Raw genomic sequence first — 57671 nt, forward strand, 5'->3', positions numbered from 1 at the left:
TATACACGACGTATACACGACGTATACACGACGCATACACGACGCATCTCCGGGACATCCCGGTCGAAAAATACAGAATGGTTGAATTACAAGATCAAGATGGCCTATCCCTCGTAGCCCTGATCAACCCGATCCCCGCAAAAAAGAAGATAGCCCCCAATATGGAATAGATGAGAATTTCCTTAACACTCCTGGTAGCACCAGTACTGCCCATAAAACGTATAGCGCCCAGTATCAGGCCCGCTATACCCAGGAATGTCAGTATAATACCAATAATCCGTTTTTCCATAGCAAGTTTTACAATAGCTGATACAAATTACATGCCTTGCCAGCGCCCTCATCCCTGCCAAATAGACGTTAAAACACCCAATGGTGTAATTTTTGTGCTCACCCCGGCATGAAGATCTTTTGGAATTATATGCGGCCCCACCGCTGGATGATAGTCCTGTCCCTCGTACTGGCCGGCATAGGACAGGTGGCCATGATGACTGACCCCATGATCTTCGGGAAGATCATAGACAAATATGCATTACATCCCGGCAACAGAACGGAAAGTGAACTGGTAAGAGGTGTTGTGTTCTGGCTGGCAGTAGCTATCGGCGTAGCGATGATTGCCAGGTTGGCCAGGTCCTTCCAGGACTTTGTAATGCGGTTGATTATACAGCGTTTCGGTATGCAGGTGTTCAACGACGGACTGAAACAAACCCTCCGCCTCTCCTTCCAGGAATTTGAAGAACAACGCAGCGGGGAAACAGTAGCACTGTTACAGAAAGTCCGCAATGACACGGAACGTTTCTTCAATGCATTCATCAATATCCTCTTTTCCTCCCTCGTCGGGATATGTTTCCTGATATGGTATGCCATTACCAAACACTGGGCGCTGGTGCCTATCTTCTTTTTCGGTGTGCTGGTGCTGGGAACACTCACCGGCTTACTCAGCCGGAAAATAAAGAAGATACAACGGGCCATCAACAAGGAAACACTGAAAATGTCGGGCTCTATTACGGAATCACTCCGCAATATTGAACTGGTCAAAAGCCTGGGACTCACCTTCCCTGAAATAAGGCGCCTGCGCACCTTTACCAAAAACATCTATGACCTCGAGATCAAAAAAGTAAAACAGGTCAGGATGCTGTCATTCATACAGGGTACTACCCTGAACCTCTTAAGGCAGTCGATACTCTTTGTCCTGCTCTGGCTCATCTTCCATAAAGTACTTAGTCCGGGAGAACTGATCGCTATGCAGTTCATCGCCACAGCGATCTTCGGCCCCTTACAGGAACTGGGCAGCATCATCCTGGCTTACAGGGAAGCTGAAAGCTCACTGCTGCTGTTTGATCAGCTGATGCACAAACCAGTGGAAGAGCGCCCTGCAAGTCCGGTGGAACTGGGCTCGCTGGAAAACATCCGCTTTTCAGATATCGTATTCCGCCATCAGACGGCTACACAGAATGCCCTGGATGGTATCAGCTTCAACGCAGCACTGGGAGATACGATTGCCTTTGTTGGGCCCTCAGGTTCGGGCAAATCCACACTGGTAAAACTGCTGCTGGGACTGTACCAGCCTGTTTCCGGCGAAATCCTGTTCAACGACATCCCCTCAGGCGATATCCGGTATAACCAGATGCGCCGGCAGATCGGTTTCGTATCACAGGATACCCAGCTCTTTGCAGGTACCATCAAAGACAATCTGCTGTTTGTAAAACCAGATGCTACCGATGAAGAGATGCTGTCAGCACTCCATAAAGCATCCTGTACCCAGTTACTCACCCGTTCTCCCCATGGTCTGGATACCGTACTCGGAGAAGGAGGACTGAAGCTTTCCGGTGGAGAAAAACAGCGTGTCTCCATTGCCAGAGCGCTGATACGTAATCCCCGCCTGATGATCTTTGATGAGGCAACATCTGCACTGGACTCTCTTACGGAAGAGGCCATCACAGATACCGTGCGCAATATTTCCGCCAGAAGGGAACAACTCAATATCCTCATAGCACACAGGTTGTCCACCATTATGCACGCCGATACCATTTATGTACTGGAAAAAGGCAGGATCGTGGAAACAGGGACACATCTGGAACTGCTGGAGCAGAAGGGCCTGTATTACGCCATGTGGCGTCAGCAGATAGGCGAACGCCGCAGCACGTCATCTTCTGTATCAGAAGATATCACACAGATCGGGACTTCGATATCCGGCACTACTTCGCTGCCTGACGTGAAATCTGTTCCCGAGGTAGAGTAAGACCGGCGCACCCGGCTCTGGCGGGGGCATGGTTTTTGGGCCGCATTTGGCACATATAAATCATTGCTTTATGGAACAAATGAGGCAGCTCACCCTGAATATACCCCCCACTACCAAACCCCGTGTAGTGATTGTAGGCGCCGGCTTTGGTGGATTGAATGCAGCGAAGACCCTTCCTGATGATAAGTTTCAGGTAGTACTCTTCGACAAACACAATTACCACACTTTTCAGCCACTGCTTTACCAGGTAGCCTCTGCAGCTTTACAGCCCGACGCCATTGCCGGGCCACTGCGCAACCTGTTCCACAATACAAAGGATTTTCACTTCAGAATGCTACGGGTGCTCTCTGTTGATCCGCTCACCAATACCGTCAATACCTCTGCCGGCACATTGCAATACGATTACCTGATCATATCCAGTGGCGCCAGAACAAACTATTTTGGTAATGAGAACATGCAACGTTTTGCACTACCGCTGAAGACTATCCCCGATGCGCTGAATATGCGCAGTCACCTGATGCAGATCTTCGAATGGGCCAGTCTCAATGCCAATCCCGAACTGAAAGAACATATGCTCAATATAGTGCTGGTGGGCGCCGGCCCTACCGGCGTAGAAATGGCAGGTGCATTTTCTGAACTCCGCAGATATGTGCTACCTAAAGATTACCCCATCCTTGATTTCAGCAAGATGAAGATCTACCTGCTGGAAGGCCTGGACAGAGTATTGCCGCCCATGCATCCTAAGTCGAGCGCCCGCGCCCAGCGCTACCTGGAAAAGATGGGCGTTATCATTAAGCTGAACGCCATGGTGCAGGACTATGACGGCGAAACCATCACACTGAAAAGCGGGGAACAGATCAAGTCTTTCTTCGTAGTATGGAGCGCCGGCGTAATGGGAGAAGTATTGGCAGGCATTCCTAAGGAATGGACTGAACGTGGCCGTATCCTTACAGATCCTTTCTGCCGCGCCATCGGCAGCACGAACATCTTCGCCATCGGCGATATCGCTACCATGAAGCTGGAAGACTACCCCAGAGGACATCCGGGCGTTGCACAACCAGCTATCCAGATGGGGAAATACCTCGGGAAAAACCTGTTTGCACTGCACAGAGATGAGACGGTAAAACCTTTCAAATACTTCGATAAAGGCTCTCTCGCTACCGTAGGTAGAGGCAAAGCAGTAGCTGATCTTCCCGGAGATATTCACCTGGGAGGACGCCTGGCATGGTACATCTGGCTGTTTGTACACGTGAACTTCCTGGTGAGCTTCCGTAACAAACTACTGGTGATGACCAACTGGATCTGGAACCTGTTCACCTTCGATAAAGGTAACCGCCTTATCATCCGGCCTTATATCCGTAAGGGTGATGAAAGAAGTAAGGCCGTCTTTGCCGAAAATCAGGTAGGCAGTTAACGCCCGCAACACCTACTGCCTTTCCGGGCGGCCCTTTTTATGTACCTTTGTGCCTGCTTTGGATACAAGAAACTACATAACATTATCACAGCTGGCCGCCGGCATACAGGGTACTATCAGGAACGCCTTTTCGGGCCAGAGCTATTGGGTGGTGGCAGATATCACCAGCCACTCCTACTACCCCGCTAAAGGATATCACTACTTCGACCTCGTCGAAAAAGATGCCCGCAGTCACCAGCTTACCGCAAAGATCTCTGCCAGCGCCTGGGGTAATGGCAGCAACCGCATCAAGGAATTTGAGAGTGTCACCGGCCAGCGCTTCAGCAACGATATGCATGTGCTGGTGAGGGTGGCTGTAGAGTACCATCCGGTATACGGATTGAAGCTCTCCCTCCTGGATATTGATACCAGCTTCACCATCGGATTACTGGAACAACAAAAGCAGGCTACCTTACAGCGGCTCCTGACCGAATGCAGCGACATTGTACGCAAGACACCGGAAGGATATATGACGCGGAACAAAGCGCTTAAACTTAGTCCGGTCATACAACGCATTGCAGTCGTCTCTTCTGCCTCTTCCGCAGGTTACCAGGACTTCATGCATACACTACAATCCAACGCATACGGTTATATCTTCCACATAGAAAATTATTTTACTGCCGTGCAGGGAGAAGCGAATGCTGCACAGGTGTGTATGCAATTGGAAGCAATTGTAGACTCAAAGAAACAATTTGATACAGTCGTGATCATACGTGGTGGTGGTGCGCAGACGGACCTGTTGTTATTCGATCAGTTTCCGTTGGGGAAAGCCGTAGCGGGATTTCCGGTGCCGGTCATTACCGGTATTGGTCACCATAAGAATGAAACGATCACAGACATGCTGGCGCATACAGCCACCAAGACACCTACACGCGCAGCAGAACTGATCATTGCACACAACCGCAGCTTTGAGGAAGCCCTGCTCACACAACAGCAACATATCATCATCCGTATGCAACAGATGATGAAAGACAAACAACAGCAATTATCTTCATTGCATACAGGTATTATCAACAGATCGCGGGACCTGCTGGCAGACTATAAAGAGGGACTGGCCCGCAACAGGCAAAGTATACCACAAAGCGCCCGGCACCTGTTGCTGAAACAGCGCTCTTCTATGGCCCAGTTATCAGGACAACTGCTGGCTAAACCCGGACAAGTGACCGCCAGCCGCTTGCAGGAACTATCGCACATCCGGAAAGATATACAGGTATACGCCCGTAAATTGTTACAACAACAGCAGCAGCAATTACTGCATCATGAAACAGTTGTTCGTATTATGAGCCCTGCTTCTTTACTACAGAAAGGCTTTGCCATGGTGCAACATCAGGGGAGGATCATTACCAGCGCTGCACAGCTTTCGCCGGGAGATGAGATCACCGTTCAGATGATCGATGCAGGTGTACACGCTACAGTCACTTCAAAAACAACAAACGATGGACACGAATCTAACATATGAAGCAGCCTACCAGGAACTGCAACAGATAGCCAGGGAGATAGAAACAGAGTCTGTTTCCGTCGATGTACTGGCCGCAAAAGTGAAACGCGCTTCTGAACTGATCACCTTCTGTCAGGCCCGTTTAAGGGCAACAGAAGCCGAAGTGGAGAACATTATCCAGCAAATGGAAGCCAGACCGCTTTAAGCTTTTTAAGCTGCGGTCTCATGTTATCTCAATACAGGGCCGCAGCCAATCCCCTTCCCCGCCTTTATTACAGCCCCATTTATGCCTTTTTAAGCCAGGTTAAAGGTTTTAATATTTTGATTAAAAACGGGTTAAAATCAACGCCCATGGTTTCATGAGCCAATGCCATTCTTGACCTTTGTCCTGAATTCCTTAGTGGACAAACAGTATCTCATGAAACGAGCGATCGTCCTGGCTGTAGCAATAATGGCAATATCCTGTATCGGGAACCTTGCTACTGCCCAAACCAGCTACTCATTACAGGCGGCTTTGGATACCGCCAGAATCAACAGTCCTGTGCTGAAAGCAAGGTACATGAACATAGGCGCCGCACAAGCCGATGTTACCACCGCAAAGCTGCGCCCCAATCCTACGCTGAATAATCAGACCATGCAACTGGTCAGTTCAGATCATTTCGCGCCAGGTACCAGGTGGTCATCCAATCAGAACAGACAGGTGTGGTACCAGGTCACAAAGCCAATCCAATGGCCAAACCAGCGCAAATACAAGATCGAAACCGCCAACAAGGATGTCACAGTAGCCAACAACACCTACCAGGAAGATGTACGCAACCTCTCCCTCAATGTAGGCAACAGCTGGATCAATTGCTGGGTACTGAAGAAAAGACTGGCCCTGCTCAACGACAGCAAAAAGAACCTGGACACACTGGTGCAGATCAATGAACTGCGTTACAAGAACCAGGTCATCACACAAACAGATCTGATGCGTACGAAAGTATTGCTGGATCAATACAACCTGCAGCTGAGTACATTCAACCAGGATTATCAGAACGAACTGCAAACCCTGGCACTGCTCACAGGCAACACCACTCCCATGGACATTGATACTTCCGGCGAGATCCTCATCATCACTCCTTCAGAAACACTGGACAGCCTGATTGCACAAACCATGGAGAACCGTTCCGATGTAGTACTTGTTAAAAGCACGATTGATGAACGCAACAGCAATGTAAAGTATCAACAGTCCTTAGCTGTACCACAACCTGAATTAGGGTTTATCTACAACCCACAGAACTCGGTACCTTATATCGGATTCTATGGTACTATAGACCTGCCCTTCTTTAACAGGAACCAGGGTGAGATCAAAAAGGCACATATACTGCAGCAACAGGCGCAACAGGAATTATCTGCCACACAACGGCAGCTGCAAACAGAGGTAGTGACTGCATACAATACCTACCAGCTCCAGAAACAAAATATGGAAAAATACAGCGGTATCCTGCATCAGTCGCAACAGATCCTCGACAACGTTAAGTATGCTTACCTGCGTGGTGGTACTACCATCATCGACTTCCTCGATGCACAACATAACTGGTATGACACCCGCCTGCTGTATTACGATTCTCTGCAGGCATACTATCAGAGTTATATACAACTATTATTCGCTACCGGCCTTATAAACCAATTGTAATTATGCAACGCATTACCGGATATTTCTTAGCCGCCTCCCTCCTCCTTGCAGGATGCAGGCATAAAACACAGGACCCAGTTGCTGCCGGAGATCCGTCTCCCGTTATTACCGGCAACGGGCAACAGATCTCATTCCCTGATACTGCCTCCTCCAATTTCTTTGCGGTGGAGCCTGTAGGCGATTCTACACTCAGCGGTACACTGCACGCACCGGGCAAGGTAGCAGCTACTGTACTGCGCTCAGATGTAGGCGGACAAAACATCGTACTGTTCGATGATCCCCAGCTTACCAGCGACTATTCACAACTCATCCAGCACCAGATCAATATCAATCATATCCAGGAGGTGAATATCAAACAGAAGAAAGTGGAACTGGACCGCACACAGGATCTCTTCGACCATGGCGCTGCCAGCGGAAAAGACATTCTCGAGGCGAGATCAGAACTATCTATCGAACAGACTAATCTGGCCAATGAGAAAACACAGCTGATTGAACATGAATCAGGACTGAAAGCGGCAGGGTTCAATCCCGAAGCCCTGCATGCAGCCACACCCGGCACTGCTTACATCATCTGTGATATTCCGGAAAATCAGATCACCAATGTAAAAAAAGGTGCTCCCTGTTCCATCGTACTGTCTTCATTCCCCGACAATACTTACAACGGCAAGGTAGAAGATATTGCTGATGTGATAGACGATGTTACACGCATGATCAAACTGCGTATACGGTTGAACACTCCTGACAATGATATCCGCGCGGGCATGTTTGCTAACATCACTTTCCAGGTACATGGCGATAGCAACGGCATCAACATCAGCAGGGATGCACTGGTCACTGCCGACGGACAGAACTATGTATTCGTCAGAACAGCACCCAATACTTTTACGAGGAGAGAGATACGCACAGGGCAGCAGATAGGTGACCGTGTTGCAGTATACAGCGGTTTGAAGAACGGAGAGAATGTAGTAGTGAAAGGCGTGATGCAACTGAAAGGGCTGAGTTTCGGATATTGATCATTATTGTTCAACCAATCATTAACACCAACAATATTGCCCCATGTTACAGGCACAGATATTCATAGATAAAGACGAAGTATTCGGTTCACAGCCGTTATATGAATTTATCATACAGTTCTTACTAAAACAGCACATTGCCGGCGCTACGGCCTTCCGCGGTGTGACAGGCTTTGGAGAACATCATCAGCTGAAAAGACCCGACAGCCTTTTCAGTTTTGACGAACCACCTATGCTGATCACCTTCATCGATGAGGATGAAAAAGTAATGAAGACACTCGCTGCTTTACGTAAGCAGGTAAGCAGTGGGTTCATCGTCACCAGCAAGGTAGAAAGGTTTGAGGTATAACATTTCAGGACTTGATTGAAATTCACTTGTAATGATTCGCAATCTTTTAATATTCTCTCTTAAAAACAGATGGGTGATCATCCTGATGGCGCTTGGCCTGATGGGCATTGGTTACTGGTGCTTCACCCAACTGAAAATAGAAGCATACCCCGATATTGCCGATACCAATGTGATCATTGTAGCGCAATATCCCGGTCGTGCAGCAGAAGAGGTAGAGCAGCAGGTTACTATTCCGATAGAAAGAGCACTGCAGAATACACCCAATGTACTGGACCGCAGAAGTCGCACCATCTTTGGCCTGAGCGTAGTACAGCTCACTTTTACAGATGGTACGGACGACTATTTTGCCCGTCAGCAGGTCAATGAAAGACTAGCCGGTGCAGAACTCCCGGATGGTGTATCACCTGAACTGGCGCCGCTTACAACGGCCGTTGGAGAAATCCTCCGCTATGTGGTAGAAGCGCCGCCTACTTATACGCCTACCGAGATCCGAGACCTGCAGGACTGGGTCATCAAACCCGCTCTTTTACAGGTACCCGGCATTGCAGATATCACGACCTTCGGTGGCCCGCTCAAACAGTTTCACATATTGACAGCGCCCGACAAACTGCGCAAGTATGATCTGACTTTACAGGATGTTATTGATGCTGTGCAGAAGAACAATCAGAACACAGGCGGTAATATCATCAATCGCGGTGAGCAGGGATTTGCTGTGCGTGGATTGGGAGCGGTGAAAACAGAACAGGATATCCGCAACATCGTGCTGAAAGCAGCCAACGGTATGCCTGTCTACCTGGGAGATGTAGCCACAGTGGAAGTAGCGCCACCACCACCCAGCGGTGTAATGGGTTATACCATCAATGCTACTAAAACAAACGTCAGCAATGGCGTAGAAGGTATTGTGCTGCTCCGCAGATATGAGAATCCCAGTGAGGTGTTAAAACTACTGAAAGACCGTATACAGGACCTGGAGCAGAATGAACTCCCTAAAGGTGTACGCCTGCATACACTCTATGATCGCAGCTTCCTGATAGATCATTCACTGGAAACAGTGGGTCATACCTTACTGGAAGGTGTCTCTATCGTGGTGATCATCCTGATCTTCTTCCTGGGCAGTCTGCGTAGTGCATTGGTCGTAGCGCTCACCATTCCGTTCTCGCTCCTGTTTGCATTTATACTGATGCGCCTCACCGGCATACCGGCCAACCTCTTGTCGCTCGGCGCTATTGACTTCGGTATCATTGTAGACGGCGCCTGTGTGATGGCGGAACATCTCATACGCACTTACCGAACGGCATCGCCTGAAGAGAAAAAGAAAGGTATTATTGCACTCACATTGCGTTCCTCACAGGAAGTGGGCCGCGAGATCTTTTTCTCCGTTACCATCATCATCCTGGCGTACATGCCTATCCTGCTGATGACACGTGTGGAAGGAAAGCTGTTCTCTCCAATGGCACTGACACTGGCATTCGCTGTAATTGGTTCCATGCTGGCAGCGTTGACACTCATACCAGTGCTGATCTCTTTTGCCTTTAAGAAAGCATTTGGCAATACCGATAAACCAATGAAGGAGCACAGGAACGTTGTGCTGGACTTCCTTTCAAAAAAATATGCTCAGGTGCTGGCCCGTGTCATGAAATGGCCTAAAGCGACTGTAATAGGCGGATTCGCAGTTGTGATGCTACTTGTGCTATTGGGCGGCAGCCTGGGTTCTGAATTCCTGCCGGAACTGGACGAAGGCTCTATCTTCCTCCGTGGCAACTTCCCTGCAGGTATTACCATCCAGGAAAATGCAAAGTATTCTCCGGAGATCAGGAAGGTGATTGCGAAATACCCACAGATCTCATTTGTAATCACACAGGCAGGCCGTAATGACGATGGTACGGATCCATTCCCATCCAACCGTAATGAGATACTGGTGGGCTTGAAAGACTATAAACTGTGGAGTGATACCATCTCTAAAAAAGAACTGGTCACCAACATACGACAGGACCTGGAAAAGGCCATGCCGGCAGTGAAGTTCTCTTCCGGCCAGCCTATTATTGACCAGGTGATGGAGATTGTAACCGGTAGTGCGGCAGATCTGGCCATCTCCATTGTGGGAGACGACCTTACCATGATGCGCGCCAAGGCAGATACGATCGCCAATCTTGTAAAACAGACAAAGGGATCGGAATCTGTTAATATCGAACAGGAAGGTCCGTCAGAGCAGATCGCTATCAACATCAACCGCGGGAATGCAGCCCGTTTTGGTATCAATGTAGCAGATATTCAAAGTATGATAGAAGCAGCCATCGGCGGTAAGGCTATTTCTACCCTGTATGACGGCACCAAACGCTATGACCTCGTCATTCGTTACCTGCCGGGAGAACGCAGCACCATTGAGTCTGTAAAGAACCTGCAGGTACCTTCTGCCACCGGGGCACTCATCCCGATGAACCAGCTGGCTGATATCTCTTACGTACAGGGTCAGACGAATATCTACAGGTATAACAGCAAACGTATGGTGACTGTCCGTACCAATATCCGCGGACGTGACCAGGGAGGTTTTGTGAGTGAGATCGGACAAAAGATCAACAGGCAATTACATATTCCTAAAGGGTACAACATCATCTATGGCGGGCAGTATGAGAACCTGCAGCGTGCAGGTAAACAGCTGTCCGTCACTATCCCGCTTACCATCATCATGGTATTCCTGGTGCTGTTCATCCTGTTCCGCAACATGCCGCAGACATTTGTGACCGTAAGCTGTATCTTCTTTGCACTCGCAGGAGGTATAGTAGCGCTGTTCATCCGCGGGTATCACTTCAACGTATCAGCAGGGGTAGGTTTTGTAAGCATCTTCGGGATCTCGGTAATGGCAGGGGTGCTACTGGTATCTGCATTCAACCGTTTACGCACAAGGCCTGACCAGACCTTACTGCAAAGTGTATTAACAGGCTCCAGGGAGCAACTGAGCGCCCTCTTGTCCATCCTCATCGTTGCAATAGCGGGCCTGATTCCGGCAGCTACATCTTCTGGTATCGGCTCTGATGTGCAACGCCCATTAGCTACAGTTATCATAGGCGGATTGACCAGTACACTGCTCTTCGCCCCTTTATTGATACCTCCCCTGTATTGGTGGATAGAAAGGAACAGGGTTGCCAAACAGGTAGTAAAGAATGAAGAATTAGAATAGAACAGTGAACAATTAACGGACAGGGTGATTAAAAAAAGGGCTGCCGATCTGCTTGATCGTGCAGCCCTTACATTTATCTTTAAAAACGGTGAAACGCTATTCAGTAATGATCTCACATTTGATCTTAGCACCCGCTTCCACTTTCTTTGCGATATCAGCCCCACCTTCTTTTACCAGGCATACAGAGAAGTTCTCATCTTCTACCTTTGCCACAGCAATCTTACCTAAAGTTTTCTTTCTGTGCATTTTCTTACCATCTACGGTCAGCTCAGTCAATTCATATACCCTGAACTCGTCCTGCTCTTTCAGCCCGGCTAAGCTGCCCGCAACGATCAATACCCTGATAGCATCCCCGTTGCTGCTCTTCTGCTCTATCTGTGCGATGGAAACAGCAGATTTCATATTATCACGAACGAATTTGTCAATTTCCGGCTCCAGTCCTTTCAGGGCATCTTCAAAAGCAGCTTTGCCTCTGCCAGCGCCTGTGAACCTGCTGGATGCCACTTCTTCTCCGGTGTTCACATCCACAACGGCCAGGTCAAATAACACTTCGGATACATTGGTATTGGTGATACCTAAAGGAAGATTGGATGGTTTTGTTTCTACACTGGCTTTCAATATGTTACCGGTAATGATATATTGTGCGCCTAATGATTTTGCCTGTGCAAGCGCTCCCGCATCGGGATTAGCCTGTCCTACTCCTGTTTTGATCTGATCCAGCTTATTTTTATCCATCAAAGAAAAACCTCTCAGCTTCAGGGTAGCGTCGTATACAGCATCCTGTATAGCAGTTACATATTCAGTTCTACCAGCACTTTTAAAAGGTGCTACACCGATCAGATTTTTGTTTTGTGCGAAAGCAGATGAGAAAGCAACAATGCCGCATAAAACGGATAATACTCTTTTTGTCATGGCTAGGTATTAATTTGAAATAGCGCTCCAAAAGTAAGGACTATTCCCTTATATATATACTTTTTATTGATAAATAACCCTAACCGGCTGGCTGGTCCTGTTTCACAGGAAGGATAATCGTAAACGTTGCGCCTTCTTTATCACGACTATGTGCAGTGATCAGGCCATTGTGTTTATCAATGATCTTGCGGGTAACTGCCAGGCCGATACCGGTACCTTCGTATTGGTCTTTCGTATGCAAACGTTGAAAGAGCACAAATATTTTATCCAGGTACTTTTCATCAAAACCTATCCCATTGTCTGTGATAGAGATGCATACAAACGGGCCTTCGGGGTCAGCCTCGCCATCAAACCTTTTCTCTTTGATGCGGGTGGCGGTCATACTGATAATAGGTTGTACGTTCTTACGGGAAAACTTAAACGCATTGCTCAACAGGTTCTGGAACACCTGTCTTAACTGTCCAGGTACTGCTTCTATAACCGGCATAGGGCTGACAGAGACCTTTGCGTCCTTTTCCTGTATAAGTACTTCAAGATCAGAGAGTATTTCCTTTATGATAACGTTGAGGTCAACTATTTCAAAGAAATTCACCTGCGACAGGCGGGAGAACCGCAGCAGGTCATTGATCAGGTTTGTCATGCGGGAAGAGGAATTGATAATGCGATTCAGGTAGTCTACCGCCTTATCTTCCATATTATCCTGGTGACGTTCCTTTAGCATATTCCCGAACATATGGATCTTTCGGAGAGGTTCTTTCAGATCATGTGATGCAACAAATGCATATTGCTGTAATTCAGCGTTGCTGCTTTCCAGTTCCTGGTTAGCCCTTTGCAGCGCAAGGGTACGTTCCTGTATACGCCGCTCCATAATCTCGGCAGCCATCTTCTGCTCGTTGATGTCGGTGCTGGTACCTACCAGTACACTGGAGCCGCCATCTATATCTTTTTGTACCCGTGTTCTGTGCAGGAACCAGTCATACCTTCCCTCCTGGTGCCTGATACGCAGCTCCATGGAGAAATCTTCCCTGTTTTTAACCGCTTGCCGCCATTTTTCCTGCCAGGCCACTAAATCATCCCGGTGAATCACATTTGTCCATCCTTCTTCCTGCAGTTGTTGCAGAGACTTGCCTGTATAGCTGATAAACTGCTCGTTCACAAAATCAACTACTCCGCGCGAATCGGCTGTCCAGAGTATCAGCGGCATTGATTCTGCCAGGAAAAGTTTCTCCTCTCTGTTCACCGCCGCGAGTGTCTCCGCATTGCGCAGGGTAGTTACATCCATCATAGACCCCAGCATACGGTAGGGCTTTCCATTTTCATCCATCATCAGGTAACCACGGTCCAGTACGTGTGCATAGCTACCATCAGTACGGCGTAGCCTGTAACCTTCTGACCACTGGCTTTGCCTGCTGCTCACAGCTCTCAATATACTGTTCTTCACACGCATCCGGTCTTCCGGATGTATATTTTCCAACCAGAAGGACCGACTGTTCGTACCACCCTTAGCGTAACCATATATAGCATAGAAATTATCACTCCACCATACCGTATCGCTGATCATATTCCAGTCCCACACCGTGTCATTGGTCGCCTTTGATACCAGGCGGAAACGCTCTTCACTCACGGTCAGCTCACGCGTTCTTTCCAACACTTTATACTCCAGGTCAGCGTTCAGATTACGCAGGCTTTCTCTGGTCTGTATCAGCTCCTCATAGTTCTGACGCAGCTGGTTTTCAGCTTCTTTAACAGCGGTAATATCTACAAAAGTGATCACCACACCATCAGTCTGTTTATCCTGCCGGACGTAAGGAAGGATCTTCATCAGGTACATATGCCCATTGCTCAATACCATTTCTTTCTCCACGACCTTCTTATGTTTGATCACTGTATGAATGTCTTCGACCAGGCTGTCCTCCCGGATATTGGTGGAAATATGATGGATAGGCCGACCTATATCAGAAGGTATCAGGTTGATCATTTTTATGACAGCCTGGTTGAACTTCCGGATCCGCAGATTAGCATCAACAAATACCTGCCCGATGTCGGTACTGCGGAAATAATTATCCATGTCGTCATTCAGCTCCAGCAGTTCCTTTATCTTCAGCTGATGTTCTGTATTCAGGGTATGCAGTTCCTCATTCAGTGATTGCAGCTCTTCATTACTGGATTGCAGCTCTTCGTTTGCGGAAAGCAATTCCTGGTTACTGGACAATAATTCTTCATTGGAGGTTTCTAGTCCTTCAATAGCCATCTGCAGATTGGTGCGGGTCTCATTCAGCTCTGCTTCCAGCGCGAGAACATGCTCATCTACATCTGTCGGATGATGATGTGTATCGGGAATTTCTCCGGGTGCACTTACGCGCTCCCTTTCATCATCTTCATTGAATACGATCAGCGTATATGGTCCGCTGCCATTTCCGCTATCAGGTTTGATCAGCAGGTTCACGTACCGCAGGCCTTCCGGTGTACTCATTTTCACCCCTTTCACGACCACTTTCTGCCCGGTAGACCATACTTGCCTGAGTTTGATATTCAATACCATAGCCAGGTCGCCCGGTACCATCTTCAGGAGGTTCAGATGTATTTTCTTTTCCGGCAGGGAGAGATACTTTTTATAGTTTCCTACCGCCTCCTGTATTTCATATGCCTTGTCGATGTATACAGCAGCGAAGCCAAATTCTTCTGTCATCACCTCCCGGAATTCCTCCAGCAGACTATTCATTTTCTTGTCTGCCATTGCCGGATGACCATTGCCGTTAGTACGCATTCCGCGCGTCTGACGGATATATTCCAGGGGACTGTAAAGATTGTCAGGCAGTGTACTACGTGTGTCATCCGTTTTCCGATAGATCTTCCATTTCCGGTGTACTTCTTCCAGTCCTCCGCGTATCATGGAGGCAGATTCACTGGGCCCTAAAAACAGGTACCCTCCCGTATTGAGTGCGAAATGGAGGGAAGACAGCACCTGCCGTTGCAACACATTCTCCATATAAATGAGCATGTTGCGGCAGGTAACCAGGTCATTCTTTATAAAGGGTGGATCTTTTAAAATATTATGGCGGGCAAATACGATCTGCTTCCGCAGGCGCGGAGCAATCCGGTATCTCTTCTCTTCTTTTATGAAATATTTCTTCAGCAGTGCAGGCTCTATATCTTTCGCAATGGTAAGAGGAAAGACGCCCTTTGCCGCATGTTCAATGGCATTAGTGTTTATATCTGTAGCAAAGATCTTTATATCCAGCCATTTATTCTTCTCAAGCAGACACTGGTCGAGCAATATTGCCAGCGTATATGCTTCTTCACCGCTACTGCAGGCAGTGACCCATATTTTCAATACAGCGCCTTCTTCCTTCTCTTCTACCAGCTTACTGAGTATCTGTTCCTTCAGATACTTAAAGGCTGATTTATCCCGGAAAAAACTGGTAACGCCGATCAGGAACTCCCTGGCCAGCGCTTTACATTCTTCCTCATTTTGCCGCAGTGTTTGCAGGTATTCCTCCAGCTCCTTTATGTTGGACTGAGCCATCCGTTTGGCTATACGCCGTGTAATGGTTGGAGGTTTATAGTGATGGAAATCCTGTCCGCTATGCTGTTTGACCAGCTGGAAGACTTCCGTAAGCTGGTGTTCTTCAATCCTTCCACTGAAGATCTCCGCCGGTATGTCCTGGATATAATTGTATATCTCTGACGGCATAAATTCCGGAGCCAGTATATAATCCACATTTTCTGAGCCGATCACACTGCGCGGCATACCATCAAATTTGGCGGTATCCGGGTCCTGAGCCATGACCATTCCCCCTGCCCTCTTGATAGCGGCAGCACCCTTCGTACCGTCAGTGCCGGTACCGGAAAGTATGATACAAATGGCACTGCTGCCCTTGTCTTTTGCGAGAGAAAAAAGAAATGTATCAATAGCAGTATTAGGCGCTTTCTCGGCCGGTTTCTGCACCAGCTGGAGACGCCCCTGCTCTATAATGATTTGTTTATTATTGGGAATAACGTATACGCAATCATTCTCCAATAACATATCCTCCTCCACTTCCCTGACCCGCATTTTCGTATGCTTGGAGACAAGCTCCACCAGCAGGCTCTTGTAATCGGGGGACAGATGCTGAATAATAACGAACGAGAGATTGCCGTACTCCGGCATATTGTCGAAGAATTCATGAATGGCTTCCAGTCCACCGGCAGAGGCACCTATTGCTATTATGTAATTCGCTTTCTTCATTCAAATAATTAACAAATAACCATTTTCATACCAATTTGTACAGTTGAGGATTCACCTGTTCCACTATAATATATGCATGGATAAAGCACCGGAAATGTGCAGCAATTGGTGTTCTGATCAGTTTCCGGGGGAAGGTAACTGATTGTTGCAGGTATAATCCCACACAAATGGTAACGTCAAATTTAACTTTTACTTAAAAGCAGTAAACAAGAGAGAGAAATCAGGTTATTCAATCCAGCCCCCCTGAGGCCCATGTTATAAATTTCCGGAAGGTTGCGTTCGCAGCATCCAGTACTCTTTGTTGCTGCTCTTCCGTACCATGATACCCTTGCACATAGTGTACAAATGTGTCCCAGTAAGACAGCGTATCATTTCCATACCCCTGGAAGAAGGTCATGGCCCTGGACAGCTCAGGCGCCTGCAGCTTACGTACCAGGATGTGACTGAATAATTGTCCGCTTAATGTCAGGTTTTCCAATACATACATCGCGCCCAGCGCCTGCGCATTGTCTATTATCTCAGGCAGATCGGTAGTCAGGGGAGGCTCGGCCGCTGGCTCACCGCTGATAGCAGCCATATCATCCAGCAAAAGGGAGGCCTTTCTTCTCCGATCGAACCCTCCCGGAAAGGAAATGTCCGTATGCGCAGCAATATGTTGTTCCAACGGATAGTAGTATCCGTAGAACAGCGCTAACAACCTGGTATATTTTTCAGGCGTATCTACTTCCTTTATCATGGGGATCAGTACACGTTCCAGCTCCTGTTGCTGTTTAGCCGTACTTTCCCTTAACAATTCAATCATTGTAAAATGCAGTTATAAGTTGTTAAGAGCAGTAATTAAAAGTACGGTGAATAAATGTCCGGGCCGTGTGGAAAGATTTCTACGGTAGTTGTACGACGGTAAACCAGTAGGTATGCAGCATGTGGGTAAAGGTAACCAGGTCTGAAAAATTGGCCGGTTTAATGGTGTAACTGTTCACGCCCAGCTCATAACATTTTGAGATGTCCTTTGCTTCTGTGGAAGTGGTCAGGATAACAATAGGCAACGATTTCAGGTCGGCATGTTCTTTTATTTCCCGTAAAGCTTCACGCCCGTCTTTACGGGGCATATTCAGGTCAAGCAATATGATGCTCGGGAAAGGGTATTTTTCTTCATCTGCATATTTTCCCTGTCTGCTCAGATAAAACATTAGCTCCTCTCCATTCTCCACAAAAAGCAATTCTGCATCAGCGCCACTTTCTTCAAATGCCACCTTAATAAGCTCCCTGTCGTCTGCGTCATCATCTGCCACAAGTATACATTTCCTGTTACGTAGCACCTTTTTGATCATCCAGTTTCTAGATTTAACGGCTAAAATTAAATTACTTCAATAAACTTGCAAAATGTTACGGAGGGGAATTGTGCCTTGGGTCCCATCATCTGTGATAATGGGACCCTTTAAGGACTTATAAACTTTTAAAGAGACTTTATTGTTACGACTGAAAGTCGGATTTGGGCTTAACAAACTGCACTTTCAATTAGGAAGCTGTTACAAAGGTAGCAGCAGTATTCCTATATGGCTGATCAAATCGGGAAAAAACATTACGAAATAAGGAAATATCAGCGCAGTTTCAACCTTGTTTCGATCATACCGTTAAAAGACACTGGTCCCATGTGCACCACCGGTATTACCCGTCCAACCTTTCCGGCCGGATGGCCTTCTATATAGTTCAGTGCCGACATCACACCGGTTTCTTCCGGATCGCCAAAATCATGTCTCACATCATCTTCAGCAGGAATATCCACGTCCATTCCATGGAAATAATCACCATTTCCGTTAGCGTTCTGCATGTAGAAATTGGACATGTATACAGTGTACTTATCGATCTTAATACCAAAGAAGCCTACCGGTTTTCCATAAGTAGTTGCTCCTACGAGTTTGACCGGCATATAAGGCTTCAGGCTGTTAATTACCAGTTCGCTGGCAGAAGCAGTATTACCACTCACAATGAATACTACCTGCTTTACTGAATTAAGGGAACCATCGCTGGTAAACTTAAATGTGTTACCGCTAACACTGTAGTCCAGGTCAGCATAGGTAGCCAGGTGACCATTCCACATCACCGTCTCTCCTGCGGCGTTGCGGTACAGCTGCTCTTTCAGGATTGGTGCCTGTCCTTTCTGCAGCAGGTCATTAAAGTATTCTACATACATCACTTTACCATCCAGTGAATTAGGTGCGATCTGGTTCACCAGGTATTCAGCTGATTCTGTATAGCCTCCTCCGTTATAACGCAGATCCACTATCAATGAGGTCACGCCATCTGTTACAAATTTGGCAAATGCCTGGTCTATAGCAGCTTTAGTTACACTGAACAGAGAGAAACGGCCATACGCGATATATCCTACTTTCTGTGTTCCCGCATTGAGTGTCGCTGTTTTGAGTACCGCTGAGGAAGTATATTTTGCCTTTGTCAGGCTGACCTGTTGAGGTACCCCGGCAGTCTTTTCCACCGTCATTGTTACATTAGATCCGTTCAGGGCGTTCTCTATAAAAGCGCCGGATGATGAATTAACCGTTGTACCATTGATGGCGTTCACCTTCATCCCCCTGGTCAAACCGGCATTCGCAGCAGGAGATGCCGGATACACAATACGGATACGGACCTCATTTCCGGAGGCAGAAAGCCCTAATCCCAGGTCCTCGCCTTTATCACTGAGGTCAATAGCCCCCTGCCTGCCGCCGCTGAGACTTTCTTCTGTTATGAAGGAATATTTTGGATGACCGGGAATGCCTGAATACTCATAAGCCTCGCCGGTAGTAGGGTTGGTCTTGAATTGCGTAATAGCGTAAAGTTCCCTTTGATAATTGGACAACACATTGCCGCCAGTGGCATATTGCCGGGGTTTAAAGACGTCTATTGCGGGGATTGCGTCATACCAGAGGTAGATCTGTTTGGCATAAAGATACAGGGAATCCGTTGTCAGCTGCTCCCGGGTACCTTCAGCAGGCGGGGTAGGCGGGTCTGTCTGTTTATCTTTTTTGCAGGCAAACCATAACAAGGATAAAAACAAGAGTTGGACTAGGGAATTGTTCTTTTTCACCGGGAAGGTTTTAAGATGACTGTAGAATAGTACAATCCCATGAAATTACGAAAAAACGCAGACTCCATTGACATCCAGGGGACTCGTCATTAGAAATAACAATTAAGTACTGATAATCAATCCCTAAGACATTAACGCCTCAATGAGGGCCTCTGGTGGTATCTGATGCTACCACTGGCGAAAAACAGAGCCCGTCCCGGCGCTTGTGTGTCTATAACCCGGGAAACTCACCTTTGGCATATTTTTGAATATTTTACGGACCTGGTAGCCAGTTTTGAGCCCAATTACCTCAAACTATAAACATGTAAAAAATAATAATATCATGGAAAAGAAGGGATTTTCGCTATCACTCAGACGCCTAATAAACTGTTTATCAATTATTTAATATCCCCACTTTTGGGGATATCTAATTCTTATGCCGGGGATTGACAAACACAACATTTATAACTTTCTTTGCATTTCGAATATTTGCCAGCTTTTATACACCACATTAGGGGAAACGGGATAAAAATACAGGAGGGATTGTTTACAATCTCCCACCAACCAATTACCATAAGTGAACATAAATCTTTAAATATCAACTAATCAATGGTTAAATTAGAGTACATCTGGCTGGATGGTTATCAGCCAACCCAAAGCCTTAGAAGTAAAACCAAAATCGAAAGGAATTTCAGTGGTAAACTGGAAGATCTCCCAATGTGGAGCTTTGATGGATCCTCTACACGGCAGGCTCCGGGCGGTTCTTCTGACTGCCTGTTAAAACCTGTTTTCATGGTGAAAGATCCACAGAGAAAGGATGCGTACCTGGTAATGTGCGAAGTACTGGAAGCTTCCGGTAAACCACACCCTTCCAATGGACGCGCTACTATTGAAGACGACGATAACGATTTCTGGTTCGGTTTCGAGCAGGAATATTTCTTATGGAGTCCTGACAACAACAAGCCGCTGGGTTTCCCTGATGGTGGATATCCTAATCCACAGGGACAGTACTACTGCTCTGTTGGTACTAACAACGCTTTCGGACGCGAGATCGTTGAAGAGCACCTGGACGTGTGCCTGGAAGCAGGACTGAACGTAGAAGGTATCAATGCTGAAGTAGCTGCCGGCCAGTGGGAATTCCAGATCTTCGCTAAAGGTGCGAAAGAAGCTGGTGACCAGATCTGGATCGCACGCTATTTACTGGAAAGAATTGGTGAGAAATATGGTGTTTCCATCAACTGGCATTGTAAACCATTAGGTACACTGGACTGGAATGGTTCCGGTATGCACGCTAACTTCTCCAACACACTGCTGAGAACTGCAGGCGACAAAGTTGTATACGATAAAGTTTGCGAAGCTTTCCGCCCTGTTGTTAAAGAACATATCGACGTATACGGTGCTGACAACCATCTGCGTCTGACTGGTCTGCACGAAACTGCATCCATTCATGACTTCAGCTATGGCGTTTCTGACCGTGGCGCATCTATCCGTATACCTGTAGCTACTGTAGAAAGAGGCTGGAAAGGTTACCTGGAAGACAGACGTCCAAATTCTGCAGCAGATCCATATAAAGTGGCTGCGAGAATCATCAAAACAGTAAAATCAGTAGCCGTATAAGCGCTACTATGCATGTAAATAATTAATTGAAAAAGGGTGCGTCATTTCCATGATGCACCCCTTTCTTTTTTGTCAGGCGGCTACCCTGTATACAGACTAGTTAAGTCTCTTGTAACGGAATTTGAAGAACGGAAAGTTATTAGCCTGTACAGTACTGTTTGGCGTACCGTTGGAATACAGGTCCTGCAACTGTACCTTGTATTTCACACCTGCATCGGTAGTTACGATCAGGGTTACTTCTACACCCCATTCAGCAATTGGATATACAATGTGATTTACCACATCATAGTTATACCATCCGGGATGTGCAGTGTTGATAGTTGTATTGCCGGTAGGAGGCGCAAGCAGGATACGGTTGTAACCAAATACAGATACAGTAGTACCTACGGTGCTGGCAGTCACATTGGCAAAGGAGGTTGAAGCGGTATATTGTAAAGTATAACCGGATGGCACGCTGATGTCAGCATTGGCAGTACCATTGAAGATCAGATCATAACCATCACATCCGCCATCATTGTCAGCAAGGCTGTAGTAGTAAGTAGAGTGGGCAACATGCGGCGGGTTGCCGGTTGTACCCTGTACTCCCTGGAAGAAGTTGGCCACATTATATACACCGCTGGCATCCAGCGTTACAGTACCATAAGTACTGTCGCAGTTGAAAGCAACCGTCTGACCGGAGCCAGGATTAGTAGCAGCAATAGTATTGTCAGCACCTGGCAGAGAAGGTACTGCCTGATTGCCTTCCTTCTGGCAGGAAGAGAAGACGGCTACTGATACCAGCGCCATTGCAACCAGTGAACGAGCAATATTTTTTGTAGTTTTGACTACTGATTTGGGGGCAGTGTCTAAGATTTTCATTTTTAGTGTTTTAAAATGTTAAGGATAAGATATTTGTTCCCGGATCTTCCGGGAGCCGGACAATTCCAGTGTCTGGCTCTCTTCATTTCCAGGACGGCAGCCGCCGTAAACAATGCTCTTTTTATTCTGTAATGATCAGAACCGGGTTAATTGTTCCTGCACGCAGGTATACTGTCGTTCCCAGATAGTTCCGGAACGCCGCATGTAAAAGATTATAATTTCCCAGCGGGAAATCAGCAGGTATACGATAGGTTACACTGGTCAGATTAAAGGTCACCAGCTCCAGGTTGTAATATGTCTGGCCTCCCGTCAGTCTGGCCCTTCCGGCTACCATCCCTCTCATATTAGTGCCACTGAGTGTAAATGTTTCCCCTCTCTTAAGTGTGAACGCCGTTGCTACGCCATTCACTGTTGGAAAAGGATAAATGATCTTTACATAATCCCTTTCACTGGTAAGGGTTTGTACACCGCTCACTATCTTCAGCTTATAACTGCCCGTATCCACCGCAGGCGTGGCTATATTCACAGAATATTCATTGGCGCCCAGTTCAGTAAAACTATTGATCACACACCTCGTCTCCGCACCTGATGCAGTTACCAGGTAAACAGCTGTGAAAGCACTATCAGGTATCACATAAGTAATGCCGCCGATGTCTGTCGTAGCTTCCAGCCTTCCCACTACATCTGTTCCGTCATTGATCAATAAGTCCGGCTGATTGACAATCACACGCAGCTTATAGGTGGCTTTAGCGCCTGTTTCCGCTGTTACTACATAAGACACACTGTCTTTCAAAAATACCCGCGTCCCCGATGCAGGAGACACCGTAGCATGCTCGGAAATACTGATCAATGGTGCAATAGAGTCAGGCAGCGGATGATCAAAAGGCCAGTACAGTATAATACTGCCGTTACTGATCGCAGCAGGGATAGTGTCTCCTGCACTGGCAACTACCTGGAAGGTTTTTAGTTCGTTATAAGGATAGGGCGCCTGCACTGTTTCCTTACTACAGGCGCCTATGGTCAGCCATAGCAGTAAAGCTGCGGCTGTTAGTTGCATGGTAGATATATTAGAAAGTTTCATGTACGCGTGTTGTTTTAGCTGTTAAAGGAGCGCTTAGAGCGATTGTATCTTTACCGGGTTCTTCATAGTAGCAGTACGGGTATATGATGTTACCCTGATCTGGTACAATCCTTCCGGTACCTGCTCGGCAGATGGTACGGTAGCACCTATCCTTGTGGTGTAGTTGTCACCGTTTACCGCAGTGTATACAACGTTTCCCTGTTCACTCACATAACTGATGGTAGAGAAGATACCCAGCAGTTCCTGCTGCGGTATAAAATTCTTACCCGTGATATCAAAGAAGTTGAATTCAAAAGTTGCCGGCTTACTGTGGTACAATACCGTTGGATTAGCCGGGTCGGGCGACAACTCATCCAGTGTGATATCCGGCTGCTGTGTAGTGAGCAGTAATTTATAGGTGGCTTTACTGCCATCTTTTCCTGTCACTACGTATTCAATGTTGGCGCCTTCCGTCAGTTTCTTTGTAATACTGTCTATCAATACTCCGCTGGCCGGACTTACTGTTGCACCTTCAGAAACGGCAATTTCAGGCTGTATAGTGGTCAGATAGTAATAGTATGGAAGAATGACGGTGATTGTCCCTTTCTCGTCATTTACAGCCCCATAAACAGGTTCTTCCGGCACATTGGTGATCTTGTAGGAAAGTATCCTGTTGGAGGCCTGTGTTGGTACTTCTATTGTTTCCGTTTTCTTACAGGCGGCCGCCAGCATTATTGCCGGTAGTGCCAGCAGTAGCAGGTGTTTGATCTTCATTGCGGGTATATATTGAGAATGATTATTTCAGGTCCAGCTGTTTGCTGCCATCTTTCTGAATAGCGTATTTAAAAGTGACAAAGCCCGGTTTATTCGAGCGTGTAGGTAATTCCGGCGCTCCCTTATAAATACTGTAGATCACCATCTTGGCATAATGCCCCTTCGCTGTTTTGATGATCAGCGTACGCGGCATACTGTAACAGATATGCGCTACGCTATCCGGATTGGCATCCGGGAACTGTAAACCATAGAAGTCATAAAAAGCCCATCCATCTGTGCTGGGACCGAAGTAATCCAGCCCGATACCATCATTGGTAAGCAACTGATCATCACTGACAGGAACTGTTTTCACATGTGCAAAAGCACTGTCAAACAGGCGACGGGCAGGAATCGTTTTGAATGGTTTCTGCGGACCAACATAATATTCCGCATCAATAGCGGCGTCTTTTACCAGGTAGATACCACCCAGCCCTGGGCCACCATAGCCAGGAGAATACTTGGCCTTACCGTTGTTGATGAGAATAGTGCTGTTATATGTACCGGTGAAGGCAATATCCCAGTTAGCTGTCTGCACCTGAGATGCAGGAATGGTCTTCTGATCTTCCAGGCTATAGTAAAATGCTTTTGCAGCAGCACCGGAAGTAGCGGTAGTATCAGCAGCAAGATTCACCAGGGTGTATACACCTGTCTTCACATCTACAGTAGTTGTATCTTCCGGAGGATTGACAACCGGTGTATCAGTATCACTTTTAGAGCAGGCGATGGCAAACATGGCCAGGGCCATGCATAAGAGATTGGTCTTTTGCATAGAAGTTAATGTGCTTAATCAGTAATTACGCTCAGGGCGTTTTCAGGTTACGACTTCCATCCTCCTGTACATAATAGCGGAAGGTGAAGTAAGGCGCGGGCCAGTACAGATCTGTTACTGCCGGCGGATTGCCCTGGTATACATTGATCAGTTCCAGTTTGGCATATTTACCTTCTGCCGTCATGATGACGAAGGTTCTGTTTTTAATGGGTATTGCAAGATGCGTGGTCAGCGAATAAAAGTACCAACCTGTATTATACACCTGCGGATAACCATCCCATCCTGTGAATTGCAGGTTATTCTCTTTCATGTCCTCCATTGCAGGAGCTACAGTCACTTTGGAATAAGGTGAGTCTACTGCTACGATCAGTCCCTTTCCAGGCCCACCATATCCGGGACCATTGGGATTGCTGCCATCATTTACATAGACGAGTGCATTGTACACATCCGTAAAAGCAATGTCCCAGCTGGCGCTTTGCCTGTTGGCAGCAGAGCTGTCCCACGATTGCAGTTTCCCTTTCAGTTTGAAATAAAAAGGTTTGAACGGTCGCCGCTCTTTTCCTTCTACGCCATCAGCAACAGAGGCTTCCGTATCGCCAGCGAGATCATAGATCACGGTGCTGACGCCATCTTCATAGCTCGTCTTTGTGTCGTTATTCTCATCCTTCTTACAGGATACTATGGTTAACAGTGCAGTTGTTAACAGACAAATATGGATTGTATATCGCATGGTACGCTTTATTTAAACATCCGCCATTTCAATCCGGCCATCAATATCCGTCCCGGTTGTCCTGGCATGAGCATATCAGTATAATTCATCAGGTTATCCGCTGTTAGCTGTACGGATAAATGATCCTTGCAAAATTTCTTTTCGAGCGATGCATACAGCATCCCATATCCCGCTATGAATGTATCATACCTGTCCAGGAAACGGTTGTTGTTGGCATCATCATATCCGGCCTTACTTCTGTAGGTAACACGGAAACTGGCATTGATGGCCCAGGGTGCATACTCATAGAATATCCGCACATTCGCCATATGCCTGGACCGGTTTTCAAGACCGATGTAGTCACTTACCTTAGACGTCAGCGTTTCTCCGGTATTACTATTCCTCACTTTATTGTAAGGATATCCTCCTGCACGAATGGAGTCCATTATACCCCGGTCTTTGGCATACAGCAGCTGGTAGCCGGCAGAAATATCAAGGCCCTTCAAAGGGTTTACAGATACACCTGCTTCTATACCGGCAGTATACGACCTGTCAAGATTGATATAGGAATAAACAGGCTGATAGTTGGTTCTCGTCGCCACCTGTACCGTATTGATAAAGTTGTGAAGGTTATTATAGAAAACATTCACGTCCAGTTTCACAGCAGTATGTGGTTGTACACTGATCCCAACATTGTACGACACTGACGTTTCCGGCTTCAGCGCCGCACTGATATTCTTAGCTATGGGTCTTACTTCACTGATCAACCCTGCCGCCTGCATTTCTGCTAAAGTAGTAGCTACTTCCTCTACTCCCAGTACCGTGTACCCCGCCTGCGGATTAGTAAAGACCTGGTAACGTTTCTTAAAGTCAGGTGTTTTATATCCAGTGCCCACAGCAGCTTTTAATACCATTCTGTCAGTAATGCTATAGCTAATACCCACACTGGGATTCAATCTTCCACCATAGTAATTATGACGATCATAACGTACACCGGCGCGTGTGTTCAGTTTACTGAATATCTTCCAGTCCCCCTGTAAGTAAGCATACTCACTATGCATGTCATTACCGCCATGAAACTCCGTATCATCCATACGTTCCAGGTTGATGCCTGCTCCGCCCGTAAAGGATAACTTATCTGCAGGCGTGTACAACACCTGTTCTTCAAAGCGATGAAAGTATTGTGTAAACTCATTCTCTTTCAAGGCCACCTGTTTACCTGTGCTTACATCCTGGCTGGAACTGTAGCGGGTAAGATAATACTGACTGTTCAGCCGGAACCTGCTGTTAAAAGCCGATTGCAACACAACTGATGCATTGACATCACTCTCGCTCAGCACATCCTTTGTACTGTTTTGTGTCTGACCAGTGCCGTACACTGATTCATTGAGTGAATTACGCAAAGCCCATCTGCCGGAGAGGAACAACTGCTGACTATTACTGAGGCGATAGCGCAGGCGTGACTGCATACTATAGCTGTCAAATGGCGGAGCAGTCGCTCCTTTGCGCAGATAGCTATTTACATTATATCCATCTGTATGATAGTAGTTGCCGGACAATGAAAGGGAGGCCTTCTCTTTCGCAAAAGGCATCTCGCCTTCCAATGTGGCATCCTGTGTATGCTGCGAACCGTAGCGCACAATAGCCTGTGCCTGCGGCGCTGTGATCTTCTGACGGGTAATGATATTCACCACTCCTCCCAGGGCTTCACTGCCAAATAAACTGGAAGAAGCCCCCTTCACGATCTCTATCCGTTCAATGTCTGACACGGTGATACGTGAGAGGTCAAAGTTGCCGGCATTCCTTCCTATCATAGGCTGTCCATCTATCAGGATCAGAATGTAATCGGAACTGAATCCCTGCATCTGCATCCCGATAGCGCGTGAACCGGCAGCAATATCATTGACGATGTTTACACCGGTCTGTTCCCGCATTACCTCATCCAGCCTGCGGCTACCCATCATATCCAGCGTTTTCCTGCTGATGACCGTTACCGGCATGGCAGCCTTACTGGTAAGCGTTTCCAGGCGCACGGCTTTCACCTCTACGCCACGCAGGGCTTTCGCCTTAGTGGCAGTATCAGTTTGTGCCGAGGCCCATTGAGCGCCAACACATGATAGTATGATAGTAATGCACAGTTCCTTTCCGGTATACATGGGTTAAAATGCTGGTACGAATATTTGTTTCTTCTTAGCTGGCCGACTTTACCAGTTTGTACTCAATTACAGGGTATCCTCTTGTACCACCATCATTCAGGCCCATGCTCACAAATTTCAGTTTGTAGTAATTGCCATTGGCATCTTTCACGATGTAGTAGAAGTTCTTATAGATACCATTACCGGTAGTAGCTCTCCAGCTGCTGCCGATGGCATCGCGGGTGGATACAAAGGTCTGTGCTGCGATGTTGGTTGCTGTGAAATTGTTATAGCTGACTGTATTGCTGTCTACTTTCGCAGCGGTCACACCTGCATACTGGTTAATCACTACAAAGTCGGAAAAGAAATAAGGAAGGGTAGCCGTGTAATAAGCAGCGTAAGACCAGGCAATATCCCATTCCGTTTTCTTAGGCTCCACGTTTACAGTACTGCCATTATCCAGTGAGAAGAAGGTAAAGTTGTATTTATTGTCCTTGCTGATATTGACTGTTTTTATAGTCGTTTCTTTCAGCTTTGCATACTGTAAAGTATAACCATCTCCATTGCGTGTAACAAGGATCTTGTACCAGGTAGCAGGATCTGCGGCAGAAGCATTCTCCGGTTTTACCAGGTAAACATGATTGCTGGATGCCGTAGCAGATACTTCAGCGATCACAGTTTTAGTGAGATCACCAAATACATCATCGATCATACTCAGCGTACCTGCTCCCTGACCAATAGCCAGGCTCACACCTGCAGTATCGTCAATATTCACAGTACTGATATCTGTTTTACTCAGGGCAACAGCGCTCGTAGCCGTAAAGCCATTGAGTATAACACGGTATGATGAACCGCTATAAAAGCCGAGCGACCAGCTGGCGCGTGCTCTTGTAGCAGTAGAGTCTGAACTGAAGTCTACGTAAACGGTATTAGGGGAACCAGTACCACCGCCTCCATTCAGCGTCAGTTGAGAACCATCTGAAGGTGGTATCACCACGGCGGTATCCTCGTCCTTACTACATGCACTGAATAATCCTGTTCCTATAGCAAGTACGAGAAAGAGTCTGCTTAATTTCATAGTCATCTTTTGTTTTGAATTGTATTTATTTAATCAATAATTATTTTCTGCTGTTCCAGTTAAAGCTTAATCCGGCGAAGTAAGACCGGCCATACCACATAGGTAAAATGCCTCCTGCTGTATGTGCCTGTCCGCTGGTCAGTGTAGAATTGCTGATGTTCGTATTATCAAACAGGTTCCTGACACCGGCATTGATGCTTACATACTTTGTAATATTCTTTGTTGCTGTAAAATCGGCCTGGTGGAAAGCATCTGTCCTTACCTCATGGATGAAGGCAGGAGCATTCGTGGCAGTCACTTCTTCATATGCCGGGCGCTCGCCATTGAACTTGTAAGAGAGATTCAATGCCGCACCTATCTTGCTGAAACGATAAGTGATGTTTGCATTCACTTCAGGCGTCCAGGTAAACTGCGGACTGGGATAGGTTTTATTATACGTCTCATCATCGGAAAACTGGTTATACCTGCCTATGTAAGCAACGCCAGCATTCACCTGCAGCGCTTTCCAGTTCAGCACTCCACTCAGTGTACCTCCAGTAGTTTTGAACTTGCTGATGTTTACATAGGTGGAAGTATCCGAACCATTGATCGTAGCAATGTCTATCCTGTTATTGAAGTCGTTGTAAAATCCGGTCGCTGTTACCCCCACACGTACAGGCCCGTCCTGTATCGCCTGCCAGCTCGCTGATCCTGTAATGCTGTTTGAGTACTCTGCTTTCAGATCACTATTCCCTTTTATAGAATGGCTGGCATCAAAGAAATAGAAATACAGTTCTCTCAATGCAGGCGCTCTGAAACCACGGGCATACGACAAACGCAGGTCGAGGTTACTCCGTAGTGCAAACTTTGTATTAATGGAAGGGATCACCGGTGGTGCGTCGTAAACAGAATTCTTACTCAACCTTACACCCGGACGTACATTCAGCCAGTGTATGGGTTTGATCTCTGCAGATAAGAACAGCGAATAGTCACTGATATCCGGAGTTCCCAATATCCGCTCACCGGAAGAACCATCCCTGCGGTATTCAATACCTGGCTGAAAAGACCATACCGGCGATAGTGTATACTGTGCTGTTCCTCTGAAGAAGACGGTATTGAATTTGGAAACATCCTGCGCACCTGCATCAGGAGAAAGAACCTCCGTGTTATTTGCGAAATCTCTGATGGTAGTGCGGGTCACTCGTTTGTATTGCTGATACGAAGCCGTGCCATTCACACTCAGGTCTTTATTCACCTGCCATACCGCCTGCGCCTGGTGCGTATAGCGATCTGTGAGATAATGCTGGTCGGTAGCCTTACCGTTATCAAAATTGATATCGCCTTTACTGATGATATCTTCATCCAGGTAATCCAACCGGTACCATACCTTCAGATGATCATTACTATAACCAAAGGAGCCATTGGCAATCAGCTGGTCTTTGGGCTTCCAGGCTTTTCTTCTGCCAGTGAGGGTATCACTCCATCCGCCAAAATCGTTGCGGGTAATACCACCTCCGGCAAAGACGCCATTGCGTCCCCACTGAATACCCAGGTTTTCATTATGTATTCCTTTACCACTAAATGCAGCATATTCCTTCCCCACTGTCTCTTCCTGCACTCTTGCTGTTACCGACAACTGCTTGCCGCCATGATACTTCTTCGTGATAATATTGATCACCCCAGCCAGTGCATCTGTACCATATACAACAGACATAGGGCCTTCTACTATTTCAATTCTCTCTATTGTATTAATGTCTATCTGTGTAAGACTTTGCCGGGTGCTGCCCCTGTCAACCAATGGCACGCCATCCAATAATATCTTCACATTCGCACCAGACATTCCCATGATCTCCACATCTGTTTCACCCAATGTAGCATCATTAGAGAAACGTACACCCAGTTCATTATCCAACACCCCAAGAACATTGGTAGCGCCGCGCAGTTTCATATACTCACCGGAGATAGTCCGTACCTGGTAAACGGATTGCTTTAATGACTGCGGAGCATATTGCCCTGTTACCACTACGTCGTGCAAACGTACTGAATCAGCTATAACTGTAGCCGCAACGGCAGGCCTGACGGACTGCGCCCATGCGTCGTTACACAATGCAAAAGAAAGTCCCAGCACAATAAGATGTGACCTCATAAAGTATAGTAGCGTTAACCCTTTAAGAGTTTGTTAGAACAATAGCTTCCCTGCCGCAATATTGTTATAAGACAATACGGTGACCTATGCGGATGCATTACCAGTATTAAATGAAATATGCTTACGGTACTACACGAACTACAGCGGAGATTGTAGTTATGGTGTAATATTGGCGGAGTAATAATACATGCAAAGAAAGCATGCAGCGGACAAATAAGTTTATCTATTCAGGAAAATGATTTACGCGAAAGGGAAAAATCTACCGAATCAATTCATATACCTGTTGGAGTAATATGGCTTCACTCATGGCGTCTTTCACATTCCGCCATTCCTGTTGGGTGAATGTGAAACTGATATCCCTGCAGGGGGAATGCACTACGACACGCTCTTCTCCGTCGGGAAACGTCATACAGCAATCATGAAAGTTCTGGTGTTCCAATGTTTCATAGAATAGCTGAAAATCCTGTGGTGTGAAATTCAGGACCAGGTTATTATGCCAGATATATACGGTCTGACAATTCGTACAATGGCTGATGTGGGCCTGGTCCTTCTTACACAATGTTCTGATATCGCACATAATATTTTAGTTACAAACACGGAGCTCCTGGCGGAGTGTTGTGTCACATTAAAAATGTTTGGGTATATCTCAGTAAGCGCTGCATGCCTGACTGGCAGAGGCAGCTTTCACTGAGCCGTTTTCTGAGGATAGTAAAATATTTTGGAGCTGACAAACAATGGATGCCTGCAGCATGATATATCAATCACTCTTTACGCAATTCAAAAATAGTAAGTAGTAGTAAGGAAGGATGCTCAAATGAGGAAAACGATTTGTCAATTAGGGAAAATATCGCTGCAGGGTAATGGGTTGCATCGCGGTGGTACGCAATCCGGGTGTCGTGTACACGGGGTATTACGTTCCCCGGGTATCACGCTGTCCCCGGGGTTGCACGCCGTCCGCGGGGTTGCACCCCTATCCCCGGGGTTATCACCCCGCGCTACAAACACAAAGGCTCCTGACGGAGCCTATTGATGTTTTGTTGGATGTACGGTTGTAATATTAATTATTAGTTGTTCAGTAATTATTAGTTGCTCAGCGCTGCTGCCAGTGCGCGCCATTCTTCCAGCTCAGGGTTTCCTGGTTTACGTTTGCCAAAGAATTGTGCGATCATCTCTCCTGTTGCGTCAAACACTTCTACAGAGGTTACAATGCCATCAACGGAAGGTTTTTCTACAACCCAGCATTGTGCAATGGCATCTGTTCTCAAATGCAGATTAAAATCTTCATCCATTACATTGATCCAGTTAGGAATACCAACTATCTTTTGCACAGGACCTGTATGGATTTCAATGTTGCCCGGATTACCTACGAATACCATGATCTCCAATCCTGTAGCTGCAGCCTTTTCCAACAGTGTTTTTACACAGTCATTATTGGTGCGACGTGCATACTTACCTTCTGCCAGTTCTAATGCACGTACCCTGGAAAGTTTATGTTTCATCAGCAAAGGGAAGAAATCATGTGTATCCTGTAATGCAGCCCAGCCCTGCAGAAATGCTTCTTTATCTGCATCTTTATCATTGTATACATGCGCAGGCGGCGGCGGTGCAACTGTAATAGCAGTTGATTGTTCAGCTGCTGTGAAGTCGGCTACAACCTTATCCCATGCAGCCAGATTGGTTTGTTCAACAGCATAGATCTTCATGATAGCGACACCCTGCGCATCAAATATCTGCAGGGATTTTTTGAAACCAATGCTATCGTCTGTTTCTACAGCAAAACCATATTTCCAACGGGAGAAGAACATGCGGAGATCAATGTCTTTTCCCAATACAGTACCTACGTGTTTGTTTTCTGTATTTACTATTTCAAAAACACCTTTGCGTTCTATTACGCAGTTTTCATTACGTGTCAGCACCATTACCTTACCTAAGGCAGGCATTGCCTGTATCAGCGCAGGAAATTCATTCTTCAGATGTTTTAAAGTACTACCGGTACAAGCAGCTACCAGCTCTCCTTCACTGACCTGTAACTGGCTGGCGGCATCACGGATCCTTGTTTTCGGATGTTGCTCACGAAAAGCCTGCCATTGTTCTTTTAATGTTGTCACAGTTGCGTTCATGTTTTACATTACTTTTAATGCCTTTTGGGCAGGTGATTGAAATAAACCACCGGCAGCGGCGGTAACCACCAGCGGATAATGACAGTGAGGATGTTCCAGCACGGATACATCCACACCAAAACAGTTTTTGATATGAGCGGATGTGAAGATCTCCTCCACAGTTCCCTGTGCATATACCCGGCCATCTTTCAACATTAACAGCCTGCTGGCATAGGCAGCGGCCAGCTGAAAGTCGTGCAATACAGCTACAACCAATACTCCACTGGCGGCCAGTGTGGAAGCCAGTTGTAAAGACAATTGCTGATGAAGGATATCCATCCCTGTTACCGGTTCATCCAGCAGCAACATTTTCCTGCCGGTATAGTCTGTTGCCTGTAAGTCGGGCGCTTCCAGCAATTGCGCGAGTACACGCGCCATCTGTACTCGTTGTTTTTGTCCTCCTGATAATGTCAGGTATGTTCTGTCACGCAGGTTTTGTATCTGCATTACTTTTAAGGCATAGGTAATGATCTCCTTATCTGTGGCAGAAAGATGGGCGTTATAAATGTAACGGCCCATACTTACGACTTCTGTCACAGTGAATGGCTGGTTTAATGTCAGTTGCTGCGACAGCACCGCCCTTGTGCGGGCCTGTGCTGCTACGGGCAATGTCTTTAATTCCTTTTCTCCTATCATTACACTACCCTGGTATTGCATATATTCTCCTGCTATTACTTTCAGCAGCGTAGATTTTCCTGCACCATTGGCGCCCATGATCACACACAACTCTCCGGCTGCGGCCTCCAGGCTAACGCCCTGCAGGATCTTTATTTTACCCAGTGAGAGTGAAATATCTTTTACATACAGCATCATGCGAGTATAGTCCTTTTTTCCTTGATAATAAGCCAGAGAAAGAATGGTGCGCCTAATACAGCAGTAATAATGCCTACCGGCAATTCCGCAGGCGCTACGATGGTACGGCACAGGAGATCGGCAACCGTCAGCAGCACTGCGCCAGATAAAGCGGCACCAGGTATCAGTATCCTGTAGTCGGGACCGGTGAACTGACGCACGATATGCGGTACGATCAAACCAATAAAACCGATGACACCAGCCACCGCCACGCCTGCTGCCACCGCCATTGTTGCAAAGATGACGAGCAGCGACTTCAACCTGGGTACTCTCACCCCGCTATGCATCGCTTCCCGTTCTCCCAGGGCCAGCAGGTTCAGTGCAGGCGCCAGGCGGGGCAGCATGATCAGCGGAATGATAATGAAGGGCGCTACACCAGATACTGTCTGCCAGCTGGCGCCTCCCAGGCTGCCCAGCGACCAGAAAGTGATACTGCGCAACTGTTCATTGTTGGCCAGGTAAGTCATCAGCCCCGTAACAGATTCACATAATGCCCTCACCGCAATACCGGCCAGTAACATAGTAGAAATGGCTGCCTGTCCGCCGGTACGGGCAATGCGGAAAATGAATAAGGTGGTGATAATCGCTCCTCCAAAAGCCGCCAGGTTCAATGCATAAAAATTCAATGCCGGGGCCTGTTCAAAAACTGGTAAGGCGTTTTGTACAATGATCATCACTACAGCTGCCATGGAAGCGCCGGAGCTGATACCTATTAAGCCCGGATCTGCCAGCGGATTTCTGAACAATCCCTGCAACGATGCTCCTGCCACACCCAATCCCGCGCCTATTAATGCACCCAGCATCACTCTCGGCAGTCGGATCATCCATAGTACGCCGGGCATATTCTCCTCATAGGCAACAGGCAGATGAATGCCTGCCTTATCCAGCAGAATGGCGAGTACCTGTAAGGGCGACATATGCATAGCGCCTGTACCGGTTGCCAGCAGTATTGCAATGATGAGTAATACACTCAGTATGGTGATACTGCTGACGCATTTTATGTTTGCTATATTCATTATTATTTATTCATCGAAATATGTGTTATACGTCGGGTTACGGCTGCGTCCCCGGTTGTGTCCCGGTTTCGGATGCGTCCCCCGGTTGTGGATGCGTCCCCCGGTTACGGATGCGTCCCGATTGTGGACGTCCCGATTGTGGATGCCCCCGATTGCGGATACGTCCCGGTTGTCGATGCGTCCGATCGCGGATGCGCCCCCCGGTTGTGGATGCGTCCCCGGTTGTGGACGTCCCCCCGGGTTTGCAACCCGGGGCTACAAACACACCGACTCCTACGGAGTCGATTGACGGAGAAGAATTGCATTTGTTATAAACCTGTGTTTATAAAACCGATGCAGTATTTATGAATTCAATTTCCCCGCCAGCTCCTGTACAGCCTGTATCACACGCGGTCCGAACCCTGTCAGCAGCTGACCATCCATTACAATCACCTTCTTTTGTTTACCTGCTGTCGTCTGTTCAATACCCTGTACTTTCAGCAGGCCATCCACACCGCCCATGCTTTTTAAGCCATCATCAAACATGAGGATGACGTCAGGATTGGCAGCTACCAATGCTTCAGGCGTCAGTGGTTTGAAATCATTGAATCCGGTAGCCGCATTCTGTGCACCGGCCAGCACGATGATCTTATCGAGAGGTGTTTCTTTACCCGCCACCATCATAGTACCGGCGCCGCGGGCATAGATGAACAATACTTTTTTAGGTTGTGGTTTTACGTGTAATGCCTGCTGCTCTTTGTCCAGTTGTTTTACCAGTGCAGCACCTTTTTCCGGCACTTTCAGCGCAGCAGCAACTGCTGTGATCAGTTTTTTGGTTCCTGCTACGGAGAATTCCTGTTTCATCAACACGGTCTTTACGCCCACACTTTTAAACTGTTCGATCACAGCCGGTTGTATGAAGTTATCAGTAGCCAGGATCAGATCAGGCTGTAATGCCAGTACCGGTTCGGCAGAAATATTCCGGTTATGTCCCACTTTCGCCACCTGCTTCATGCTGGCTGGATAAGTACTTGTGACGTCCACACCTACCAGCGCGCTCTCAAATCCCAGTGCACATACAATCTCGGTAACCGCCCCGTTCAGCGACACAATACGCTTAAAGCCCTGTTGCGCGCTAACATTCATCGCTGCCAACAGGCAGACAGCCAATGACACGATCAGTGATCGTATCCTTATATGATTCATCATAATCTGATTAAAGTAAGAATGACAATAAATAATGTTGAAAAGAAGAAATAAATGGTTGACCCTACCCGGGGTTTGGGCCAACCATCGCTTACCATGAGCATTTTTACTCCGCCATGCTCCGGCAAGAACTTGAATAAGTTATCGCATACAGGATGCTTTGAAGTCAGGTATGGACATACAGCGAGCCATTACGGAACTTCACAGTGATCCGGTACAGTTTACCAGTAATTAAATTTTAAAAAGTATGGCTATCAGTCATGATATGATATATAGGGATATATCAGAATTGGACTGACAGGTGCGGCGGAGTAATTGAGTGATGCAAATCTATGTCATAGAAATGTAACCAACTAATCGAATCGGGAAATTTTTATGACAATCTTTACGCAAAAGGAAATATCTACATCTTTCAATATTTCATGGGGAAGTTCGCCACGGGGTTAAACTAAATGCTTTGTGCTATTGTTAAATATACATTACCTATCACCGGAAAAAATTTAAACCCATGGATTGGGATGAAATACTGAATCCACTATCGCCATACTATCAGAGTGCGATGCAGGAACAACAACAACTTGTAAATCTGCAGGACGGGCTCATATCAGCTGCCAGAGAACTGATGTCTTCCGTTTACCCGCAGATCTATCATCTTGAATCGGCCGGATACACAGAACTTGAAAACACCATTATTTCGGAATGTGTGAAACTGTCGTGTAAACTGAACGATATTATACTGAAGTACCAGATAGAAAAATAGCCACTGTACTACTCTACTGAGAATGAAAGCCTTCTGGCATTCACCCCTCCCAAGATGCCATATCCGTTTTCCACATTGGAATAGACGTTTACAGGATCCACTGAGAAATCCATCCGATCCTCCAATCGCTGCGAATATGTTCCATCAAGGTACTTGTAGGCTCCTCTGGTCAACCCGCTGACTTCCACGATCATGTGAGAAGCTGTTATTTCTTTGCTTGTTTGCAACACAAAGAAGACATCTTTTCCATTGATACGTTCATCAGTCAGCAGCACTTCGCTGTAATATGTATTGCCGATAATGTCAATGAAATTATTGTTGAACGAAGGGTCAAGACGAAACTTCACCGTATCCTGCTTCTGGGGTACAATCTCTCCATTTACAACATCCGCATTGTATACGCGGATCCTGTAATAGTTCCTTTCTGCGATATTATCTTTCAGGAAGAATTTTACCCTGTTGGATGTCTTTTGTGCAGATGCCTCCCTGATGTCTGGTGCGCCCGGTGTGCTATCTGTTGCTGCCACACTGGCCAGGCCGGTATAACTCACGCTCACTGTATACGCTTTTCTTACTCCTGCTACCGCCTGCGATACATAATATCCTTTTCCATTGATCACCCGCCACTCCGGTGCCGGCAGTGTTTGTCCGTTTTCCCGTATGACTACAGTAGCGCCCTGCAATTCCGGGAACCGCAGGTTGCCATATTCCTTCACCGGTTTGCTTTTGGTGACACGTATATATATGAGACTGTCTGGTTGAATCAGGCTGTTCAGCACCACTTTATCCCCATCGTAAGGAATCGGGATCCGTGATTCTTTTTCACAGGCTGTCATCACAATGACAAGCAATATTGCATAAAAAGAAAATGGACGCATACGTTTCATTTAAAATTTAATTGCATAGGTTACACTTGGCAGGATTGGCAGAATGCTGATCTGTGCCAGGTAACGTTCCTGTTTTTCCGTATCAGTGACGATATAATATGAGAACGGATTCGGTTGATTATAAGCATTATACAGACTGAATGTCCAGCTCTTTGTCCACAGCTTTTTCTTTTTACTGTAGGTAGCGCTGAGATCCAGCCGGTGCATGGATGAAGTACGGTATTGATTCCTGTTGCCAATATGATCCAGGATAGGCTCTTTTCCCGGTGGATCAAATGGAGAGGCATCTCCTATTCCTTCATAACTCGCAGTCGGCAGGGTCAGTGGTAGTCCTGTTGTGTATTCCCAGGTGGCAGACAATTCCCAGCGTTTGCCCAGGCGCTGTGTCAGCACTACTTCAATATCATGCCGGCGGTCATACTTATAAGGGAAAGACTTGCCTCCGTTTACAGTCGGAAATGTTCTGTCAGACCAGGCCAGTGTATAACCAATCCATCCTCGCGTTGTACCTTTTTTCTTTTCCAGTAAGATCTCTCCCCCATAACTACGGCCCTTGCCAACAGCTACCTCGTCATCCCAGTTCTTGCCGGCGCCGTCGAACGGTGATACATACTCACTGTATTCTATTACATGGTCCATGGTTTTATAATAGACTTCTGCAGACATGGTATACATCCGGTGGCGACTGGTCTTTACAATACCAAGGGATCCCTGACGGGAGAACATCGGCTGCACCTTGCCTGTAGATGGCACCCAGAGGTCAGTAGGCAGGCTTGTACCACTGTTGGTTAGCAGGTGCAGATATTGGGTCATATGTGTGTATGAGGCCTTGATCGTCCACCTGTGCGGCAACTGATATCTAATCCCCAATCTTGGCTGTATCGAATGATAGAAACGGCCATCTACCAGGAAGCCGGAAGCATGTATACCTGCATTGATGCGAAGCGCCTGTGTTGCACTCCACTCATCTTCCGCATACAACAGTAGCTCCTGCCCTACGGAAGCGCCATTATCATAAGTTGTATCCAGCGAAGGCTCCACACCTCCTTCATCTTCAAACAATGATACTCCCGGATTAAAGATGTGAGTAATAGCTCCCATTCCAAACTTGATAGTATGATTGGGTTTCGGCCTGTATTCAAAATCAGCCTTTGCAACAATATCCTGTATACTGGAGTAATATTTTCCGTACAATGTGCTCGTGTCAATGGTATTTAGCCCTTTATAATTATACTTGTACTCAGTAGAAAAATAATACTGTGAATAATTGGTGGTGAGGTTGGCAAACAACTTCGGACTGAAAACATGGTTCCAGCGAAGTGTACCGGTATAATTTCCCCATAAGAACTTAGAGCGGCTATCGCCAAAATAGGCATTGGGATTGGCGGTATCCCGCGGACTTTCCTTCCATGTTAAATTCAGCCGGTCCTGGCCTACATAACCACTCAGGTACAAACGGTCCTTTTCGGAAAAGATGTGATTCACCTTCAGATTAGCGTCATAAAAATACACGTACCCTTTACTATCCGGCCCATCATCGTCCCTGGTCTGTATCAGGTCATTCAACAACAGATCGGTATGTGAACGGCGGCCAGACACAACAAACGAGGTCTTGCCTTTTTTAATAGGCCCTTCTACCATCGCCTTTGCAGCAATCAGCCCGATAGCGGCTTCTCCGTGAAACTGCTGCATGTCGCCGTCTTTCAGTGAGATGTCTACAATAGACGATAAACGTCCTCCGTAACGGGCTGGGAATGCACCTTTATAGAACTCTGCACTCTTCACAATATCAGGATTGAACACAGAGAATATCCCGAATAAATGCGATACACTGAAGATCGGTGTACCATCCAGCAGTACCAGGTTCTGATCGGGGCTTCCTCCTCTTACATTCAATCCGCCGCCACCATCTATACCTCCTGATACACCCGGCAGCGCCCCGATGGCACGCATCATATCCGCTTCTCCTAACAGGCGTGGCATTGATTTCATTTCTGCGGGCGACAGATTCAATTTACTCAGTGGTACCTGATCCTGTTGACGGAGCGTGTCTGTCACTACCACTACTTCAGGCAGGCTGTTTTGCGATTGCAATGGCACGATCACAGGTTCACTCTGAGATTTCCTTATTGGTAATCTGCCGGGTTTATAACCGATGTAGGAGACCTGTAAGCTAACTGTATCCCGGGGTAAGGTGAGACTAAAAAAGCCAAACTGATTGGTCGTAGTACCCACTCGTTGTACGGGCGAATAAACAGTTGCACCGATCAGTTTTTCACCGGTGGCATTATCCTGTACGTATCCACTGATGGTCTGCGAAGGATGCTTTTTAAAAGTGAGCACAATCTGATCACCGATACGGGCGAATTGAATATCGAAGGGTTTAAAAACATCTTCCAGTGCTTTTTTCAGGGGCTTGTTATGTATGTTCACTGTTACCAGCGGGGACAGGTCAACAACATTTTTGCTGTAAGAGAAATGGATGCCATATTGTTTCTCCAGTAGAATACATATTGTTTCAAGCGGCTGGTCCTTCACTGCCACACTGACCCTGGTACGCCAGTCCCATCCCGGGGATGCATATACAGGAATACAGATCAGCAATGTTCCTAATAACATCCTACCAAACAGCGACATCATTCTTTTTAATGTTGTAAAAATTATTCTTCATGCTTCTTTAATATTACGACGGTATCTTTTTTCTCTACATCTGCATTGGTCATGAAAGCGATAGACGCCAGTACATTCTCTGCCGTTTCGCCTGTAAAAGTAGCCGTTACCGGCAATTGCAGCAAGGCCGCATCTGCAGTAACTTTTACATGATAAATTACTTCAATGGTCTGCAATACTTCCGATAAAGGGATATCAGTAAATACCAGCTGCTGACGGGCGGCATCCGCTACATGTGCAGCGATCCTGAAGGGGACTTTTTCCTCCTGCTGCTCCAGTAGCATACCAGCCGACAATACCACACTATCCCGGCTGCTCCTGTCTGTTACCATGATCTGTCCTGTGTCAACATGTACACGCAGCGCACCTTTCTTACCAGCCGCAAAATCTACCATAAAACGGGTGCCCAGTACTTTAATACTCCTCTTCCCCAGTTTTATTATAAACGGGCGAGCAGCATCCGGCGTTACATTGAAGGTGGCTTTTCCTTCCAGGGACACTTCACGCTGTCTGCCGCCAAATCCTGCCAGTACCTGCAGCTGCGCCTTATCTTCCAGCTGAACGGTAGTACCGTCTTTCAGCTGTGCCACTACTGGTCCGGTAAACCGTTGCGTACGGCTATTACGGACTGTCAGCCATAACAGGCCCGTGCCGGCAGCAATCAGGATAACGGCAGCAGCCGTCCACCACTTACGCCATTTGTAGGTGACCACCTTTCCGCCCATTTTGGCGCTAAGGGACTGCCAGGCACGTTCTGTGTCAGCAGGTGTCACTACCATATGAGGCTGTTCCTGCAGCAACTTTTCAAGCGCCGACAACAGCCCGGGGTGATCAGGATCACTTTTCAGCCAGTCGTCTACCCACTGGCGCTCAGCAACATCGGCCTCCCCCAGCAAATATTTACATAGCAAGGCATATAATGCCTCATCAGCATACAGTTTAGTCATCGAACAGTTTGTAGTGTTTAGAACAGATGAAAGCAGGCAAAAGCACAACGAGGCTTTCTTACGGTAACAGACGCAGGCTATGGTAGTATTCCCCTATCGGGGATGCAAATATTCGTAAAAATTATAAAAGATAATTCCGGGAAACAAAAGGCAGTAGGACTCCGCCGGAAGTCCCCTTGCCCAATGACGCCCAAACGTCATTAACAAAACATAATACTACTCCGGCAGGAGCCTAAGAGAAAACCTCTTTCATTTTCCGGGAGGAGCGGCATCTCTGATGTCTTCTATACAAAACTGACATCATCGCTTGTTCTCTGCCTCTTCTCTGCTAGTTCTATGCTTCTTCTCTGCTTGTTCTCTCGCCGCTTTTTGGTCAAAATAATATCAGTAGTCTATTACTTCCGGCACACATGCATTCAGCGCCAACGCCGGTACTCCGGCTCAGATCTTCCCCGAAGGGGTAAAATCATCCTGCACAGATCAGAATAACAGCACATGCAGGTATTCCTTCAGTTCTTTATGCATGATTTTCAATGCCTTCCCCATCTGATTTTCCACGGTTTTCACAGAAATGTCCATCACTTCAGCTATTTCGGCATATTTTAATTGTTGCTGCCGGCTGAGTATAAATACTTCACGACAACGGTCGGGCAGCACTTCCAATGCCCGCTGATACATCCGTTCCAGCTCCCAGGCAGGAGATTGAACCTGTCCGTCGGCTGCATGCAGATCGCCCGCTACCTGCTCTTTTTCCTGCCTTACCGTTTCCTTTCGCCAGTTGCTGATAGCGGTATTCCGGATGGCGGCAAACAGGTAAGACCTTACAGCGCCCGCAATATCAATGGTTTCCCGCTTCTCCCACAACCGCAGGAACACCTGCTGCACTACCTCCTCCGCCTCATGGGCGTCACCGGTGTAATGCACAGCAAATGCCAGGCAAGCGGCATGATGTTCTCTAAAGGTATTTTCAAATGTACGACGGTCCAGCATTGGTATGTAACGCACCGTAAAGATATAATATATACCCGGTTTTGTTGTGTTATCTCCTGACTATCATTCTTTCCGTGTATTCGGACGTGAAGGAATGACTATAAGCAGGAGATGCCCAGCCATTAAATTTGTGAAACTACTGTTATCCAAAATTGTAGGTACTTTCATTAACTTTGGCCCGCATGTATAATCTTATTAAAAATATACTCTTCCGCTTCCCGCCGGAGAGCATTCACTACAAGGTGATGAAAGGCCTGCAGGTGATACATAATATCCCCCTGGGCAAAAATATCGTACGTTCTTTCTGTCAGCCGAAACGCAAAGGCCTGGAAAGACAATTATGGGGACTGACCTTTAAGAATCCCGTAGGACTGGCAGCCGGCTTTGACAAAGATGCCCGCTTCACAGACGAACTGGCCAGCCTGGGATTCGGATTTGTGGAAATCGGTACCGTAACACCGGTAGCACAACCCGGTAATGATCAGCCCCGCCTGTTCCGCCTTCCTGCCGATCAGGCCCTTATTAACCGTATGGGTTTCAATAACGGGGGCGCTATTGCCGCTGCCAAACGTCTGCAGAAACGGAAATCAAATATTATCATCGGTGGTAATATCGGCAAGAACAAGATCACGCCGAATGAGCAGGCCATTAACGATTATGAGAAATGTTTCCATGCCTTGTTCGATGTGGTGGATTATTTCGTTGTGAACGTCAGCTCTCCCAACACACCTAATCTGCGTGCACTACAGGAGAAAGAGCCCTTAAAACAGCTGCTGCATCACTTGCAGATGCTGAATGCACAAAAGCCAAAGCAAAAACCTATTCTGCTGAAAATAGCGCCAGACCTGACTACCAGTCAGCTGGACGACATTATCGAGATCGTACAGGATACCAAACTGGCCGGTATTGTTGCTACTAATACGACGATCGACAGGGATAACTTACAGACACCCGCAGAAGAAGTAGCCGCTATCGGCTCCGGAGGTCTGAGTGGTCTGCCGGTGAAGCAGAAGGCCACAGAAGTAATCCGGTATATCCATCAGCACACCAATGGCGCTGTGCCTATCATTGCAGTAGGAGGTATCTTCACCGCTGCTGATGCACAGGAGAAACTGGATGCAGGTGCATCGCTGGTACAGGTGTATACAGGGTTTGTTTATGAAGGACCGGCGATTGTGAAGAAGATCTGTGAAGGATTAAAATAATTATACGCTTACACACTACAGGCGTCATATGTAACTACTGTTACACGTGACGCCTGTAGTATTTAGCACCAGAGCTATGCAAATACACAGCTCCTTTGGGATGTTGCTGATGGATTACTTAGCCAGTATTTCCACGTCCACTATTTTTTCCGGGAACCATACATTCATTTCGCCCTCTCCCCTGTTTGCCCATGCATAATATGGGATCAGTGTTACCTGCTTCGGTACTGTATTAACCTGTTGCTGCTGCTCATTTACATTAATACTTTTACCTTCACCTTTCAATACAACCACACCATTCAGCAGGTCCTTCCTTACTTCAGGCTGAAATACATCAGGCAATAAGAGATTACTGGTACGGCCGTCGTTATCCTTCCACTCTGCACAATACATCAATGGGCCGCGCTGAATAGCTACTTTGCCATTGTCATCTTTTACCTGCTGATCAGCCAATACTTCATGTGTCGCCATTGGCAATTTCACTTCCACCACATCCTTCTTGTTCCACTTCCTGTTGATCACCGCATATCCCTGTTCCAGCTGATAGCTTACCGGCTGACCATTTACTTTGATCAGCACACTGTCTGCCTTACCAGCCTTAAAATAATAGATCCCTCCGGGAATAGCTTCCTGCCTGGCCCAACCGGGTATGCGCACTTTTAATGTGAATTCAGTGGCAGCGGATGGATCGATATTGAATCGCAGATCTCCCTCCCATGGATAGTTATTCGACTGTACAATCCTGACCTTCTGCTTTTCTACCTGTAATGAGGCAGTACTGTTCATAAACAGGTTGACATACACTTCACGTCCCTTCTGTGCATAGATATAACCCGGCAGAGAAGGCAGGAAGCGTGTCATATTTGTCGGGCAGCAGGAGCATTCAAACCATCCGGAGCGTGTTTCCTCCAGGCTGTGATAATGCATCCCTCTGCGCACCTGCATAGCATTCGTGTAGAAGAAAGACTTACCATCCAGCCCTACACCTGATATCAATCCATTGTACAGGATCTTCTCCAGCATATCTACATACTTAGCATCGCCATGCAACTGGAACATACGCTGATTCCAATAGACGTTACCAATAGCTGCACAGGTTTCATTATAAGCGGTAGCATTAGGCAGGTCATAGTTCTCTCCAAAGCGCTCCCCATCAGGTATAGCACCGATGCCACCCTGTACGTAGATCTTTTTGGTAGCCATATTATTCCAGATCCTGTCAATGGCATGCAGATAAGCGGTATCGTTTTCCAGCGCTGCTATATCAGCCATTGCCGAATACAGGTACATTGCTCTTACAGCGTGTCCTACTGCTTCGGATTGTTCTACAACCGGCTCCTGATCCTGCCAGTATTTACCATTCTCCCATGGATTACGGCTCTTGGAATTATACTGCCGTTTACCTCTTTCGTCAATGAAGAACTTTGCCAGCTGCAGGTATTCTTTCTTTCCGGTAACGCGGTATAAACGTACCAGTCCCATCTCCACTATTTCATGCCCGGGAGCAACGCCACGTTTGCCGGGACCAAAGGTCTGTACCAGCAGGTCTGCATTCTTCAGCGCAATGTCGAAGAAATTGCGTTTGCCTGTAGCCAGGTAATGCGCACAGGCCGCTTCAAACATATGTCCGGAGTTATATAATTCATGGCTGCCATCGTGTTCCTTCACCCATCGTTCCGGTCCCGACCAGTCGTGTGGATGCAATGGATCAATTGTTCTCGCTGTATACAGGTATCCATCCGGTTCCTGCGCTTTGGCCACAATAGCGATCAGCGAATCGACATAGGCATCCATCTTCTTATCAGGAGTAACGGCCATAGAATAAGAAGCACCTTCGATAGTCTTATAGATATCCGTATCATCGAAGGGGAACTTCGTACAGAACTTCCCTTCTTTCGCTGCGGCCATCTCAAAGTTCTTCACGCGGCCTGTACTTTCACATCTTGCAAATGATGCAGGAATCGTCACGTTATGATTCGTGCGTACACGCGGCAGCCAGAAGCTGTCCGTCAACTGTACGGCAGTGAAATTCACCGGCCTCACAGGATAGTCTGCCTGCTGTGCGCAGAGCGGAACTGCATACAGCAATGCAAGCGATAACAATTGTTTTTTCATAACCCTATATAAATTAATAACCATCATTTTGTTTAAGGTTGCCGTTCTTATTGATCTCAGTACGAGGAATAGGGAATAGTGTCCGGTAGTCTCCATTAGACGTATGCGAGAACCATGACTTCTTAGTAAACACTTTGAAGCGGATCAGGTCCTGCCTGCGACGGTCTTCCTGTGTAAACTCCCAGCCCAGTTCATCCAGGAAGCGGCCATACTGGATATCAGCACCTCCCTGTTCTGTATGATTCAGGTGATCGCGCAAACCATAATCATACACACTTCCTTTTAACAGGTCAGCACCTGTAACGAGGGCTTTCTCCGGATGCTCCGTGAAATTCCTTTGTCTTACCTGTGTTACCAGCGTGGCTGCATCGTCGGCCTTACCTTTCCTTAACAGGCTTTCCGCTTTCATCATGAGGATGTCTGCATAGCGGAATAAAGGCCAGTCATTACTCAGCTGTACGTTGGCTTTCTGTTTGATTTCAAATTTACCCAAACGGAAACCATGTATTTCTTCTGATTGATCAATACCCGGTACCTCGTTGATAAAGGCCAGTGGCTTTCCTGTGTAAGCGCCCATCGTACAATTCAGTTCGGCGCCGGCAGCGCTGTACTGTTGTCCCTTGATCCAGTTGTCGCGATAACGTGCATCGTCAGTATCAAAGGTATTGATGAACTGCGGGATAGCACAGATACCGCCCCAAGGAGTTGACTTGAGATTGTAGGTAGCCTGACAGGCAGGTTGTAATGTCTGCATATGAATGTCAAAGGCATTCCAGTCCGTCACATATGTTTCATCAAATGGCAAAGCGAAAATGATCTCTTTGGAATTCTCATTGTCTGTTACAAATACACTGCGTTGTACAGGTTCCAGTATAAAGCCTTTGCCTGAATTGATGATAGCATCACAGGTGGCAATACATTCATCCCAGGCGGGAGTGCCAGCATATACCTCCGCATTCAGGTACATCTTTGCCAATAAAGCATAGGCCGCCCACTGATTGAACTTACCATAAGTTGTTTTATCATTCTTATCGCTCAATAAGGGGAGGTTATCTTTGATTTCCTTAACGATGAATTCATATACCTCTTTACGGGTACTCTGTTCCGGCAGAAATCCGTCTGGCACGTCAAACCTGGTCACGATGGGCACATTGCCATATACATCACACAGCACATAATAGTAGGATGCACGTAATACCTTCAGCTCTGCCAGTGTTTCTTCTTTGCCACTACTGACAGGAATGCTTCCTGATTCCAACTGATATATCACACGGTTACAATTGGTAATCCCGGCATAAGTACGGTTCCAGGTATTGATAGTCACATCATCATCAGCGGTCCACTTATGCTCGTGTAAACGGCGATAGATGCCACCATCCACCCAGCCATTCGGACGTGCAGGAATTACCGCTTCATCAGAGGTAGCTTCCTGTATGCGGGCATAACCATTCCAGTCATTCAGCACAAAACGCCAGTTTACATAAGCAGCGCCTACCAGCGAAGCCAGGTCTTCTGCAGAAGGATCGAATTGTCCGGCGATGATCTGGTTATAGCTTGTATCTTTTAACTTGGTGCAGGCAGACACCAGTAACAGCGTTGCCAGTAATATTGTCTTGATAGATTGTTTCATAACGGCAGAAATTAACGGATCAGAAATTCATGTTTACACCCACAGTAAATGTCCTAACAGAAGGATACTTATCCCTGTCATCATTGCCAGGCGCCAGTCCCAGCCTGTTCACCTCAGGGTCTATACCCTTATACCCGGTGATGGTAAAAGTATTCAGCGTAGAAACATAGACACGTGCGGAATGCATGTATTTTAGTTTCAGGTTCCGGAAATTGTATCCCAGTGTGATATTATCCACTTTCCAGAAATCGCCATTCTCCACATAGTAGCTGTTAAACTCCAGCGGCATGTCTTTACTTAATACCGCCTTACCGAATACCTTATCGTAAGCTGATTTTAAACGATTGTACTGCTGCAGGCCTGTGTTCTCATAATACATGCGCTGAAAGTTCAGTATCTGATAGTCGAAAGCGCCACGCATAGTAATATTCAGATCAAACTGTTTATAGCGGAAAGTGTTGTTCCATCCGGCATAATACTTCGGAAGGCCATTCCCCAGTACTCGTTTGTCTTCGAACGCATGCTGGTAGCTGTCATAAGGCACGGGCTTTCCATCACGTCCTTCATAGATCCATTTACCATCTTCAGAAATATCTACCACCTTGAAGCCATAGAAATCACCGATATGATCACCGATGTTCACGATATGTGTAAAGGTCTGGATCGGCTCACCGGTACCACCGGTAGTAAAGTAGTTGTTGGTAGTTTTGTAGAGATTATTAGAAAGGCTGACCAGTTTATTGGTGTTGGTAGAGAAATTCACGCTGGAGGTCCATTCGAAATTCTTTGTCTTCACCGGAATAAAGTTCACCAATACTTCCAGGCCTTTATTTTCCATCTTACCTACGTTCGCACGGGTGGTAGGATACAGGTTTGGAGGACTAGGCACCTGGTAGTCATACAGCAATCCATTGATACGGCGGATGTAGTAATCCACGCTACCGCTGATCCTGCCGCTATGCATGGAAAAGTCTAATCCTGCATTGGTTTCATGCTTCTCTTCCCAGCGCAAGTCGGCATTAGGGTTCTGAGAAGGGCCCAGTGTCTGGATCCATACGCCATTTACATATACATAGCTGCCGTAGTTCAGGATAGCCACACCGAGGAAAAGATCAGTAGGCTGTGTACCTGTAACGCCATAACCTACACGTAATTTCAGATCATCGAACAATGTCTGACTTTTCATAAACGCCTCATTGCTGATACGCCATCCGGCAGAGATAGCCGGGAAGTTACCCCATGGTTGCTTCGTACCATACAACTGGCTGGCGGCTTCATGACGCAAACTGGCCATTAACAGGTAACGGTCATCATAACTATAAGTAGCCCTGCCGAAGAAACCAATGAGGTTTGTTTCTGTCTTATCACTGTATTCCGGTGCCAGTCCTTCTTTTAATGCCTGTCCTATACCGATGTTGTTATAAGTAAAACGGTCTGTCGGGAAGTCCCAGTTCTGCATCCAGTGACTGTTGTACTCCCGCTCCTGGTAGCTGTATCCTGCCAGGGCTGTGAATTTATGTCGTCTGACATTAGCGGTGTATTGTGCGGTCAGCTCCATCAGCCTGTCCATGCTTTGCGTTGAGCCAACAGAGGCATAACCGTTCCTGCTGTCTCTCAAATTGGAGATATGCTTTTTGGTTTCCGAGTATCCTCTGTCTTCATTGTAGTGCGTATAAGAGAATAAGGCAGACAGCTTCAGTCCCTGTACTGGCAGCAAGGTCAGTGAACCATTCAGACGTGTATTCTGGGAAGTGTTCCGGCCATCGCTTTCCATAAGTCTTGACACCGGATTTTCGTAGTTAAACAGGCCTGTCTGTTCATACCAGTTCCCCAGTGAATCACGGAGCGGAGAAGTTGGATTACGGATGAGGGCCTGTCTGTAGGTATAACCATTAAAACTGAAACCATCGCCGGTAGTGGTATACCTGTTGTTGGCACTCAGCATACCCAGGTTTATGCGCAGTTTATCATCCAGCATACTGTGGTTGATATCGATGCGACCGGTGAAGGTCCTATTGTCTGATTTCTTCATGATACCTTCCAGGGAGCGGTAGTTCGCATTCGCGAGATAATTTGTCTTCGCATTACCACCCCTCATTGTCAGGTTATGTACATGTGTTAATGGCGTCTGTGATATTTCTTTTAACCAGTCAGTATTGGCGCCCTGGTCCCAGGAAGCGTCTCTGGTACCATCTGCGATCTGTTTCCGGTAATCTGCAGCTGTCAGCATATCTGGCTTGCGGGCAATGGTCTGTGTGCTGACATAGCCGCTATATTCCACAGAGTTGTTATAGGTTCCACTGGCCCTGCGGGTAGTGATAATGATCACACCATTGGTACCACGGGTACCATAGATAGCAGCGGCAGAACCGTCTTTTAATACATCCACGGATTCAATATCTTCGGGCGCGACGGTCTTCAGATCACCGGGGATACCGTCTATCAGTACTAAGGGGTTAGCGTTGGCTCCTAACAGGGTGGTATTGCCGCGCAACAGGATCTGTGAGCCGCTGGTAGGATCTCCACTGGGTGTACCGATGGAAAGTCCGGCTACTTTACCTTGCAGCAGCTGGCCGGCATCCAGCACATTCCCTTTTACGAAGCTTTCTGATTTTACTGTAGCAACAGCGCTGGTCAGGTCTCCTTTCCGCAGGCTGCCATAGCCTATTACAACAACATCCGCCAGGGAGTTATCGCTCAAGGCCATCTGGATATTCAGCTGGCTACGGCCTCTCACGGCTATTTCCTGGGTGCGGTAACCGATATAGCTGATCAGCAGTGTATCGGCCTCACTCCTTGCTTCGAGTGAGAAGGCGCCTTTCTCGTTGGTGATGGTACCGGCCCTTGACGATTTCACCACAATGCTCACCCCGGGTAATGGCTGGCCTTTTTCGTCGGTCACCATGCCTGTGATCACCTTGTCCATACCTACAGGCACGGGCACGCCTTTCGCCGCAGCCTGCATAGCGGCAGACATTGGCATTCTTTTAATAATGATATATTTTCCCTCCTGTACATAGAACAGGTCATGCGGAAGCAGTAACGCGTCCAGCACCTCTTTCAGTGAGCGTTCCTTGTTTTCCAGCGCAGGCACGGACGTATTGCCGGCCAGCGCGCCATCTACAACAAAGAGGAAAGGCGCCTGTGTTTCTATGCGTTTTAATACTTTATCAAGTTTTCCTTCCCTGATATTCAGCTGCAACATCACGGTGTTCAGGTCCTGTCCGCTGGTATTACGGGCAATGAGCAACAACGTTGTTGTACACAGCACTATCATGATCATGATCACTGTTCGCATTAGCTTAAACAAAAGGTCTGGTAAATAATGGTGGGTGATGCCCATAGGCTTCCCTGTCAAAATACCGTAGTATTTCATATCTTTAATTGCATTTTGTATGATGTAATAGAATACAAAGCCGTAGCGCCTGCGTTGCATGTATGGTTTGCAGACTCTTATGCAGACAGCGCTATGTTATCCTTTCCTTTCAGGAAAGGATTTTTTATGTGGTATTGCCGGGAAATGCTGTTGTTTGTTTCATAACGGGATTGCTTGATTTTTGTGAAATATTATTGGCACCCTTCTCCGCTGATATATACTTCTTTTTTATCCTGACTGATGCGGAACGTGGAATTGTTGATCTTACACAATAGTTCCAGTATTCTATCCATAGGTGTGTGTTCGTCAAAGCTGGCAATGAATGTGCACTTCTTCAGTGCATCGTTCTCAAAATGGAAAGCTACATTGTACTTCCTGCTTAGCATGTTTGCAACGGATTCAAATGTTTCATTGTTCACTTCAAAACCTCCTTGTATCCAGGCGTGGTAGACAGTTGCATTGACCGTTCTTTCGGCGGTACTGTCTGTTGTTTCTTTCAGCGTGATCTGTTTATTGGCTGTCAGTATTGTAATATGTTTTCTTTCATCTTCCACCCGTATCTTTCCGGAAGCGACGGTAATAGCAGTTGGCTCGCCGCTATAGGCTTTAATATTGAACCTCGTACCCAGTACAGTTGTAGTGCTGCCGCCCGCTTTTACGACAAATGGCCGGGCAGCCTTTTTCACGTCGAAAAACGCTTCACCACTGAGTGTAACTTCCCTGCTTTGTGGTCCGTCATTATATTGCAGCTTGCTGTCAGCATTCAGCCAAACGATGCTACTGTCGGGCAGTACGATCTTGTTCTGCTGTTCCCTGGGTACGTATACGACAAGTTTCTTTTCCGCCTTCTTCGGATACAAAGCCCAGATCCCCGCGGCTATCATAACAGCTGCTGCCATCCACCATACGGAGGACAGACGTCGCCTCCTGGGATTGTCTTCATTCCTGACCAGATCCATTTCTTCCTTTCCGTACCATTGCATCAGGATGTTGATCTCTTCGGCTGTGGCGGTGCCTGCCAGCCATTTGCGGGCAAGTTCGTGGATGTAATCGTCAGGCATTATTTCCGAGTTATACTAATTAAGAGTGTATAACTGACAATTTACCCTTGCCCGGAAGAAAGATTTTTTTTCAGAAGAGGAAAGTGTGTAGTGCGCTTAGTTTCAGGCGTAATATTTTCAGGGCTTTGGTGAGGTGGCCTTCGGCAGTTTTGGGTGATATATTAAAAGTTTCAGCTGCCTGTGTGATGGAGTAGTCGAGCAGTTTATTATAATAGAATACCTGCCGGCTTTTTTCCGGCAGTTCATTGGCTACGGTTTCTATTAGTTGCAGGAGCAGCCTGTCATTTACCAGTGATTCCACATCTCCCTCTTTACTGCCGGCTGTTTCAGCCATCTGAGATAAAGTCTTCATCCTGGAGGCAATGGTCTGCCTGCTGGCCAGGTAATGAAATACGGCGTAACGGGTGATGGCGAAGAGGTAGGGTTTCAGGGCGGAGATCTCTATGTCGTGTCTTTTTTCCCATAGAATGATGAAGGTATCCTGTACGATCTCCTCTGCGATCTCTTTGGCGTGGAGGCGCTTCATGGTGACATGGAATAACAGGTCCCAATACCGGTTGTACACTTCGTTAAAAGCGTCAACGGAATCAGCCCTGATCATGTCCCACAGGTAATTATCCGTGCAAGTGGAATCCGGATGAATGTGCGCGTTCTTCACGTGAAAAGTATAAAGCCCTTATAAGTGTGTAATCTACAATTAAATCTTCACTTTTCCAATATGGGATTACTTATCAGGAAAACGCTTGTTCTGATATTTTTTCTTTATGTGTTAGGGAATTATAAGGCAGTGGCATTAACTGCGTTCATCGTGGTACAACCTACTATTCCGGCGGTCTCCGTGCGCAGGCGGGTATCTCCCAGGGAGACGGGCTGGAATCCTTTCTCGAGTGCCAGTTTGATCTCTTCGGGGGTGAAGTCGCCTTCGGGGCCGATCAGCAGCAGGCTATCCTTACCTGGCTGCATGGCTTGCCAGAGGTGTTGTTTCTGTTCCGGCAGGCAATGCGCGATAAACAGCTGGTCAGCAGGTGGCTGCTGCACCAGGGCTTCAAAAGTGGCGGGGGCGGTTAGTTCCGGGAGGTAATATTGCTGCGATTGCAGCATGGCGGAGACCAAAATATTCTCAAAACGGTCGGCACGGAACTTTTCCTTTTCGGTACGTTGGCTCACCAGGGGGATGATGGTCTGCATACCGATTTCGGTCGCTTTTTCCAGGAACCATTCTATACGGGAGGTATTTTTAGTAAAGGAAATGGCAATGCGGACAGGCGCTTTTACGGGCGGCATCAGTTCATAGTTTTTCACCTGCACCACACACTTTTTACGGTTGTCGTCCGTGATAACGCCGGTATATCTGCCACCACGACCGTCGGCCAGCAGCACTTCGTCGCCAGCCTCATGGCGAAGCACCTGGATGCAGTATTTGGAAGTAGGTTCGTCCATGGTGTAATGTCCGGCGCCGGAGGTGATGTCTTTTGCGTAAAACATGATTGCCTGTTGAAATTTTTGCAAATATCGGTTACTTGGTGAATATGGGGAGCATATGAATTGCATATGAGTTGTATCCTGGGTATATGCTGGAAATAAATGAAAAAACGCCTCATTGGCTAGTGAAAAGGCGGTACAGAAGATATCTTTTATACTTCGACTTCTTCAACAAAGTTTTTCTTAATGCTGTGTTCTACCAACAAGCCCGCGCGTAACTCTTCTTTATAGTCCAATATCATCTGTTTCTCTTCTGCCTTACTTATATCCGGTTTCCCATATTTACCAACCTTTGGATAAAACCCAAGTAGCGTAACACATTCCTTCTCCCGATCAACATAATAATATAACCTATAGCCACAGCTCTTTCCCTTACCATTATTGGAGTTGTCGAGCCGGGATTTTAAGTACCGGAAATCACCATTATCATATAGAATCTGAGGCAGACTAAATATATCGTCTATTGACTTGTTCAGGAAAAACGAACATAAATCGTTACAACAATTGCTATAACTGTTGTTTTTCTTATAACGGGACAAATCACTTCTTACAGAAGAGATTGTATAAAAAACAGGCAATGGAGTTGGGATTAATCGTTGAACAATGAGTTATAATCTTCATTTCTGTTTACCTTATAACGCGAAAGATCGTTAGTGATCTCGCGCAGGTCATTTACTTCATTGTTAAACATTTCCAGCTGTGTGCGAACTTCGTTCTGTAAGCCAGCATTTATAATTGAAGTATTGATTTTTTCCGATCCGCTGAAAATCAGGAAGGCCTTGTCCACTATGTCTTTTGCCTTTTCTGATGTATAGCTATTGAAGTTCTTTTCAATATCATCTACGATTCCCCTGGTTAACTCCGCAATGTTAGAAAATCCTTTCTGGACATCCAGTATAAGGTCCAAATGTTCGTCTGAGCCATGCAGAATAAACTGCTCAGTATCTTCAATTGAAGATACTGTTTGCTCAATCATTTTAATTTCAGTACGATAAGACATTCACTTATTTTTTCAAGGTAACAAATCAGTATATTATTCAGATAAATATAACTCGTAGTCAAATATAATATTGTGATATAACCTGGCCAAAGATTTTAACACAAATGCAGTAACTGGTGCTTCACTTCTGTTATACTTTTATGCTTGTTTTCCAGAACAAACGCTATCTGGTTCGGATACATCTTCTCCACAGCTTTAATTCCCTTTTCGCTAAAGAGCACAAAAGCCAAAAGCATTTCACTAATTGCGAGCTTTTTTCTATATGATTCGAGATTATCCATCATTACAAATCTACCGAAAGTGATTCTATTTACACATCCGCCACTACGCCCCTCGTCTTATGCTGAAATCTGAAAAACAACAATACCGACGCCACCAGCAGTCCTATCAGCAATCCCCACCAGATTCCCTGTACACCATACCCCAGATAAATCCCGAGGAAGTAACCCACAGGCAATCCCAGCACCCAATATGCCAGCAACGTAATCACAGTCGGCATCCGTACATCTCCCAATCCACGAAGGATACCCAATCCTACTACCTGCGTACCATCAAACAACTGGAAGAACGCAGCAATGATGAGCAGATTAGCAGCAATATCAATAACAGCAGGATCATTAATATACATCAATGGCAGCAGCCTGCAACCCAACATGAAGATCAGCGCCGCTATCCCCATCATCACCAGTACCATATGATAACTTGCAATGGCGGAAAACCGCAGCTCCCGCCACTGTTTTGCACCAAAATGATTCCCGCTTTTGATACCTGCGGCAGCAGAGATACCGCTGGCCATCATATAAGTAATAGACGCCAGGTTGATCGCAATCTGATGGGCCGCCTGTTCCCTGGCCCCTATCCAGCCTGCCATTACGATAGCACTACTGAAGGCGCTCACTTCAAATATATACTGCAGGGCAACAGGCGTACCGATACCCAGGATCTGCTTAATGGCCGCCATGGACAAATAACGCTGCCGGAAGTTCACCAGATAGGCCTTGAAACGGGGAGATGACAACACATACCAGGTCATGGCAACCGCCATCAGTACCCTGTCTGTCAGCGTACCAATCCCCACACCAATCACACCCAGCCTGGGCGCTCCAAACAATCCATACACCAGTGTGATCCCTATGATTATATTCAATGCGTTGCCGATGATACTGATGTTCATGGCCTGCCGGGTGAATCCCAGCCCTTCCGCAAACTGTTTAAACGTCAGGAAGATCATCAGCGGGAAATAAGAAATGCCCAGCAACTGTAAGAATGGTCTTGCCAGTACGCGTACGTCTTCCTCCTGCCCCAACAGATGCAGGTAATTACTGCCGGTTATGATGGCGGTAGACAATAACACCCCAAGCACGATGTTAATGACGAGGCTATGGCGCAACAGGAAACCACATTGGGCAATATTCTTACGACCATGTTCCTGGGCAATCAGCGGGGTAAGGCCGTAAGACATACCAATTCCTACCACCATGAATATGGAAAATAAACTGCTTCCCAGCGCTACTGCCGCCAGGGGTACATCACCTGTATGGCCGATAATGATCGTGTCAGAAAAGGCCACTAAAACGTGTCCTAATTGGGAAATAACAACAGGGTATGCCAACCGGAAATTGTCTTTGTAGTACAGCCGATATTTAGTCCACATAGTATTATTAGGGGGAAATTAAAAAAGGCGCTCCGTGGTGAAGGAGCGCCTTTCAGTATTATTACTAATTCTGTTTACTTAAAAAGGAGCATCTTCAAATCCGTCATCGAAATTCATGTCGTTCATCTTGGAACCCTTCTGGATATACAGCTTCGCTTCATCGTTGCCACCGCCGTCATTACCACCACGCATTCCTGCAAATGCGTTACTGCTTCCACCACCAGGGTTCTCCAGGCTTCCATCATCCTCAAAACGCTGGAATTCGAGTACCGCACGCAACTTGATGGTATCCAGCTGACCGTTACGGTGTTTAGCTATACGCACGTGGGTTTCACCTTTGTTGGATTCGCCCATCTCGTTGGTGTTGATCTCATAGTATTCAGGACGGTACAGGAACATTACCATGTCAGCATCCTGCTCGATCGCTCCGGATTCACGGAGGTCACTCAACTGCGGCATCTTGTTACCATCTTTACGCTTTTCCACATCACGGCTCAACTGGGAGAGGGCCAGGATCGGCACGTGCAACTCTTTCGCAAGTCCTTTCAGGTCCCTGGAGATCTTACTGATCTCCTGCTCACGGTTGGTGCCCTTTCCATCGGCGCTACCACTCATCAGCTGCAGGTAGTCGATGATGATCACCCCTACCCCGTGATTGTGTACCAGCCTTCTGGCTTTCGCACGTAACTCAAAGATGTTCAGTGCCGGGGTATCATCTATGAAGATAGGCGCTTTTGCCAGGCGTTCAATACCATGGGTCATCAGCTTCTTCATTTCATACTCTTCCAGTTTACCCCTGGTGATCTTTTCCAGTTTTATTTCAGACTCCGCGGACAGGATACGTTGTACGATCTGTCCGGAGGACATTTCCAAAGAGAACACCGCGGCTCCTTTTGGGAATCTCGGGTGAAGGGCGGCATTTCTGGCCAGGTTCAGTGCGAAAGCCGTCTTACCCACCGCAGGACGTGCCGCGATGATGATAAGATCCGTCGACTGCCAGCCATAAGTTACCTTGTCCAGTGAAGGGAACCCGGAAGGTACCCCGGTAATATCATCCCCACGGTTACGCAGATCTTCAATACGCTTCATGGTATTCACCAATACGCGGTCGATACTGTCGTAGTTCTTACGTAAGTGGTTGTTGGTCACCTCGAAAAGTTTACTTTCCGCGGAGTCCAGCAGGTCAAATACGTCTGCCGTGTCTTCGTAAGATTCACTCAGAATTTCTCCGGATATGCGAATCAGTTCCCGCTGGATAAATTTCTGCAGGATAATACGGGCATGCGCCTCAATGTTGGCGGAAGAAACCACCATGTTGGTTAACCTGGTAATATAATATGGGCCGCCTACTATTTCCAGTTCGCCCATTGAACGCAGTTCCTCCACAACGGTCAGAATGTCCACCGGCATGGATTTACCTGCCAGCCGGGTCATGGCCGTAAATATCTTCTGATGTGCTTCTACGTAAAAACATTCACCTTTCAATATCTCTACCACTGTGTCAAAAGCTCCTTTCTCCAGCATAATGGCTCCCAATACAGCCTCTTCCATCTCCTTTGCCTGCGGAGGAATTTTGCCGTACATCATGGTAGATACGTCAACGGACGACTTCCGACGTACGTTGCGGTCTTTCTTTAGATTGAGATCCATCTATATGTTCGTGATTAGTCTGTTAATCAAAAAGTTAAGTGTCGTGGCTTCCTAGTTTGTCCTTTACAATTTATTGTACCATTTGAGCTCTTCTCATTTTATAAAATTGTGAACTTTTTTGGGCCTTACAAACTAAGGTAACCGCATTTTTCGATTTTCTAAAGTTTGCCAGGGTATATAATTTATAAGGTGACATGCACAGGTTATGCACCCGCAAAATGACAGTTATACACTGACTATCGTTTCGTTATCCACCAAACTCACACAATATCCCCACACAAAGGTCTGGATATTCACAAACAATGTGTAAAAAAGTTTC

At 46.8% G+C, this 57671-nt stretch carries 43 protein-coding genes; 11 read left to right on the top strand and 32 right to left on the bottom strand.

From position 1 onward, the window contains the following. Positions 1-94 precede the first annotated feature (94 nt). Complete coding sequence (locus BLR32_RS01760; protein ID WP_089828517.1) at positions 95-289, bottom strand: hypothetical protein; 195 nt, start codon at positions 287-289, stop codon at positions 95-97. A gap of 108 nt (positions 290-397) precedes the next feature. Here BLR32_RS01760 and BLR32_RS01765 point away from each other — a divergent pair, with 108 nt between their 5' ends. From BLR32_RS01765 to BLR32_RS01800, 8 genes are all read left to right on the top strand, one after another. Then, positions 398-2239: an ABC transporter ATP-binding protein gene (locus tag BLR32_RS01765; RefSeq protein ID WP_089828518.1), complete on the top strand. Its 1842-nt coding sequence runs from the start codon at positions 398-400 to the stop codon at positions 2237-2239. 70 nt (positions 2240-2309) lie between these two features. Continuing rightward, complete coding sequence (locus tag BLR32_RS01770) at positions 2310-3653, top strand: NAD(P)/FAD-dependent oxidoreductase (protein WP_089828519.1); 1344 nt, start codon at positions 2310-2312, stop codon at positions 3651-3653. A gap of 58 nt (positions 3654-3711) precedes the next feature. Beyond that, a complete protein-coding gene (gene xseA, locus BLR32_RS01775) occupies positions 3712-5151 on the top strand; it encodes an exodeoxyribonuclease VII large subunit (RefSeq protein WP_089828520.1) in 1440 nt (479 codons plus the stop codon). Beyond that, positions 5129-5335 (top strand): exodeoxyribonuclease VII small subunit, encoded by a 207-nt coding sequence (xseB, locus tag BLR32_RS01780; RefSeq protein WP_089828521.1) that lies wholly within the window; start codon positions 5129-5131, stop codon positions 5333-5335. The genes xseA and xseB overlap by 23 nt, the downstream gene beginning before the upstream one ends. Positions 5336-5548: 213 nt before the next feature. Then, positions 5549-6805, top strand: coding sequence for a TolC family protein (locus tag BLR32_RS01785; RefSeq protein ID WP_089828522.1), 1257 nt, complete (start codon positions 5549-5551; stop codon positions 6803-6805). A 2-nt stretch (positions 6806-6807) separates the two neighbouring features. Beyond that, entirely contained in the window at positions 6808-7818 is a 1011-nt protein-coding gene (locus BLR32_RS01790; protein WP_089828523.1) for an efflux RND transporter periplasmic adaptor subunit, read from the top strand. Between the two features lie 43 nt (positions 7819-7861). Further along, a complete protein-coding gene (locus BLR32_RS01795; RefSeq protein WP_089828524.1) occupies positions 7862-8167 on the top strand; it encodes a DUF190 domain-containing protein in 306 nt (101 codons plus the stop codon). 31 nt (positions 8168-8198) lie between these two features. After that, entirely contained in the window at positions 8199-11345 is a 3147-nt protein-coding gene (locus BLR32_RS01800) for an efflux RND transporter permease subunit (protein ID WP_089828525.1), read from the top strand. A 96-nt stretch (positions 11346-11441) separates the two neighbouring features. Here BLR32_RS01800 and BLR32_RS01805 read toward each other — a convergent pair whose 3' ends face one another. The 5 genes from BLR32_RS01805 to BLR32_RS01825 all read right to left on the bottom strand — a co-directional run bounded on the left by BLR32_RS01805 (position 11442) and on the right by BLR32_RS01825 (position 19570). Further along, positions 11442-12257 (bottom strand): CsgG/HfaB family protein, encoded by an 816-nt coding sequence (locus tag BLR32_RS01805; protein WP_089828526.1) that lies wholly within the window; start codon positions 12255-12257, stop codon positions 11442-11444. 79 nt (positions 12258-12336) lie between these two features. Next, positions 12337-16485 (bottom strand): chemotaxis protein CheB, encoded by a 4149-nt coding sequence (locus BLR32_RS01810; RefSeq protein WP_089828527.1) that lies wholly within the window; start codon positions 16483-16485, stop codon positions 12337-12339. Between the two features lie 229 nt (positions 16486-16714). Next, entirely contained in the window at positions 16715-17287 is a 573-nt protein-coding gene (locus BLR32_RS01815) for a biliverdin-producing heme oxygenase (protein WP_089828528.1), read from the bottom strand. A 79-nt stretch (positions 17288-17366) separates the two neighbouring features. Further along, positions 17367-17816, bottom strand: coding sequence for a response regulator (locus tag BLR32_RS01820; RefSeq protein WP_089828529.1), 450 nt, complete (start codon positions 17814-17816; stop codon positions 17367-17369). A 269-nt stretch (positions 17817-18085) separates the two neighbouring features. Then, on the bottom strand, positions 18086-19570 hold the full coding sequence (locus tag BLR32_RS01825) for a S41 family peptidase (RefSeq protein ID WP_143011327.1): 1485 nt from the start codon (positions 19568-19570) through the stop codon (positions 18086-18088). 588 nt (positions 19571-20158) lie between these two features. Here BLR32_RS01825 and BLR32_RS01830 point away from each other — a divergent pair. Next, positions 20159-21166 carry a glutamine synthetase beta-grasp domain-containing protein gene (locus BLR32_RS01830; protein ID WP_089828531.1) on the top strand — a complete coding sequence of 336 codons (1008 nt, stop codon included), beginning with the start codon at positions 20159-20161 and terminating at the stop codon, positions 21164-21166. 96 nt (positions 21167-21262) lie between these two features. On the opposite strand, the gene BLR32_RS01835 is transcribed toward BLR32_RS01830, so the two are convergent. The 13 genes from BLR32_RS01835 to BLR32_RS01895 form a co-directional block, all read right to left on the bottom strand. Then, positions 21263-22024, bottom strand: coding sequence for a hypothetical protein (locus BLR32_RS01835; RefSeq protein WP_089828532.1), 762 nt, complete (start codon positions 22022-22024; stop codon positions 21263-21265). 121 nt (positions 22025-22145) lie between these two features. Beyond that, the gene (locus BLR32_RS01840) at positions 22146-23105 is read right to left on the bottom strand and encodes a hypothetical protein (RefSeq protein ID WP_089828533.1); all 960 of its coding nucleotides are present in this window, start codon (positions 23103-23105) and stop codon (positions 22146-22148) included. 33 nt (positions 23106-23138) lie between these two features. Beyond that, positions 23139-23858 (bottom strand): hypothetical protein, encoded by a 720-nt coding sequence (locus tag BLR32_RS01845; RefSeq protein ID WP_089828534.1) that lies wholly within the window; start codon positions 23856-23858, stop codon positions 23139-23141. 22 nt (positions 23859-23880) lie between these two features. After that, positions 23881-24666, bottom strand: coding sequence for an HmuY family protein (locus tag BLR32_RS01850; protein ID WP_143011328.1), 786 nt, complete (start codon positions 24664-24666; stop codon positions 23881-23883). Positions 24667-24697: 31 nt separating this feature from the next. Continuing rightward, positions 24698-25396: an HmuY family protein gene (locus BLR32_RS01855; RefSeq protein WP_089828536.1), complete on the bottom strand. Its 699-nt coding sequence runs from the start codon at positions 25394-25396 to the stop codon at positions 24698-24700. 8 nt (positions 25397-25404) lie between these two features. Beyond that, positions 25405-27531, bottom strand: a complete 2127-nt coding sequence (locus tag BLR32_RS01860) for a TonB-dependent receptor plug domain-containing protein (RefSeq protein ID WP_089828537.1) — start codon at positions 27529-27531, stop codon at positions 25405-25407. 34 nt (positions 27532-27565) lie between these two features. Next, positions 27566-28588, bottom strand: coding sequence for an HmuY family protein (locus tag BLR32_RS01865; RefSeq protein WP_176842129.1), 1023 nt, complete (start codon positions 28586-28588; stop codon positions 27566-27568). A 40-nt stretch (positions 28589-28628) separates the two neighbouring features. Then, positions 28629-30713: a TonB-dependent receptor plug domain-containing protein gene (locus BLR32_RS01870; RefSeq protein ID WP_089828539.1), complete on the bottom strand. Its 2085-nt coding sequence runs from the start codon at positions 30711-30713 to the stop codon at positions 28629-28631. A 259-nt stretch (positions 30714-30972) separates the two neighbouring features. After that, entirely contained in the window at positions 30973-31290 is a 318-nt protein-coding gene (locus BLR32_RS01875) for a DUF6686 family protein (protein WP_218124138.1), read from the bottom strand. Positions 31291-31795: 505 nt separating this feature from the next. Then, a complete protein-coding gene (locus BLR32_RS01880; protein ID WP_089828540.1) occupies positions 31796-32833 on the bottom strand; it encodes a hemin-degrading factor in 1038 nt (345 codons plus the stop codon). A gap of 3 nt (positions 32834-32836) precedes the next feature. Continuing rightward, positions 32837-33685 carry a heme ABC transporter ATP-binding protein gene (locus tag BLR32_RS01885; protein WP_089828541.1) on the bottom strand — a complete coding sequence of 283 codons (849 nt, stop codon included), beginning with the start codon at positions 33683-33685 and terminating at the stop codon, positions 32837-32839. Continuing rightward, on the bottom strand, positions 33682-34740 hold the full coding sequence (locus BLR32_RS01890) for a FecCD family ABC transporter permease (RefSeq protein WP_089828542.1): 1059 nt from the start codon (positions 34738-34740) through the stop codon (positions 33682-33684). Before BLR32_RS01890 ends, BLR32_RS01885 begins: the two co-directional genes overlap by 4 nt. Before the next feature lie 342 nt (positions 34741-35082). Beyond that, complete coding sequence (locus tag BLR32_RS01895; protein WP_245705333.1) at positions 35083-35928, bottom strand: heme/hemin ABC transporter substrate-binding protein; 846 nt, start codon at positions 35926-35928, stop codon at positions 35083-35085. Positions 35929-36433: 505 nt separating this feature from the next. Here BLR32_RS01895 and BLR32_RS01900 point away from each other — a divergent pair. Further along, a complete protein-coding gene (locus BLR32_RS01900) occupies positions 36434-36685 on the top strand; it encodes a hypothetical protein (RefSeq protein WP_089828543.1) in 252 nt (83 codons plus the stop codon). A gap of 8 nt (positions 36686-36693) precedes the next feature. On the opposite strand, the gene BLR32_RS01905 is transcribed toward BLR32_RS01900, so the two are convergent. From BLR32_RS01905 to BLR32_RS01920, 4 genes are all read right to left on the bottom strand, one after another. Continuing rightward, positions 36694-37563 (bottom strand): DUF4249 domain-containing protein, encoded by an 870-nt coding sequence (locus tag BLR32_RS01905; RefSeq protein ID WP_176842130.1) that lies wholly within the window; start codon positions 37561-37563, stop codon positions 36694-36696. A 9-nt stretch (positions 37564-37572) separates the two neighbouring features. Beyond that, positions 37573-40212 carry a TonB-dependent receptor gene (locus BLR32_RS01910; protein ID WP_089828545.1) on the bottom strand — a complete coding sequence of 880 codons (2640 nt, stop codon included), beginning with the start codon at positions 40210-40212 and terminating at the stop codon, positions 37573-37575. 20 nt (positions 40213-40232) lie between these two features. Beyond that, positions 40233-41189: a FecR domain-containing protein gene (locus BLR32_RS01915; RefSeq protein WP_089828546.1), complete on the bottom strand. Its 957-nt coding sequence runs from the start codon at positions 41187-41189 to the stop codon at positions 40233-40235. A gap of 480 nt (positions 41190-41669) precedes the next feature. Beyond that, complete coding sequence (locus tag BLR32_RS01920) at positions 41670-42194, bottom strand: RNA polymerase sigma-70 factor (RefSeq protein WP_143011329.1); 525 nt, start codon at positions 42192-42194, stop codon at positions 41670-41672. A gap of 167 nt (positions 42195-42361) precedes the next feature. On the opposite strand from BLR32_RS01920, the gene BLR32_RS01925 reads away from it, so the two are divergent. Further along, entirely contained in the window at positions 42362-43384 is a 1023-nt protein-coding gene (locus BLR32_RS01925; protein WP_089828548.1) for a quinone-dependent dihydroorotate dehydrogenase, read from the top strand. 114 nt (positions 43385-43498) lie between these two features. Here BLR32_RS01925 and BLR32_RS01930 read toward each other — a convergent pair whose 3' ends face one another. The 9 genes from BLR32_RS01930 to dnaB all read right to left on the bottom strand — a co-directional run bounded on the left by BLR32_RS01930 (position 43499) and on the right by dnaB (position 57352). After that, positions 43499-45499: a glycoside hydrolase family 127 protein gene (locus BLR32_RS01930; protein ID WP_089828549.1), complete on the bottom strand. Its 2001-nt coding sequence runs from the start codon at positions 45497-45499 to the stop codon at positions 43499-43501. Between the two features lie 13 nt (positions 45500-45512). After that, positions 45513-47129 carry a RagB/SusD family nutrient uptake outer membrane protein gene (locus BLR32_RS01935; protein WP_089828550.1) on the bottom strand — a complete coding sequence of 539 codons (1617 nt, stop codon included), beginning with the start codon at positions 47127-47129 and terminating at the stop codon, positions 45513-45515. A 19-nt stretch (positions 47130-47148) separates the two neighbouring features. Next, positions 47149-50505, bottom strand: a complete 3357-nt coding sequence (locus BLR32_RS01940; RefSeq protein ID WP_218124139.1) for a SusC/RagA family TonB-linked outer membrane protein — start codon at positions 50503-50505, stop codon at positions 47149-47151. A 191-nt stretch (positions 50506-50696) separates the two neighbouring features. Further along, positions 50697-51566 (bottom strand): FecR family protein, encoded by an 870-nt coding sequence (locus BLR32_RS01945; protein ID WP_089828551.1) that lies wholly within the window; start codon positions 51564-51566, stop codon positions 50697-50699. Between the two features lie 70 nt (positions 51567-51636). Next, positions 51637-52224 carry a sigma-70 family RNA polymerase sigma factor gene (locus BLR32_RS01950; RefSeq protein WP_143011330.1) on the bottom strand — a complete coding sequence of 196 codons (588 nt, stop codon included), beginning with the start codon at positions 52222-52224 and terminating at the stop codon, positions 51637-51639. A gap of 119 nt (positions 52225-52343) precedes the next feature. Continuing rightward, on the bottom strand, positions 52344-53051 hold the full coding sequence (locus BLR32_RS01955; protein ID WP_176842131.1) for an RsmE family RNA methyltransferase: 708 nt from the start codon (positions 53049-53051) through the stop codon (positions 52344-52346). A gap of 586 nt (positions 53052-53637) precedes the next feature. Beyond that, entirely contained in the window at positions 53638-54048 is a 411-nt protein-coding gene (locus BLR32_RS01965) for a hypothetical protein (RefSeq protein WP_089828555.1), read from the bottom strand. A gap of 310 nt (positions 54049-54358) precedes the next feature. Then, positions 54359-55702 carry an MATE family efflux transporter gene (locus BLR32_RS01975; RefSeq protein ID WP_089828557.1) on the bottom strand — a complete coding sequence of 448 codons (1344 nt, stop codon included), beginning with the start codon at positions 55700-55702 and terminating at the stop codon, positions 54359-54361. Positions 55703-55780: 78 nt separating this feature from the next. Then, positions 55781-57352: a replicative DNA helicase gene (gene dnaB / locus BLR32_RS01980; protein ID WP_089828558.1), complete on the bottom strand. Its 1572-nt coding sequence runs from the start codon at positions 57350-57352 to the stop codon at positions 55781-55783. Between the last annotated feature and the right edge of the window lie 319 nt (positions 57353-57671).

It is taken from the genome of Chitinophaga filiformis (genome assembly GCF_900102545.1).
In the GTDB taxonomy this organism is placed as follows: domain Bacteria; phylum Bacteroidota; class Bacteroidia; order Chitinophagales; family Chitinophagaceae; genus Chitinophaga; species Chitinophaga filiformis.

Excerpts from the sequence above, each read along its gene's own strand:
- xseB (WP_089828521.1), top strand. The coding sequence starts at position 5,129 with ATGGACACGAATCTAACATATGAAGCAGCCTACCAGGAACTGCAACAG.
- BLR32_RS01905 (WP_176842130.1), bottom strand. The coding sequence starts at position 37,563 with ATGCGTCCATTTTCTTTTTATGCAATATTGCTTGTCATTGTGATGACA.
- BLR32_RS01900 (WP_089828543.1), top strand. The coding sequence starts at position 36,434 with ATGGATTGGGATGAAATACTGAATCCACTATCGCCATACTATCAGAGT.
- BLR32_RS01840 (WP_089828533.1), bottom strand. The coding sequence starts at position 23,105 with ATGAAACTTTCTAATATATCTACCATGCAACTAACAGCCGCAGCTTTA.
- BLR32_RS01910 (WP_089828545.1), bottom strand. The coding sequence starts at position 40,212 with ATGATGTCGCTGTTTGGTAGGATGTTATTAGGAACATTGCTGATCTGT.
- BLR32_RS01890 (WP_089828542.1), bottom strand. The coding sequence starts at position 34,740 with ATGAATATAGCAAACATAAAATGCGTCAGCAGTATCACCATACTGAGT.
- BLR32_RS01935 (WP_089828550.1), bottom strand. The coding sequence starts at position 47,129 with ATGAAACAATCTATCAAGACAATATTACTGGCAACGCTGTTACTGGTG.
- BLR32_RS01860 (WP_089828537.1), bottom strand. The coding sequence starts at position 27,531 with ATGTATACCGGAAAGGAACTGTGCATTACTATCATACTATCATGTGTT.
- BLR32_RS01765 (WP_089828518.1), top strand. The coding sequence starts at position 398 with ATGAAGATCTTTTGGAATTATATGCGGCCCCACCGCTGGATGATAGTC.
- BLR32_RS01925 (WP_089828548.1), top strand. The coding sequence starts at position 42,362 with ATGTATAATCTTATTAAAAATATACTCTTCCGCTTCCCGCCGGAGAGC.
- BLR32_RS01845 (WP_089828534.1), bottom strand. The coding sequence starts at position 23,858 with ATGAAGATCAAACACCTGCTACTGCTGGCACTACCGGCAATAATGCTG.
- BLR32_RS01940 (WP_218124139.1), bottom strand. The coding sequence starts at position 50,505 with ATGAAATACTACGGTATTTTGACAGGGAAGCCTATGGGCATCACCCAC.
- BLR32_RS01875 (WP_218124138.1), bottom strand. The coding sequence starts at position 31,290 with ATGTGCGATATCAGAACATTGTGTAAGAAGGACCAGGCCCACATCAGC.
- BLR32_RS01850 (WP_143011328.1), bottom strand. The coding sequence starts at position 24,666 with ATGCAAAAGACCAATCTCTTATGCATGGCCCTGGCCATGTTTGCCATC.
- BLR32_RS01810 (WP_089828527.1), bottom strand. The coding sequence starts at position 16,485 with ATGAAGAAAGCGAATTACATAATAGCAATAGGTGCCTCTGCCGGTGGA.
- BLR32_RS01770 (WP_089828519.1), top strand. The coding sequence starts at position 2,310 with ATGGAACAAATGAGGCAGCTCACCCTGAATATACCCCCCACTACCAAA.
- BLR32_RS01965 (WP_089828555.1), bottom strand. The coding sequence starts at position 54,048 with ATGTCTTATCGTACTGAAATTAAAATGATTGAGCAAACAGTATCTTCA.
- BLR32_RS01795 (WP_089828524.1), top strand. The coding sequence starts at position 7,862 with ATGTTACAGGCACAGATATTCATAGATAAAGACGAAGTATTCGGTTCA.
- dnaB (WP_089828558.1), bottom strand. The coding sequence starts at position 57,352 with ATGGATCTCAATCTAAAGAAAGACCGCAACGTACGTCGGAAGTCGTCC.
- BLR32_RS01955 (WP_176842131.1), bottom strand. The coding sequence starts at position 53,051 with ATGTTTTACGCAAAAGACATCACCTCCGGCGCCGGACATTACACCATG.
- BLR32_RS01895 (WP_245705333.1), bottom strand. The coding sequence starts at position 35,928 with ATGATGAATCATATAAGGATACGATCACTGATCGTGTCATTGGCTGTC.
- BLR32_RS01830 (WP_089828531.1), top strand. The coding sequence starts at position 20,159 with ATGGTTAAATTAGAGTACATCTGGCTGGATGGTTATCAGCCAACCCAA.
- BLR32_RS01760 (WP_089828517.1), bottom strand. The coding sequence starts at position 289 with ATGGAAAAACGGATTATTGGTATTATACTGACATTCCTGGGTATAGCG.
- BLR32_RS01915 (WP_089828546.1), bottom strand. The coding sequence starts at position 41,189 with ATGACTAAACTGTATGCTGATGAGGCATTATATGCCTTGCTATGTAAA.
- BLR32_RS01885 (WP_089828541.1), bottom strand. The coding sequence starts at position 33,685 with ATGATGCTGTATGTAAAAGATATTTCACTCTCACTGGGTAAAATAAAG.
- BLR32_RS01805 (WP_089828526.1), bottom strand. The coding sequence starts at position 12,257 with ATGACAAAAAGAGTATTATCCGTTTTATGCGGCATTGTTGCTTTCTCA.
- BLR32_RS01815 (WP_089828528.1), bottom strand. The coding sequence starts at position 17,287 with ATGATTGAATTGTTAAGGGAAAGTACGGCTAAACAGCAACAGGAGCTG.
- BLR32_RS01930 (WP_089828549.1), bottom strand. The coding sequence starts at position 45,499 with ATGAAAAAACAATTGTTATCGCTTGCATTGCTGTATGCAGTTCCGCTC.
- BLR32_RS01975 (WP_089828557.1), bottom strand. The coding sequence starts at position 55,702 with ATGTGGACTAAATATCGGCTGTACTACAAAGACAATTTCCGGTTGGCA.
- BLR32_RS01945 (WP_089828551.1), bottom strand. The coding sequence starts at position 51,566 with ATGCCTGACGATTACATCCACGAACTTGCCCGCAAATGGCTGGCAGGC.
- BLR32_RS01865 (WP_176842129.1), bottom strand. The coding sequence starts at position 28,588 with ATGAAATTAAGCAGACTCTTTCTCGTACTTGCTATAGGAACAGGATTA.
- BLR32_RS01870 (WP_089828539.1), bottom strand. The coding sequence starts at position 30,713 with ATGAGGTCACATCTTATTGTGCTGGGACTTTCTTTTGCATTGTGTAAC.
- BLR32_RS01820 (WP_089828529.1), bottom strand. The coding sequence starts at position 17,816 with ATGATCAAAAAGGTGCTACGTAACAGGAAATGTATACTTGTGGCAGAT.
- BLR32_RS01790 (WP_089828523.1), top strand. The coding sequence starts at position 6,808 with ATGCAACGCATTACCGGATATTTCTTAGCCGCCTCCCTCCTCCTTGCA.
- BLR32_RS01800 (WP_089828525.1), top strand. The coding sequence starts at position 8,199 with ATGATTCGCAATCTTTTAATATTCTCTCTTAAAAACAGATGGGTGATC.
- BLR32_RS01855 (WP_089828536.1), bottom strand. The coding sequence starts at position 25,396 with ATGCGATATACAATCCATATTTGTCTGTTAACAACTGCACTGTTAACC.
- BLR32_RS01785 (WP_089828522.1), top strand. The coding sequence starts at position 5,549 with ATGAAACGAGCGATCGTCCTGGCTGTAGCAATAATGGCAATATCCTGT.
- BLR32_RS01835 (WP_089828532.1), bottom strand. The coding sequence starts at position 22,024 with ATGAAAATCTTAGACACTGCCCCCAAATCAGTAGTCAAAACTACAAAA.
- BLR32_RS01880 (WP_089828540.1), bottom strand. The coding sequence starts at position 32,833 with ATGAACGCAACTGTGACAACATTAAAAGAACAATGGCAGGCTTTTCGT.